This is a genomic window from Leptolyngbya sp. ST-U4 (assembly GCF_039962215.1).
Classification (GTDB): Bacteria; Cyanobacteriota; Cyanobacteriia; order Elainellales; family Elainellaceae; genus Leptolyngbya_A.
Genome location: NZ_JAMPKZ010000009.1, coordinates 1 through 57,671, shown reverse-complemented (window position 1 = coordinate 57,671; position 57,671 = coordinate 1). Strand labels below are relative to the sequence as shown.

Annotated in this window: 52 protein-coding genes (1 of these 52 running past the window's edge); 33 read left to right on the top strand and 19 right to left on the bottom strand. The window is 51.7% G+C overall.

Annotation, left to right across the window (positions count from 1 at the left end):
• Positions 1-108, bottom strand: the beginning of a protein-coding gene (locus tag NDA02_RS14845) for an SDR family oxidoreductase (RefSeq protein ID WP_190794063.1). 627 nt of this gene lie to the left of the window's left edge; 108 of the gene's 735 nt are visible here — the first part of the coding sequence; its start codon is at positions 106-108; the stop codon falls past the left edge of the window.
• 594 nt (positions 109-702) lie between these two features.
• The gene (accA, locus tag NDA02_RS14840; RefSeq protein WP_190792999.1) at positions 703-1,683 is read right to left on the bottom strand and encodes an acetyl-CoA carboxylase carboxyl transferase subunit alpha; all 981 of its coding nucleotides are present in this window, start codon (positions 1,681-1,683) and stop codon (positions 703-705) included.
• A gap of 271 nt (positions 1,684-1,954) precedes the next feature.
• Here accA and NDA02_RS14835 point away from each other — a divergent pair, with 271 nt between their 5' ends.
• From NDA02_RS14835 to NDA02_RS14825, 3 genes are all read left to right on the top strand, one after another.
• Entirely contained in the window at positions 1,955-2,806 is an 852-nt protein-coding gene (locus NDA02_RS14835) for an ABC transporter ATP-binding protein (protein ID WP_190793000.1), read from the top strand.
• A gap of 189 nt (positions 2,807-2,995) precedes the next feature.
• The gene (scpB, locus tag NDA02_RS14830) at positions 2,996-3,478 is read left to right on the top strand and encodes an SMC-Scp complex subunit ScpB (protein WP_348246563.1); all 483 of its coding nucleotides are present in this window, start codon (positions 2,996-2,998) and stop codon (positions 3,476-3,478) included.
• Between the two features lie 194 nt (positions 3,479-3,672).
• Entirely contained in the window at positions 3,673-4,023 is a 351-nt protein-coding gene (locus NDA02_RS14825) for a DUF760 domain-containing protein (RefSeq protein ID WP_190793002.1), read from the top strand.
• Between the two features lie 15 nt (positions 4,024-4,038).
• On the opposite strand, the gene NDA02_RS14820 is transcribed toward NDA02_RS14825, so the two are convergent.
• The gene (locus tag NDA02_RS14820; protein ID WP_348255243.1) at positions 4,039-5,250 is read right to left on the bottom strand and encodes an HhoA/HhoB/HtrA family serine endopeptidase; all 1,212 of its coding nucleotides are present in this window, start codon (positions 5,248-5,250) and stop codon (positions 4,039-4,041) included.
• Positions 5,251-5,402: 152 nt separating this feature from the next.
• Here NDA02_RS14820 and NDA02_RS14815 point away from each other — a divergent pair, with 152 nt between their 5' ends.
• Entirely contained in the window at positions 5,403-6,440 is a 1,038-nt protein-coding gene (locus tag NDA02_RS14815) for a M23 family metallopeptidase (protein WP_347277898.1), read from the top strand.
• An 86-nt stretch (positions 6,441-6,526) separates the two neighbouring features.
• Here the strand turns inward: NDA02_RS14815 and NDA02_RS14810 are convergent, their stop codons facing one another.
• The 3 genes from NDA02_RS14810 to NDA02_RS14800 all read right to left on the bottom strand — a co-directional run bounded on the left by NDA02_RS14810 (position 6,527) and on the right by NDA02_RS14800 (position 9,121).
• The gene (locus tag NDA02_RS14810) at positions 6,527-6,880 is read right to left on the bottom strand and encodes a hypothetical protein (RefSeq protein ID WP_199296670.1); all 354 of its coding nucleotides are present in this window, start codon (positions 6,878-6,880) and stop codon (positions 6,527-6,529) included.
• 451 nt (positions 6,881-7,331) lie between these two features.
• Positions 7,332-8,669, bottom strand: coding sequence for a dihydrolipoamide acetyltransferase family protein (locus tag NDA02_RS14805; RefSeq protein WP_190793003.1), 1,338 nt, complete (start codon positions 8,667-8,669; stop codon positions 7,332-7,334).
• Between the two features lie 2 nt (positions 8,670-8,671).
• Entirely contained in the window at positions 8,672-9,121 is a 450-nt protein-coding gene (locus NDA02_RS14800) for a YlqD family protein (protein WP_190793004.1), read from the bottom strand.
• A gap of 876 nt (positions 9,122-9,997) precedes the next feature.
• Here NDA02_RS14800 and NDA02_RS14795 point away from each other — a divergent pair.
• Positions 9,998-11,530 (top strand): polysaccharide biosynthesis protein, encoded by a 1,533-nt coding sequence (locus NDA02_RS14795; RefSeq protein WP_348255182.1) that lies wholly within the window; start codon positions 9,998-10,000, stop codon positions 11,528-11,530.
• A gap of 39 nt (positions 11,531-11,569) precedes the next feature.
• Here the strand turns inward: NDA02_RS14795 and NDA02_RS14790 are convergent, their stop codons facing one another.
• Positions 11,570-13,537: an AMP-binding protein gene (locus NDA02_RS14790; RefSeq protein WP_199296671.1), complete on the bottom strand. Its 1,968-nt coding sequence runs from the start codon at positions 13,535-13,537 to the stop codon at positions 11,570-11,572.
• 210 nt (positions 13,538-13,747) lie between these two features.
• Between NDA02_RS14790 and NDA02_RS14785 the strand changes: the two genes are divergently transcribed.
• Complete coding sequence (locus NDA02_RS14785; protein ID WP_190793007.1) at positions 13,748-14,032, top strand: DUF427 domain-containing protein; 285 nt, start codon at positions 13,748-13,750, stop codon at positions 14,030-14,032.
• 272 nt (positions 14,033-14,304) lie between these two features.
• Positions 14,305-14,820: a GNAT family N-acetyltransferase gene (locus tag NDA02_RS14780; RefSeq protein ID WP_190793008.1), complete on the top strand. Its 516-nt coding sequence runs from the start codon at positions 14,305-14,307 to the stop codon at positions 14,818-14,820.
• A gap of 146 nt (positions 14,821-14,966) precedes the next feature.
• On the opposite strand, the gene rpe is transcribed toward NDA02_RS14780, so the two are convergent.
• The 3 genes from rpe to NDA02_RS14765 all read right to left on the bottom strand — a co-directional run bounded on the left by rpe (position 14,967) and on the right by NDA02_RS14765 (position 17,414).
• On the bottom strand, positions 14,967-15,671 hold the full coding sequence (rpe, locus tag NDA02_RS14775) for a ribulose-phosphate 3-epimerase (protein WP_190793009.1): 705 nt from the start codon (positions 15,669-15,671) through the stop codon (positions 14,967-14,969).
• Between the two features lie 412 nt (positions 15,672-16,083).
• On the bottom strand, positions 16,084-16,623 hold the full coding sequence (locus tag NDA02_RS14770) for a phycobiliprotein lyase (RefSeq protein WP_190793010.1): 540 nt from the start codon (positions 16,621-16,623) through the stop codon (positions 16,084-16,086).
• Between the two features lie 320 nt (positions 16,624-16,943).
• A complete protein-coding gene (locus NDA02_RS14765; protein WP_190793011.1) occupies positions 16,944-17,414 on the bottom strand; it encodes an NUDIX domain-containing protein in 471 nt (156 codons plus the stop codon).
• Between the two features lie 177 nt (positions 17,415-17,591).
• Between NDA02_RS14765 and NDA02_RS14760 the strand changes: the two genes are divergently transcribed.
• The 7 genes from NDA02_RS14760 (at position 17,592) to NDA02_RS14730 (ending at position 23,567) form a co-directional block, all read left to right on the top strand.
• Positions 17,592-18,008: an Npun_F0494 family protein gene (locus NDA02_RS14760; protein WP_190793012.1), complete on the top strand. Its 417-nt coding sequence runs from the start codon at positions 17,592-17,594 to the stop codon at positions 18,006-18,008.
• A 120-nt stretch (positions 18,009-18,128) separates the two neighbouring features.
• On the top strand, positions 18,129-19,625 hold the full coding sequence (cobQ, locus tag NDA02_RS14755; RefSeq protein WP_348246581.1) for a cobyric acid synthase CobQ: 1,497 nt from the start codon (positions 18,129-18,131) through the stop codon (positions 19,623-19,625).
• A 49-nt stretch (positions 19,626-19,674) separates the two neighbouring features.
• Entirely contained in the window at positions 19,675-19,914 is a 240-nt protein-coding gene (locus NDA02_RS14750) for a 2Fe-2S iron-sulfur cluster-binding protein (RefSeq protein WP_190791391.1), read from the top strand.
• Between the two features lie 30 nt (positions 19,915-19,944).
• The gene (folK, locus tag NDA02_RS14745; protein ID WP_190791392.1) at positions 19,945-20,433 is read left to right on the top strand and encodes a 2-amino-4-hydroxy-6-hydroxymethyldihydropteridine diphosphokinase; all 489 of its coding nucleotides are present in this window, start codon (positions 19,945-19,947) and stop codon (positions 20,431-20,433) included.
• Between the two features lie 88 nt (positions 20,434-20,521).
• A complete protein-coding gene (locus NDA02_RS14740) occupies positions 20,522-21,064 on the top strand; it encodes an NUDIX hydrolase (protein ID WP_190791393.1) in 543 nt (180 codons plus the stop codon).
• A gap of 66 nt (positions 21,065-21,130) precedes the next feature.
• Positions 21,131-22,048, top strand: coding sequence for an SH3 domain-containing protein (locus tag NDA02_RS14735; RefSeq protein WP_190791394.1), 918 nt, complete (start codon positions 21,131-21,133; stop codon positions 22,046-22,048).
• The gene (locus NDA02_RS14730) at positions 22,041-23,567 is read left to right on the top strand and encodes an FAD-dependent oxidoreductase (RefSeq protein WP_348255179.1); all 1,527 of its coding nucleotides are present in this window, start codon (positions 22,041-22,043) and stop codon (positions 23,565-23,567) included. The genes NDA02_RS14735 and NDA02_RS14730 overlap by 8 nt, the downstream gene beginning before the upstream one ends.
• A gap of 80 nt (positions 23,568-23,647) precedes the next feature.
• Here NDA02_RS14730 and NDA02_RS14725 read toward each other — a convergent pair whose 3' ends face one another.
• Both NDA02_RS14725 and purT read right to left on the bottom strand, forming a co-directional pair.
• Entirely contained in the window at positions 23,648-24,115 is a 468-nt protein-coding gene (locus tag NDA02_RS14725) for an AP2/ERF family transcription factor (protein ID WP_190791396.1), read from the bottom strand.
• Positions 24,116-24,445: 330 nt separating this feature from the next.
• Positions 24,446-25,669 (bottom strand): formate-dependent phosphoribosylglycinamide formyltransferase, encoded by a 1,224-nt coding sequence (gene purT, locus NDA02_RS14720; RefSeq protein WP_190791397.1) that lies wholly within the window; start codon positions 25,667-25,669, stop codon positions 24,446-24,448.
• A gap of 537 nt (positions 25,670-26,206) precedes the next feature.
• On the opposite strand from purT, the gene pilM reads away from it, so the two are divergent.
• From pilM to NDA02_RS14660, 12 genes are all read left to right on the top strand, one after another.
• Positions 26,207-27,325, top strand: a complete 1,119-nt coding sequence (pilM, locus tag NDA02_RS14715; protein WP_190791398.1) for a type IV pilus assembly protein PilM — start codon at positions 26,207-26,209, stop codon at positions 27,323-27,325.
• Positions 27,326-28,177, top strand: a complete 852-nt coding sequence (locus tag NDA02_RS14710) for a PilN domain-containing protein (protein ID WP_190791399.1) — start codon at positions 27,326-27,328, stop codon at positions 28,175-28,177.
• Positions 28,174-28,950 carry a pilus assembly protein PilO gene (locus tag NDA02_RS14705; RefSeq protein ID WP_190791400.1) on the top strand — a complete coding sequence of 259 codons (777 nt, stop codon included), beginning with the start codon at positions 28,174-28,176 and terminating at the stop codon, positions 28,948-28,950. The genes NDA02_RS14710 and NDA02_RS14705 overlap by 4 nt, the downstream gene beginning before the upstream one ends.
• A 351-nt stretch (positions 28,951-29,301) precedes the next feature.
• Complete coding sequence (locus NDA02_RS14700) at positions 29,302-31,776, top strand: type IV pilus secretin family protein (RefSeq protein WP_190791401.1); 2,475 nt, start codon at positions 29,302-29,304, stop codon at positions 31,774-31,776.
• Between the two features lie 552 nt (positions 31,777-32,328).
• The gene (locus NDA02_RS14695; protein ID WP_190791402.1) at positions 32,329-32,604 is read left to right on the top strand and encodes an HU family DNA-binding protein; all 276 of its coding nucleotides are present in this window, start codon (positions 32,329-32,331) and stop codon (positions 32,602-32,604) included.
• A 20-nt stretch (positions 32,605-32,624) separates the two neighbouring features.
• Positions 32,625-33,791 carry a threonine-phosphate decarboxylase CobD gene (gene cobD, locus NDA02_RS14690; RefSeq protein ID WP_190791403.1) on the top strand — a complete coding sequence of 389 codons (1,167 nt, stop codon included), beginning with the start codon at positions 32,625-32,627 and terminating at the stop codon, positions 33,789-33,791.
• Positions 33,792-33,863: 72 nt separating this feature from the next.
• On the top strand, positions 33,864-35,315 hold the full coding sequence (locus NDA02_RS14685; protein ID WP_190791404.1) for an NAD(P)/FAD-dependent oxidoreductase: 1,452 nt from the start codon (positions 33,864-33,866) through the stop codon (positions 35,313-35,315).
• Between the two features lie 488 nt (positions 35,316-35,803).
• Positions 35,804-36,826 carry a tetratricopeptide repeat protein gene (locus NDA02_RS14680; protein WP_190791405.1) on the top strand — a complete coding sequence of 341 codons (1,023 nt, stop codon included), beginning with the start codon at positions 35,804-35,806 and terminating at the stop codon, positions 36,824-36,826.
• Positions 36,827-37,344: 518 nt separating this feature from the next.
• The gene (locus NDA02_RS14675) at positions 37,345-38,703 is read left to right on the top strand and encodes a hypothetical protein (protein WP_190791406.1); all 1,359 of its coding nucleotides are present in this window, start codon (positions 37,345-37,347) and stop codon (positions 38,701-38,703) included.
• A gap of 24 nt (positions 38,704-38,727) precedes the next feature.
• The gene (locus tag NDA02_RS14670) at positions 38,728-39,732 is read left to right on the top strand and encodes a pentapeptide repeat-containing protein (RefSeq protein ID WP_199296480.1); all 1,005 of its coding nucleotides are present in this window, start codon (positions 38,728-38,730) and stop codon (positions 39,730-39,732) included.
• A 122-nt stretch (positions 39,733-39,854) separates the two neighbouring features.
• Positions 39,855-40,457: a hypothetical protein gene (locus tag NDA02_RS14665; protein ID WP_348255177.1), complete on the top strand. Its 603-nt coding sequence runs from the start codon at positions 39,855-39,857 to the stop codon at positions 40,455-40,457.
• Between the two features lie 17 nt (positions 40,458-40,474).
• Positions 40,475-41,017 (top strand): CHAP domain-containing protein, encoded by a 543-nt coding sequence (locus NDA02_RS14660; protein WP_190789607.1) that lies wholly within the window; start codon positions 40,475-40,477, stop codon positions 41,015-41,017.
• Positions 41,018-41,042: 25 nt separating this feature from the next.
• On the opposite strand, the gene lptC is transcribed toward NDA02_RS14660, so the two are convergent.
• The 3 genes from lptC to metG all read right to left on the bottom strand — a co-directional run bounded on the left by lptC (position 41,043) and on the right by metG (position 44,661).
• Positions 41,043-42,239 (bottom strand): LPS export ABC transporter periplasmic protein LptC, encoded by a 1,197-nt coding sequence (lptC, locus tag NDA02_RS14655; RefSeq protein WP_190789608.1) that lies wholly within the window; start codon positions 42,237-42,239, stop codon positions 41,043-41,045.
• A gap of 83 nt (positions 42,240-42,322) precedes the next feature.
• Positions 42,323-42,955, bottom strand: a complete 633-nt coding sequence (locus tag NDA02_RS14650) for an NYN domain-containing protein (protein WP_348246605.1) — start codon at positions 42,953-42,955, stop codon at positions 42,323-42,325.
• Positions 42,956-43,059: 104 nt separating this feature from the next.
• Entirely contained in the window at positions 43,060-44,661 is a 1,602-nt protein-coding gene (gene metG, locus NDA02_RS14645) for a methionine--tRNA ligase (RefSeq protein ID WP_348255176.1), read from the bottom strand.
• Between the two features lie 944 nt (positions 44,662-45,605).
• Here metG and NDA02_RS14640 point away from each other — a divergent pair.
• Positions 45,606-46,316: a lysophospholipid acyltransferase family protein gene (locus tag NDA02_RS14640; protein WP_190793876.1), complete on the top strand. Its 711-nt coding sequence runs from the start codon at positions 45,606-45,608 to the stop codon at positions 46,314-46,316.
• 26 nt (positions 46,317-46,342) lie between these two features.
• Complete coding sequence (locus NDA02_RS14635) at positions 46,343-47,149, top strand: alpha/beta fold hydrolase (RefSeq protein WP_199296769.1); 807 nt, start codon at positions 46,343-46,345, stop codon at positions 47,147-47,149.
• A gap of 45 nt (positions 47,150-47,194) precedes the next feature.
• Here the strand turns inward: NDA02_RS14635 and pip are convergent, their stop codons facing one another.
• Positions 47,195-48,142 carry a prolyl aminopeptidase gene (pip, locus tag NDA02_RS14630; RefSeq protein ID WP_348255175.1) on the bottom strand — a complete coding sequence of 316 codons (948 nt, stop codon included), beginning with the start codon at positions 48,140-48,142 and terminating at the stop codon, positions 47,195-47,197.
• A gap of 292 nt (positions 48,143-48,434) precedes the next feature.
• Here pip and NDA02_RS14625 point away from each other — a divergent pair, with 292 nt between their 5' ends.
• Positions 48,435-48,890, top strand: coding sequence for a hypothetical protein (locus NDA02_RS14625; protein ID WP_190793879.1), 456 nt, complete (start codon positions 48,435-48,437; stop codon positions 48,888-48,890).
• A gap of 85 nt (positions 48,891-48,975) precedes the next feature.
• On the opposite strand, the gene NDA02_RS14620 is transcribed toward NDA02_RS14625, so the two are convergent.
• Complete coding sequence (locus tag NDA02_RS14620) at positions 48,976-49,170, bottom strand: hypothetical protein (RefSeq protein WP_190793880.1); 195 nt, start codon at positions 49,168-49,170, stop codon at positions 48,976-48,978.
• A 686-nt stretch (positions 49,171-49,856) separates the two neighbouring features.
• Here NDA02_RS14620 and NDA02_RS14615 point away from each other — a divergent pair.
• Together NDA02_RS14615 and NDA02_RS14610 are read left to right on the top strand one after the other, a co-directional pair.
• Positions 49,857-50,192, top strand: coding sequence for an STAS domain-containing protein (locus tag NDA02_RS14615; RefSeq protein WP_190793881.1), 336 nt, complete (start codon positions 49,857-49,859; stop codon positions 50,190-50,192).
• Positions 50,193-50,471: 279 nt separating this feature from the next.
• Positions 50,472-53,165 carry a TIGR03960 family B12-binding radical SAM protein gene (locus NDA02_RS14610; protein WP_348246615.1) on the top strand — a complete coding sequence of 898 codons (2,694 nt, stop codon included), beginning with the start codon at positions 50,472-50,474 and terminating at the stop codon, positions 53,163-53,165.
• A 137-nt stretch (positions 53,166-53,302) separates the two neighbouring features.
• Here the strand turns inward: NDA02_RS14610 and NDA02_RS14605 are convergent, their stop codons facing one another.
• The gene (locus tag NDA02_RS14605; protein WP_190793807.1) at positions 53,303-53,713 is read right to left on the bottom strand and encodes a hypothetical protein; all 411 of its coding nucleotides are present in this window, start codon (positions 53,711-53,713) and stop codon (positions 53,303-53,305) included.
• 110 nt (positions 53,714-53,823) lie between these two features.
• Between NDA02_RS14605 and NDA02_RS14600 the strand changes: the two genes are divergently transcribed.
• Together NDA02_RS14600 and NDA02_RS14595 are read left to right on the top strand one after the other, a co-directional pair.
• Complete coding sequence (locus NDA02_RS14600) at positions 53,824-56,061, top strand: Rne/Rng family ribonuclease (RefSeq protein WP_190793808.1); 2,238 nt, start codon at positions 53,824-53,826, stop codon at positions 56,059-56,061.
• On the top strand, positions 56,036-56,719 hold the full coding sequence (locus NDA02_RS14595) for a ribonuclease HII (RefSeq protein WP_190793809.1): 684 nt from the start codon (positions 56,036-56,038) through the stop codon (positions 56,717-56,719). The genes NDA02_RS14600 and NDA02_RS14595 overlap by 26 nt, the downstream gene beginning before the upstream one ends.
• 51 nt (positions 56,720-56,770) lie before the next feature.
• Here NDA02_RS14595 and NDA02_RS14590 read toward each other — a convergent pair whose 3' ends face one another.
• Positions 56,771-57,388, bottom strand: coding sequence for a DUF1997 domain-containing protein (locus NDA02_RS14590; protein WP_190793810.1), 618 nt, complete (start codon positions 57,386-57,388; stop codon positions 56,771-56,773).
• Positions 57,389-57,671: the final 283 nt, after the last annotated feature.

Sequence of the window (57,671 nt, the reverse complement as noted above, 5' to 3'; positions counted from 1 at the left end):
ATCAATTCCGGCTTTGGCAAATAAAAGCGCAGTTGCTCTGCCAATGCCACTACTTGCGCCCGTGATTAAAGCACGTTGATGGGCACGTTCAGGAATTTGAGCGGTCATGAAATTTTCCAAATACTTGCAGAAGGAGCGAGCGAAAAATACCTGCTAGAGAAATATCTAGCGAAGCCGTGGCGGATAAACCCATTTTGGAGAAGAATCGGTTAACCCCAAGTCAGATGCGCTTATGCAAAAAGCCGATTGCCTTGAAAAAGCAGGTTCACAGATGGAACATTGAATCTGGGAACTGGAAGAAGTACAGTGCTGCGCCAGAAATGGACGGGGGACAGAGACTAAACTGATAAAAGATCAAAGAGGTGCAGGCAGATCGCGATACTGCCTATCCTCCTGAGTTTGAACCAGTTAACCTGCGTCAGCAGCAAGGTTTTATGTAAACAAATGTTACATAAAAATTATAGCATTGGCGGTCGGGTGTTCGCAGATCGATCATCACTTTTCCTATGAATTCCTTCCGCAGGTAGGTGACTTTGAACGTTCATCGTTGATCTTAGACGATTCTTGCAGTGCAATTCCAGGTCGAGCAACTTTCGTCCGATAAATTTCCTGATATGTTTCACAGTTTTGCCTCAGCTAAGTGCTAGAGCAAGGCTCAGGAATTGTGCTAATTCAGGTTGAGCATTGATCGCATTAGACAAATTAAGCCGATTCCTGAAATTGACCAATTTGGCGAAACTTTTGATAGCGGAGTTCACGTCGCTGATGCGGGGTCATTTGGCTTAGTGTTTGGAGATTATCCAGCAGAGCATGCTTCAGTGTGGCAGCGGCAGCAAGCGGGGCAGAATGCGCTCCCCCGATCGGTTCCGGCAAAATTACATCTAGAATGCCGAGTGCCTTCAGATCTGCTGCGGTAATCTTCAACGCTTCAGCTGCTTGGGGAGCTTTGCTGGCATCTTTCCAGAGAATCGCCGCGCAGGCTTCAGGACTGGCAACGGTATAGACCGAATGCTCAAACATCATGAGCCGATCGCCCACGCCAATGCCCAGCGCACCACCTGATCCGCCTTCGCCAATCACTGTACAAACGATCGGCACTTCCAGGCGAAACATTTCTCGCAAATTGACGGCGATCGCTTCTCCCTGTCCCAGCCGTTCCGCTTCTAAGCCTGCATAAGCTCCAGGCGTATCGATAAAAGTAATAATCGGCATTCCAAATCGATTGGCGTGATCCATCAGGCGCAGTGCTTTGCGGTAGCCGCCTGGAGACGCCATGCCAAAGTTGCGGCTGACGTTATCTTTGGTGTCACGCCCTTTCTGGTGTCCCAGCATCACTACCGGACGACCTTCTAAGCGAGCAATGCCGCCTACCAGTGCGCGATCGTCGCTGCCTGTGGTTCGATCGCCATGTAGCTCCATCCACTCATCGCTGATTGCCTGAATGTAGTCCAGCGTACTGGGACGACGGGGATGACGTGCCACCTGAAGCCGCTGGGCGGGAGTTAGACTGCTAAAAATTTCCTGCCGAAGCTGCACCGCTCGTGCCTCAAGCTGAAGAATCTGATCAGACACATCGACATCATTTTCTTCTGCCAGTTCCCGAATCTGGGCAATTCGTGCGTCCAGTTCTACCAGGGGCTTTTCAAAATCGAGCAGGATGGGTTTGCGATCGGTGCTGACCATGTGAGGGAGAGGGGTGAAGGGGTGGGAAGATAGGGGGGTGAGAGGATAAGGGGCACTCCAGGAGGGAGTGCTTGCTAGAGCTTAGGGGAAGTTTTGCTGGAAATCTCTAAACAATAGTTTACCTTACGGTTCGCACCCTTCACGGCTCCAGTTTCAGTCGTTTGCCTCATGGTTTATTCAAGCGGCGTAGCTCTTTGAAGGCGCGATTGTCCAAGTGTGTAAAGCTAATGGAACGATAAGATCAAAACTGTTCATTCCCGATGGTTCAATTATGACGGCGGCGGTTGCACTCCATAGTGTTTATAAGGTCTACAACAACGTTCAGGTGGTGAACGATTTGTCTTTGACGATCGCACCTGGCGAAATTTTCGGCTTGCTCGGCCCCAACGGAGCCGGGAAGTCCACGACGATTCGGATGCTGACCACCCTGACGCAGCCCACTCAAGGCGATATTGTGGTGGCGGGCTATGATGTGGTGCGGCAGCCCTTTGGCGTGAAGAAACAGATTGGCGTGGTGCTGCAACAGCTCAGCGTTGATCAAGATTTGACCGTCTGGGAAAACATGGAATTTCATGCGCGCATGCACCATTTGTCTCCGGCAAAACGCAGGCAGGAAATCAGCCGCTGGCTGGACTACGTGGAGTTAGCCGATCGCCGTGATGCGATGGTAAAAACGCTATCAGGTGGAATGAAGCGCAGACTGCAAATTGCCAGGGCACTGCTGCACGAGCCGCAAATTTTATTTCTGGATGAACCCACGGTTGGACTCGACCCGCAAACGCGCCGCCGTCTCTGGGAAATCATCAAAGGACTAAATCAGCAGGGCATGACAATGCTGCTCACCACGCACTATATGGAGGAAGTCGAGTATTTGTGCGATCGCATTGGCATTATGGACAGCGGCAAGCTGATCGAGCTGGGTACGTTAGAAGAACTGCGACAGCGACACGGGGAAGGACTGGTGATGAAGCAAAATGGCGATCGCTGGGACTATCAGTTTTTCCCGACGTTGGACGAAGCGAAAACTTATCTAGAACACCAGCCCGACAAAACAGGGATGATGATTCGCCCCTCTAACCTGGAAGACATCTTCGTCGAACTCACCGGACGCAATCTCGACTAATTCACCACTCAAAACACTAGCCATCCTCTCTTTATCTTTATATCTTTTACCCTCCGAGTCAGTTTTGGTCAGGGCACAATTTCTTTTGCTCATTTATCCCTCCACCCCACCCCTTCCTATCCCCTCACTCACCCTCTTGCCAGAATCCGCTATACTCATCAGGCAAAATCTGTTTCTCCTTGCGCCAGAATGCCTCGCCTTGCCGCACAAATAGAAGCGATTCTCTACCTGAAAGCTCAACCCCTAACGATTGCCAAAATCGCAGAATATTCTGGGTGCGATCGAGCACAGATCCAGGAAGGCATGATTGAGCTAATGGCGGACTACGCCCATCGAGACAGTGCGCTGGAAGTGGTTGAAACGCCAGACGGATACTGTCTTCAGCTCCGGGAAGCTTATCAAGGTTTGGTGCAAACGCTGATTCCGGTTGATTTAGGGCGGGGGGCACTGCGAACCCTGGCGGCGATCGCCCTCAAAGGTTCTATCAGTCAGCCCGATTTGGTCGAACTGCGAGGTTCAGGTGCTTATCAGCACGTTCAGGAATTAGTGGAGCTGGGCTTTGTGCGGAAGTGGAGACAGTCCGACGGCAGATCTTATTGGCTTCAAGTCACGGACAAGTTTTATCAGTATTTTCAGGTCGACCAGTTGCCCCCGCTCTCCGACTCTCTTTGATTCTTGGCTCCCTCTGCTTCCGGCCCCTTCTGCTTCCGGCCCCTCTCCAGCTCCGTATTTCTTCCGGCAGGACTTAGCAAATCGAAAATGCTACCTTAAGACTACTAGGCACAGGAGCAGGTAACAATGGCACAATAGATCGACAAGACCGCAATAAATGTTCAAACAGTTGTAACTTAAAATTGAGGCTTGCTATGGTGTTTAACCCTGACGATTTTGAGTTCTTCGGTAGTGATACTGGAGAGGGTCAGGCGAATCAACTGTTGAAGTACCTTCAGCACCAATCTCCTGAGGTTCTGGCGCGAGTCGCTCGATCGGTTAGCCCAGAAATTAAGCAGATTATTTCTCAAAACGTCCAGGGCTTGGTTGGCGTTCTGCCTTCGGAAGCCTTCAACGTGCAGGTCACAACCGATCGCGACAACCTTGCAGGTCTGCTGGCATCGGCAATGATGACCGGGTACTTCCTGCGGCGCATGGAACAGCGCATGGAGCTAGAAGCCAGCATCAAAGGCTCAATTTCGATGGGACTTGACCTCGAAGACTAAGGCAAGACCCAATTTTCACGGATTCGGAAAGGCAATCGGGCGAACCTGAATAGTTTTTGTTTCATTGCCACGCTTGACCTCAACCGAGACAGAGCCGCCGACTTGACTGGTCTCGATTTGTTGCTGCACATCTGAAGAAGTGGCAACGGGTACATTGTTCACTTTAAGGATCACGTCGCCTGGACGGATTCCTGCTGTCTCAGCAGGGGCGCTTTTCATGACCTGAATAATCATAACGCCCTGCGTATCGCTAATTTTTAGATTGAGTTCTGGGTCTTCGTTAATCCGATCGCGTAGATCCGATGTGAGATCCACCATTTGAATCCCCAAATAGGGGTGCTGAGCCTGTCCTTTGTCAAATAGCTGCTGAGCAATGCGCCAGCCTGTCTCGATCGGAATTGCAAACCCCAAGCCCTGTGCGTTTGCTCGAATTGCAGTATTGATGCCAATTACTTCGCCGCGATCGTTGAGCAAGGGTCCGCCAGAATTACCCGGATTGATTGCCGCATCGGTCTGAATAAATCGAACGCGCCGATCGGGAATGCCCACTTGAGAACTCGATCGCCCCGTTGCGCTGATAATGCCTGCTGTCACTGTATTGTCTAAACCCAGCGGGTTGCCAATGGCGATCGCCCACTGTCCCGGAATCAGGGTTTCTGACTTGCCCAGCGTCACCGTGGGTAGGCTTGCCGCATTGATTTTAATGGCTGCAACGTCAGTGACCGGATCGATGCCCACCACTTTGCCGTCAAGCGTGCGTCCGTCTTTCAGAGTGACTTTTACGGTGCTTGCCCCTTCAACCACATGGGCATTGGTAATCACTCGCCCGTCTTGGCTGACGATAAAGCCCGACCCCGTGCCCTGTTCAATCCGATCCTGAGGCGGGATGGGAACGTCTTCGCCAAAGAATCGTTTGAAGAAGGGGTTTTGCAGCGCGTCAGGAAGCTGAGACTCGACCGATCGTTCAGAGTCAATCCGCACCACGGCAGGACCCACCTTTTGCACAGCATCGGCAATGAAGTTTTGATTGCTGCCAATCGGCAGGGGAACCTGAGCGACTGCCTGAGTTTCCTGAAACAGCACAGGGGAATGGGTTGGTGCTGGGGATGCAGTAGGTTCAGTCGGACGAGTGACCGATCGCATATAGTAGGCACTTGCCCAGCCTGCACTGCCCCCGATCGCCAGCAAGACGGCATAAAATCCCACGTTCTTCATTGACAAGCCCATATTTCGCTGTTTCGCAATCCGCACGGCTCATATTCTCCCCCAATACTAACCAGAATCGCTTGGGAATTGGTAATGGCAATTCAGCTAGCCGCAACCATAAGCAGAATTTGTCAGAATTGAGTCAAGCTTGTGTAGAAGGATAAGAAACTTTGGTGGGTGTCTTGTTTTTTAAGAATTGGTTGGCGATCGGGCTGCAATTCTCCTGGGACTGCGCCAAGCGATTACCCCTTAGGGGAACAGCGAAGCGACCGATTCCCTTGCGGGAGGAAGTGCTTTGCATCAGCTCGATCGGTATTTTTCTCACCGGGTGGCTCAGTGGGGGGGATACGTTAACTCAGCCTGTGAAAGCTCAAACCTTGACCGTTCCCACCCCTTCTGTTTCGACCTGTCCTGCCCCTGCCCTATCGCAGCTCAACCGCCATCGCATCCAGTCCGGCGAAACGCTAGAGAGCATTGCTGCCCGATATAACCTGATTCCGGCGACGCTGATCGGCTTTAATCCCCGCCTGCGGAGCGGCTCTGCCCCTGTTGGAACCGAAATTGTGATTCCGCCCTACAACGGTATTCGGGTTGATGTGCCTACCGGAACCAGCCTGCGGAACCTTGCCAGACGCTACAACGTGCGTCCGGATGTTTTGTTTGAAATTAATGGCTGCCAGACTGCTCCCAGGACTGTCTTTGTACCGGGGGTCAACTGGTCGCCTAATCCGGCTCCGACCACTGCCAATAGCCCGATCGATCGCTATCCTCTGCCATCGGTTGCGCCAATTTTGACTCGCTATGGGTGGCAGCTTAATCCGGCAAGCGGCAGGGTGGTATTTCAGAGCGGCGTGAATTTGGAAGCGGCAGTGGGGACCCCGGTTTATGCGGCAGGATCCGGGACGATCGCCTTTGCGGGAAATCAGGCAGGCTATGGAAATCTGGTGGTGATTAATCACAGCCAGGGACTTCAGACCCGATACGCTCATCTGCAAAGGATGAATGTGCGCGTTGGTCAGACGGTTCGCGTAGGTACGACGATCGGTACGGTGGGGTATTCGAGCGGTAGCTCAGTCGGCAATTCGGGAAGCAATTCGGGGCAAAGCCAACCTTACCTCACCTTTGAAGTGCGATCGAATTCTGATTTAGGCTGGGTGGCGCAGGATCCGGGAAACTATCTGCGGCAGTTGCGATCGGGCGGAAGACGGTAATCTTCTGTAAAAAATAAAGCGACAAATCAAAAAGTAAGGTGAGCAATGCCACCCTATCCTTAAAAGCGTCCAATTAAAGAATTTCGCTACTCACTGAACTGATACATGCCGCCATTTAGATCACACAAATTAACCGCAGCCTGTTCAATCGATTCGCCGTCCTCAAACACGCCCTCAATGTCGTATTCGCACTGAGTGCGATCGTCGGCGATCGTCACTATTATGCTTTTTCCTGACCCCAGGACATCAAGCCCCAGAATATCTTCCTCCCAGTTCTCCACATCGGTTGGAGACGCGTAAAATTCCATCAAGGTGTAGCTGGTAGCGTTGTTTAGCGTAAACTGCACGTCTTCTGCCAGAGCACTTTTGGCACCGATCGCCACCAAGGGCAGTGCAAAAACCATTGCAGCAATTGCCTGTATCTGAATTTTAGAAAGCACAGCAAATCTCCATTTGCTTAAAACGACTCTTGATTAGCTTTCCTCCAGGAGCGATTGGAGTCTGACGAAAACCGGATTCTCTCTACAAGTTCCAGGTAAAGTTTGAAACTTGAACTCTTGATCTGCTCAGCATATTTTCAGAAGAAACTTTTTTAGACCGCCTGCAAGAATGCTAGCTTTCCTTCTTGATCCCGCTCCCAGAACGATAGAGCAGCCTTGAGTTCCACGGACTTCTCGTCCTGCTCCCCTTTGCCTCCTCAATTCAATCGAGTGGGAGAAGAGGCTGCGGGATAGCGGAGGTCAGTTCAGGATGGCTACTTCGCTCTGCAATTTTTGCCGCAAAAAAGGGGCGGCTGCCCCTCGGTTTGTTATTGATTAACTGATTGTTCAATGATCTGCTGATTGATTGGTTAACCGATCGGTGTGACCGATTGCTAACCATTCGATCGTCCTACAGCGTCAACGACTGCGGATTAGTTTCGATTAGCTTTGCCAGGTCTTGCAGGAATGCGGCTGCGTGTGCGCCGTAGATAATCCGGTGATCACACGTTAGATTAACCTGCATTTGCGTCTTCATGCCAAATAGTCCATCCGATGTAGCGACCATTTGTGGACGAGAAGCCCCCACTGCCAAAATTGCTCCCTGTCCGGGTGGCAAGATGGCATCAAAGCGATCGACCCCAAACATCCCCAGATTAGAGATCGTGAAGCCGCCTGTGCTGTATTCGTCGGGCTGAAGCTGCTTTGAGCGCGAGCGATCGACCAGATCTTTCCACATCCGCGACAGCGAGTAGAGGTCAAGCTGATCGGCGTTTTGCAGCACGGGGGTAATCAGTCCACCATCGGCCATTGCCACTGCGATCGCGACGTTGATCGATGAGCGATAGTTGATACCCTGCTCGGTGTAAAAGGCAGTCATGATCGGGTGCTTTTGCAGCGTGACAGCAACCGCTTTTGCCAGCAGAGCCGTCATAGTAACGCCCTTCGATTTCACCTGCTTATAGAGCTTGTCTAAATTGTCTGTTGTGATGGTGTAGCCGACCCGGAAAACGGGCACTTGCAGGCTTGCCATCATGTTTCGCACCACAGCATTTTGCAGCGTGTTCAGCGGCACAACCTGGCCGGGCGCAGCAGGAGCGACAGGAGCGGGGGGCACGATCGAAGCTTTGGCGGCAGCGGGTGCGGGCGGAGCCATGGGTGCAGGAGCCACGGGTGCAGGAGCGACAGGTACAGGGGAAACTGGGGGAGCCGGAGGAACCGGAGCAGACGTTTTCCCGGCTGCCGCTTCGATATCTTCTGCCACAATCCGCCCATAGGGTCCGCTGCCTTGCAGTCCTGCCAGGTCGATCTTGAGTTCCTTGGCAAGTTTGCGGGCGCGGGGTGAGGCGATCGTGCGTCCGTTGCGGCTGGGCGTACCGTTGCCGTTTGCAGCTTCCAGCGGTGCAGGAGAAACTGCGGTTGCTGCTGCCATTTGCGCCGGAGCATCTGCCGTGGCTTCAGCCGGAGCAGCGTTTGCTGATCCTTGCTGTTTTGCCAGTTCGATTTCCGCTTCGGTTTCTGCAACCAGGGCGATCGCAGCTCCGACGGCGGCTGACTCTCCTGCCGGGACAACGATCGTAGCAAGGAAGCCCTCATAGAACGATTCCACGTCCATGTCTGCCTTATCTGACTCGACAATCACCACGGTTTCGCCTTTTTCGATCTTGTCGCCAGGGGATTTTACCCAGGACACAATCTTGCCTTCCGTCATCGTCGAACTGAGGGCAGGCATAAAAATTTCGTTAATCATGGCTATACGTCTCCGCGAATTTCCTCAACAATGCCGTCGCGCAGCAGCAGTTCAACCTGCATTTTGCGGATCAGGTTGTCGCCCGTTTCAACGCGGAAAAAGCCCTCAATTTGTCCGGTGCTGACTTCCTGATCCAGATCGAGCAATTGCACCTGCTGAAGTTGCTGCAAAATCTGGTTTTTCTTACCGAGCAGGTCGCTGCGCCGCTGATTGATTTGCACCTGCACGTTATTCACCTGCTGCACCACAACCGGGTCAGAAGGGTTAGTGCTTTGTCGCTGAATTTCACCGATCGTCCGCTGCCCGTCAATCTCCAATTGCTGAAGCTGACCATCTAGCTGATTGATCTGGGCTTGCAATTGCTGTTGGGTATCTTCCTTCCAGCGCGGCGTGACGACCACCTTCACATTAATAACTCGTTTTAGAAGCAGATGGGGTTTGGAGATTTCCATGAACGCAGGCTAGGAGAGTAGGTTTTTCAACAAGCTTTTACGCTAGAGCGGCTGTGCCGTCAGTCCTTCCTGTGACAACAGCCCATTGTTTATTTTCTATGAGAATGGACGCTTAGTGAAAACTTTGGGTAAAACCACCAAGCCGATCCTCTAGAAGCGCATCAATCAGGAGATGAATCACGTAATTTCTCAGGTACTTGTTGGTCAAGCCTGGTTGCCGCCGCCCGTCCTGAAAGCCCTGTCTCTTATTCTGCAATCTTAATTTTGCATTGTCCTCCACGAATGACAAGGAAGGAAGCAGGACACCGATGCGGCAGGACTTCCAGCTTGTTCTCTAGCAGAGGAACCACAAGAAGGATAAGTTTTCGTAAAGCTGTAGAAAACACCCAACCTGAATAATTTTTCAGACTGAAACCATTCCAAATTCTGATCTGCGTCCTGTTCTAAATTTCTAGTGTAAAATCGCACACCGAAGTCGTGAGACTACTGAAATCTTTTCTAGATGAGAGCTTCAAAAGGTTCTGCAGGAGCCATGAATTACGAGGGGCTGGGCTGCAACTGTACCTGAGCTGAATGAAATCTCGATGAAGTCTCTCGACAGAAAAATTTAGAACCAGATACAAAGGGGTTAGTGTTTCTTCGCTACGGCTTCACAGCAGGGTTAAGTCATTTACTAAGTATGACGTGACGTGCACTTTCAGTGATTTCAGCCGGACTGCTGATGAGGCTAGCGTTAACCCTGGCCTGGTTAAGAAGGCATTTACAACACCTCTTTGAGCTGAGAAAACAAGGCAGTCGGGAAAGTCTTAGCCATCAATATCACGACTAACTCTTAACTTTGCTTTAGTTCAGTGCAATCGCCCGGGAGCTTATGTTATGAACCACTCAATCAGCCCACTCAGCAAAGCCGCAATTATCTCAGCGATTCAAGAACTGGTGCCGCCCGGGTCGCCAGAGCCACAGGAGCCAGAAACGATCGCTACGCTACAAAGCCTAACTGCCCAGCTCATTAAGGCATACCAAGCCGATGGCATGCTGCAAGGTGATCCCTTTGCAGAAGTGTGGCAGCGCAACATTTATCTGTATGAGGCAGAAGTGCGCGAGCGGCTAACGAGAAAAACGGTGCTGGTGACGGGGGGTGAGGGATGTGTCGGTGGCGCGTTAATTCAAAAACTGACGGGCCTGGGTGCAAAAAAGATTATTTCTGTAGACCATGCTCGCAAGGCTGGATGCTTGGTCAGCACTGAGCCGGAGCACGCGATCGCCACTGAAGTTCCGGTGGTTTACTACGTGGCTGACATTCGCAACCTGATTGACTTAGAAGCAATTTTTGCAGCCGAGCGTCCTGAAGTGGTGTTTCACCTAGCGGCTCAGCGGCTTCCCTGGCTGGCAGAAAAGCAAATCCGTGAAACGGTGACGACAAATATTTGCGGTTCACAAAATATCATTCAGCTCTGTGAACGATATGGCGTTAAACACTGCATTTATTCTTCAACCGGGAAGGGATCGCGATATTACACGGCTGAAGTTTACGCCGCCACCAAAAAAATGACGGAGTGGCAGTTTGCTAAGGCATCGCGAGAAGGGCATACCTGCTACGGAATGGTGCGGTTTACCCATATGCTGGACAACAGCTCGTTCTGCGAGTACTTTGACCAGAAACTTCAGCAGGATGCAATTGTCAAAGTTCATGCGCCGCACCGCTATGTAGTTGGTCAGAATGTGGGTGAAGCAGTCCATCTGCTGTTGAACGCGCTTGCGCTATCGCAGCCCGATCGCCTGAAATTCTTCCTCTGTCGGAATCTGGGCTGGCCCGTCGAAACGCTCGAAGTTGCACTGCACAAAATTCTTCAGACGAGTCTTCAGTCTGGCAAAAAAATTCCGCTGTACTTTCAAGGGCTGGTCGCTGGATACGAAGAGCCGTTTTTTCGGGGTCAAGTAGATTGGAGCCAGCCTAGCGAGGTCAATACGCTGATCAATGTGATTGAGTGCCAATGGCGATCGATCGATGCCTCAGGCGACATGATTGTGTCAGAAATCGCTCCGTTTTCAGCTTCGATACTGGCAAAACATTTGCTGCTGCTGCGATCGCTAACAGACAATCTGGAAACCGCAGAAGCCGACCTGCGGCAAGGATTAGGCGACGCAATAAAAGCGATTGCCACTTCCACTTTCCAACAAGCTCCCCCTGCCCGATTGCTGAATATCTGGAAATGGGGCTTTGATCCCAGATATTGGTCGTCTGACAACAATCAAATCGATGCCTATCATCAAGACTTGCTCGATTTGCTGCTGAGCGGTCTGTTTCGACGACTCAACAAAATCGAAAATCTAACCCCCTGCGTTGATGCAATCACTCAATACATCGATCCTGAGGCACTCGAGCTGCCGTTTCGACTAGCTGCTTAGCCAATCAAGATACAGACCCACTGATGCCATGGGTGGCAATTAAACGAACATCTCGTCGATCGTCTTACGATAGCGATCGACCACCACGTTTCGGCGAATTTTGAGCGTTTGGGTTAGCATTCCGTTTTCGATCGTGAAAGGTTCCAACAGCAGGCGGAAGGGTCCGATGCGATCGTCTGCTCGATAGCCGGGGCGATTTTTGACTTCGCGGTTGAGTTCCTGCCGGAAGAGTTCCTGCACAGGTTTGCTGTCGAGATCGATTACCCCTTCTGGAGAGCTGTTTCGCATCGGTTCGCCTCCGCTTGTAGGGGATTCACTCGGAAGCTTGAGCGCGAGATTTTGATTGACTGCCCACAGATGCAGTGCGTCCAGGTTGGGCACGATCAGCGCACCCAGGACTTTTTGATCCTGTCCGACCAGCATCATCTGGTCGATATAAGGACTGCGAAGACAAACATCCTCGATCGGCTGTGGCTCAATATTCTCGCCGTTCGTGAGGACGATCGTATCTTTAGCGCGTCCGGTGATAATCAAATCGTCAAACTCTGTGACCACACCCAGATCGCCCGTGTCGAACCAGCCTTCTGAGTCGATCGCCTTTGCCGTTGCCTGGGGATTTTTGTAGTAGCCCTGCATCACCTGATGTCCACGAATGAGCACCAAGCCCTGTTGACCGATCGGCAGGATGTGGCGCGTTTCCGGATCAACAATGCGAGTTTCGGTATGGGGAAGCGGTTCTCCGTCTGCGCTGCGCAGATTGCGCCAGGGACGACGCACATGGGTAATCGGTGAAGTCTCCGTCAGCCCGTAGCCGCCCAGGATCGTAACGCCAATAATTTCGTAGAAGTCCTCCAGGTGTTCAGCGATCGATCCTCCGCCACTTACCAGGAAGTTGACTTCGCCACCCGTTGCCTCCCGAATTTTACGGTACACGAGTCGATCGCCTGCTTGATGCACGACCCAGAGAGCTGCCATTTGCAGTGAAGCTTTTAGCTTTTCTCCTATGGAAGGCTTCAGATTGTCGAGACACAAGCCCTGCACAAGGCGGCGGGCACGGATGAAGCGATCGCTTTTCTCCAGGAAAAACTTGACCAGATTTTGCTTTTTGATCGGCTGTTCGCGAAATTGCTTTTGCACGCCTTCGTAGATCGATTCCCACAGACGCGGTACCCCGACCATGTAATGGGGCTTCACATCTTTTAAGTCTTTTTTAACGGTGCGGATGCTGGTGTAGGTCTGAGTGCAGCCGTGAGACAGCACGAAATACTCAAAGGTGCGCTCGTAGCAGTGCCAGATCGGAAGAATGCTGAGGACTCGTTCGCCGGGTTGGGGCTGCGCGACCTGATAGGCTCCCATCACCTGCGACAAGAGATTGTGATGGCTGAGCATGACTCCCTTTGGCTGACCGGATGTGCCAGAGGTGTACATCAGGGTTGCCGTCATATCACGACTTAGGGCAACGGGCTGAAGCGGATGGGATTTGCCCATTTCGATCACTTCACTGAACGGAATCACCCGCAGATTTTCCAGCTCAAGCGTTTCGTCGGACAGCACAATCACAAACCGCAAAGGCAAATCTGGGAATCCTGCCGCAATTTTGCCTAGCGTCTCTTTGTCCTGCACGACCAGCGCAACGCTGTCGCTATGTTCCAGGATAAAAAGGAGTTCTTCGCGATCGGCTTGTGCCCCCCGAACGGCATTCACCACCCCTGCTAGCATCATGCCTTGATCAGCAACTAGCCAGCGTGGACTATTATCCGAGAACAGCGCGATATGATCGCGAGACTGAATTCCTAAAGACTGTAACCCTGCCGCAAACCACTGAATCTGCTGATACAGTTCCCCATAGGTTAACTCGATCGCAAGCTTGCCATGGGGATCTCGCAGTGCGATCGTTCGAGCAACATCGGGCGACTGGGTGACAATTGCCCAAATGTCAGGCAGAGCAGAAGCCTTGCTGTAGTCAAATCGGTCTTGAAATGTGGGTTGTATTGCAGCAGCTGTCATCGTCATCACCCTCCTGGGACATCGTTTCCCTAGCTTCTCTTTAATCTCCTATAATCGGCGAGAAATGTAGACAGAAACTCAGCTGCACATCAAGATTGACAATTGAGATGCCCCAGCAGCGCAATAGACTTGGCACAATAGATACAGCCAAAGCAATACATACAGCCAAAGCAATAACGGGAAAAGTTTGAGCGAAAGGAGTTTAAGATTATGCCCAAGGCAATTTGGAATGGTTCAGTTTTAGCGGAAAGCGATCGCTGCGAAAAGGTAGAAGGCAACTTTTACTTTCCACCCGACGCGATTAAGTCCGAATACTTCAAGTCGAGCAACACCCACACTACCTGTCCCTGGAAAGGCACTGCCAGCTATTACACGATCGAAGTAAACGGACAGGAAAACAAAGACGCTGCCTGGTACTACCCGCAAGCGAAGGATGCCGCAAAGAACATCGAGGGTTATGTGGCTTTTTGGCGCGGAGTCAAGGTCGAGGCATAGAGCCATCAGGACAAATAGAAGACGCAGGATGGGCTAGGCAAACTGTAGTAAATCTTTACTGAATTACACCGGCTCCGGTAGCCTTATCCTGTCTTCTATTCGCTTGCTATTTGCTTGAGAGACGGCAACATTGACCCTCGCTCTTAGATACCCTGCGAAAGCCAAAACACGGAACTATCGAGTTAATACTTTCGAGTTAATAATTGGCGTTTTGTGGAAAATCGTTCAATGCAATTGGTGCAGTAGCCTAGCAACGTGAGGAAGTCTGAGTGATGGATATCGAAATTGTTCCTTGCTCTGCTGAACACCTTGAGAAGCTGATTGAGGGGCCTGATGCGTTTCAAGCTGCTTACGGATTTCAGGTTGCCAATCGCTATTTACCTTTCGAGGGGGCACTTCAATACAGCCTTAACAGTATGCAGGCTTCAGAGATTTGGCATCCGTGGCTGCCGTATCTGCTTCTCTTTCAGCCTGAGCGGGTGTTAGTTGGGTTTGGCGGCTTTAAATCGGTTCCTGATGCTCACCGCACGGTTGAGATTGGCTACTCCGTTGCCCCAAGCTATCAGGGTAGAGGGTTTGCAACGTCTGCGGCGCGCCAACTTATTGAAATTGCGTTTGCCTCTGCTCTGGTTGACTGTGTTTGCGCTCATACCCTGGCAGAGCCTAATGCTTCAACAAGCGTATTAGAAAAGTGTGGAATGACCAAAGTTTCAGAGATTATCGATCCTGAGGACGGACCCTTATGGCGGTGGGAGATTCGCGAGAATAGTAATCCTGCTGCCCCTTGACTGTATGAAGCCGGGTTAAGCGGATGAGTTGAGACCGGATGGCGATTGGCAGGCATTGGATAAGGCGTTTCAACGGCTTGGTTGCGACACAAAAAAGGGCATAGCTAGCTACGCCCCAGATTATTTTATGAATTAACTTAGTAAGGCTAAGCCGTAACCAGTTCTGCTTGTGGACGCTTGCTGTTGCGAATCCCCTCGATCGCCTCAGCGTAGTCTTTTGCTCCGAATACCGCAGAACCCGCGACGATCGCATTGGCTCCGGCTTCTAGCACCTGCCAGGTATTGTTGCCTTTTAGACCACCATCGACTTCGATCCAGGGATTCAGGCCCCGCTCATCGCACATCTGACGCAACTTGCGGATTTTGGGCAGCACATCGGGAATAAAGCTTTGTCCGCCGAAGCCGGGGTTAACGCTCATGATCAGCACCAGGTCGCAAATTGGCAGCACATACTCGATCAGTTCGAGCGGCGTAGCGGGATTCAACACCACTCCGGCTTGCTTGCCCAGTTCGCGAATCTGACCCAGGGTGCGGTGCAGGTGGGGCGAAGCGTTGTGCTCGGCATGAACAGAGATGATGTCTGCGCCCGCTTTGGCAAAGTCAGCCACGTATTTTTCGGGTTCGACGATCATCAGGTGAACGTCCATCGGCTTTTGGGTGTAGGGGCGAATCGCTTCTACAATCAGGGGACCGATCGTGATATTTGGAACAAAGCGACCGTCCATTACATCGACGTGAATCCAGTCTGCGCCAGCGCGATCGACTGCCTGAATTTCTTCACCGAGCCGACTAAAATCTGCCGATAAAATCGAAGGGGCAATAACGGTTTGGCGGGGTGCGGTTTGGGTCATGGCTTGCTTTAGCTCTCTCCTGCGTCCGGTTTTGTACTCAGTTTAACAAAGCGTGTTCCCAGTCTTTTCATCTTTATTAAGTTGTTGAGGCATAAATTCATCACGGCTTCATCACATTCTGAGCCATGCAAAAGGCAAACTCGATCGAGGAAAGCGGTTCCGCGATCGAGCCTTAATCATCTGAGATGCACGTGAGTAGGCACGTAAAGAATAGGAATTCCATCAGCAGCCTTTCTTAGCAACCCTTCTTATGGAATGAGCAGGGTGCCCGACCGCTTCAGTTTCAGTAAGACGAATTCAGTAAGACGAAAGCTCTGTTATCGGGGTGAAGAAGAACGCCTGTGCCACAAAACGCCCATTGGCACTGGAACACTCAATCGATCGAATGTATCGTCCCTAGAATTTGTATTCCCTAACTGATGCGCTTTTCCAGATATTGACCGATCATCTGCTGCTCTCCCTCATGGGAAATGATCGTTTGGCGGGTGCGATACTGGCTGCCCACGAGTTTTAGCTCTTCCTCGAATTTGGAACCTTTGTATTCAGTGCGGAGGCAGAGCGTATTGGGGTTAATGAAGTGGTAGTCAGCAGTGACAGGCTTGGGGGTGGCAAAACCTCGATCGCGATACAGAATCGACCCGAGTGCGCCGAACAGCGTGTGACCTCTGGACTCTCTGCGCCCGTTGACTGAATTCGCTGCATCCCAGGAAACTTCTGCGCCGCAGATGAGGGCGGTTTCGTCGGCAAGCTGATGAAGCTGTGCAAGCTTTCGCAGTTCCGGGCAACCCTGCTCCAGAAAGCGAATTTGGATAATGCTGACCATTTCCTTCGTTTCTCCATCGGGCAAGGTGTAGTAGCGACGCTCCGATCGCCACTGTCCTACAGATTTGCTGAAAAACTCTGCAATCAGGGACTCGTTGATTGCCGATGAAGTCAGTAAGGAAGCAGTCACAGTATCACTCCTTGCAGCTTGAAATTAACCTGAGCCGGACGCGGGATGATGTAACACCCTTGTCACACTTCTTAATATAAATTAAGACAAGTTTACCTTGGTAGCTAGAAATACAAAATTCAACTCTGGGTAGGCAATGAGCATCAGCAAGCTTTTCAAAAACTCCCTAAATTGTGTTCGATCGCGCCCTAATCTAGAGGAGCCTGGTATGCCTGAATTTTTGCAGTCCTGTTTTTGCAGTCCTATTTTGGTTTTACCCGCTGGTTTTAGCAGCGACATCACTCTATGCGGGTATTCCTTTGGGGCATTAAATTCTTAGGTTAAATTCCACCGGTTTTTGCTGAATTTCTCCTGCTCAAATCAATCTGGCTTAAATACTGCTGCACCTGCTGGAGAATTTGCTTGCCCTGCTTAAACGACATTTGCTTAAGCGCGTCTTCGTAAGGAAGCCAGCAGTAGTTTTGAATTTCTTCCTGTTGGCGAATCACGGTCGTGGATTTTACCCAGGCGGGGAAATAGGTCACGGTTTTGTCGACTGGCTGTTTGTCCTTAAAAAAGCGGTACTGTTCTACAAACGAAACCGATTCGATCACTTCATAAGCCGAGATTCCTGTTTCTTCTTCAAACTCGCGGCGAGCAGCGGCGATCGCGGTTTCTTCGGCTTCGGCGTGTCCTTTTGGGAAACCCCAGTGTCCGCCCCAGTGCTGAATCAAGAGAAATTGGTAGCCGTCTGGCTGCGGCAAAATGGGGACAATTCCAAAGGCGGCATCGGTGTGGGGTATGTTGCTCATAAATTCAATCGGTGATGAACGAAGGGGATAAAAGAAGATTCTGTAAAGGGGTAATGCGTTAACTTTATTGTCGGTTTAGGGAAACATCATAAGATAGGAAAGGTCAGTAAATTTTGGGGTGCAGACGTTTCTACCGCCTCAATTCGTTAAGTTTTGACAGCGTTGACAGTAATTTTCATGACTTCGACCCGCCCCCACCCCTCTCAGCCGATTCAATATGCTTCGGCGACGATCGATCGTGCCGATCGTGCTTTGCGATGCTCTCCCTTCCGGCTCAAGCTGTTTGCCACTATGAAACATCAAAGTGTCGAACTGCGCGCTATTGCTGGACAATCAGGTGTTGAGCAAGGATACACCCGTCAGTCGATCGCTGAACTATCTGTCGAGAATAATTTGCTGTGGCTAATTCAGGTCGGGCTGCTGCGGCGCGAAGTAGATGGGCAAGGGTTAACCGATAGTTTTAGACTCACCCCACTCGGACATTTGCTGGCTGAAAAGTGGCAGGGTCAGGGTGAAATTGCGCCTGCAAGCGGGGGCGATCGATTTATGAATATGGCTCAACGCTGGCTCCACCTACCCGACTGGCTGCGTTAGATGTTTCGGTTCCCGATTTTTCAGGTCTAAGATTGAGGCGATCGAAAAAATCTTGATTCTGGCTCAGCTCTCAGTTTCGTCTGCTTCCATTACTTTCCCTTTTACTGCCGGAGGTTCTCCATGAAAGCAATTATGGTTGTCGGAACTACATCCCATGCCGGGAAATCTATGCTGACAACCGCACTTTGCCGGATGCTGACGCGGCGCGGCTGGCGAGTGGCTCCCTTCAAGGGACAAAATATGGCGTTGAATGCCTACGTGACTCCGAGCGGCGGTGAAATTGGTCATGCGCAAGCCGTTCAAGCCTGGGCTGCGGGAATTGTGCCGCGAGTGGAGATGAATCCGATTTTGCTAAAGCCCCAGGGCGACATGACTTCTCAGGTCATTCTTAAGGGGCGAGTTGCCGGACGAGTGGGAGCCGCCGACTACTACGACCAGTTTTTTGAGGTGGGCTGGCAGGCGATCGAGGAATCGCTTCAGCGGTTGGGCGAGGAGTTTGACCTGATCGTGTGTGAGGGGGCGGGCAGTCCGGCAGAGGTGAACCTGAAGCATCGCGACCTGACGAATATGCGGGTTGCCAAATATCTCAATGCTTCGACCATTCTCGTGGTGGATATCGATCGGGGTGGAGCCTTTGCCCATATCATCGGTACGCTAGAACTACTGGAACCCGAAGAGCGAGCACTGATTCGTGGCATCGTAATCAACAAATTCCGCGGACAGCGGGAACTGCTGCAATCCGGCATTGACTGGCTGGAGAAGCGCACGGGCATTCCAGTGATGGGGGTGATTCCCTGGTTTGAAGAAGTGTTTCCGGCAGAAGATTCGTTGTCACTGCTGGATCGTCCCGCTCGGAACAGCAATGCTGATTTGATGGTGTCGGTGATTCGTTTGCCCCGAATCTCGAACTTCACAGATTTTGACCCGCTTGAATCGGAAAGCTCGGTGAATGTGAAATATGTGACGCTGAAAGAATCCCTTGGTTATCCCGATGCGGTGATTTTGCCTGGATCGAAAACGACGATCGCCGATTTGGTCGCAATGCAACGCACTGGAATGGCAGAAGAAATCCAAAACTACGTCGCGGCAGGTGGCACGCTTCTGGGTATTTGCGGGGGCTTTCAGATGATGGGCAAACTGCTGGCAGACCCTGAAGGACTGGAAGGACAGGAAGGACGATACAAAGGCTTGGGACTTGTGCCGCTAAAGACGGTGATTACTGGACAAAAAGTAGCCCGTCAACGACTGGTCACGTCTAATTTTCCCCAGCCCGGACTGCCCGTAGCAGGCTACGAAATTCACCAGGGACGCAGCCACCTGGCAGAGTCAGACGGCGAAGGCAACGAACCCGTGTTTAAGCCGCTGTTTGAAGACCAAAATCTCGGTGTGGTTGATACCACCCAGTCGATCTGGGGCACTTACCTGCACGGCATTTTCGATAACGGTCCCTGGCGGCGAGCCTGGCTGAATCGACTCCGGCAGCAGCGCGGTCTAAAATCTCTGCCCACGGGCATTCCCAACTATCGGGAACAGCGAGAAGCGATGTTTGATACACTGGCGAGTGCAGTGGGTCAGCATCTTGACTTGAACCCGATTCTGCAACACCTCGACAAGTGATTATCCTAATTCTTGATCTTGGCAGTGTCTTTGCAGTGGAAGAGCCCTAATGAGCGTACAGGTGCGTTTCTTACCCGATGATGTAACCGTAGCCGCTGAGGTGGGAGAGCCGCTGCTTCAGGTTGCCGATCGCGCCGGACTGGTCATTCCCACAGGTTGCCTGATGGGGTCGTGCCATGCCTGCGAGGTTGAGCTAGAAGACGGTCAGCCCATTCGTGCCTGCATTAGCTCCGTGCCTCCGGGACGGGCAGAACTCACGATTAGTTTATTTGTTGATCCGACTTGGTAAGGGGTTTAGCAAGGAGAAAAGGAGAAATCATTGAGCGTTGGGCATCAAGCGGCGATCGGTTTAGGTAGCAATTTGGGCGATTCAGAAGCCACGCTGAAGGATGCCTTAAGCAAGCTTGACTTTATTCCGGGAATTCACGTCGCAGCTCGATCGCACCTGTACCAAACTGCGCCGATCGGTCCCCCTCAGCCCGACTATCTAAACGCCTGTGCCATCCTCTCCACCTCGCTTGCTCCCGAAACCCTGCTGCACACCCTGCTTAACATCGAAAAACAGTTTGGGCGAGTCCGCCGCGAACGTTGGGGCGCAAGAACCCTCGATATCGATTTACTGCTGTACGACAATCTGACCCTGACCCTCCCCCAACTGCAAATTCCCCATCCGCGTATGGCTGATCGCGCCTTTGTCCTGATTCCCCTCGCCGAAATCGCCCCTAACTGGATAGAACCTGTCTCTGGAAAGACGATCGCTACCCTCGCCCAGCAAGTCGATCGATCGGGCGTCCAGCAACTCGCATAACCCCTGCCAAAGCTCGACTCAATCAAAGGCAAGCCAAGCGCTGAACTCCCTTCCCACCCCCTCCCCATTCACTCACGCCTCCACCCCGATGCTCGAACCCCCCGATCGCCTGCAAGACAAACTCTTCTACCGTGGACGCAAGTTTAACTTTGAAGTAGCGCGGCTCAGGCTGCCCAATGGCGCGATCGGCGACTGGGAGTGCGTGCGGCATCCGGGCGGTGCGCTGGCAGTTCCCGTCACACCAGAGGGCAAACTGGTGCTGGTGCGGCAATATCGCTTTGCGGCAGAAGGCAGATTGCTTGAATTTCCAGCGGGCACGATCGAACCGAATGAAGATCCCTTCACCACGATTCAGCGAGAGATTGAAGAAGAAACGGGCTATCACGCCGATCGCTGGCAGAAACTGGGGCAGTTTTATCTGGCTCCGGGCTATTCCGACGAGATTATCTATGCGTTTCTGGCGCAGGATTTAAAAAAGCTCGAAACGCCGCCCAACCAGGACGAAGATGAAGACATCGAAACGGTGCTGATGTCGCCTGAGGAACTGGAGCAATCGATTTCAAACGGAGAACCGATCGACGCGAAATCAATTTGCAGCTTTTTCCTGGCGCGTCCCTTCCTGTCGGTCTAAGGTCTGCCCGCTAATCCCGTGTTATCATTCCTCGCATCTAGAATTTTGTTCTGTGGGTGGGGAAAGATGGGCATTGATTTACTGGGTCAGGTTGCGGTTTTAAGTGGGCTGGCGATCGTGCTCAGCAGTTTGCCAGGCGCTGCCATTGACCTGAATGAACGATCAAATCCGAAATCGTTCCAAATTGCCCAGGCAGGCGAGACCAACTGTCGCCAGACCAATACCGTTGCCGGAGTTTACCAGCAGCCCGACCCCATCAGCGTTTCGCAGGGAGTCCTTCCTGCCGGACAAACTGTGCGCCTGGAAGTTATCGGAACCGGAACGGGCTGGAGCCGCATTCGGGAACCGATCGTAGGTTGGGTCGAAGCCCGCTATCTCACGCCCCCGACTCCCTGTGCTTATCCCGTTTCGGCTCAGCCTGAGCGATCGGTTCCAGCCCGTGTGACGCAAGCCAGTGTCAATCCAACTTCATTCCCGCAAGTGAACCCAGCGCAGCCTGCTGCCACCCGATCGCCCGTTAATTCTGTCACCCCACCGAACTTCCCACAGCCCAACCTACCGCCTGGACGATCGCAGGTCACCGTCCCGCCCCTTTCTGCTGCTCCGCAGAGCTTTCCGCAGCCCCAGGCTTTTCCGCAGCCCACACCCCAACCGAATAACCAGTCCAATAATATTGCGGTTCGTCCCACGGTTCCGCCTCTGCCTGCGATCGTCTCTCCTCAGCCTGTTCCAACCGGGAGGGCGATCGTGACAACCACGTGCGATGTGCTGCCGCGTGAAGGTTTAGTGGTACGCCGACAGCCCGATCTGAACAGCACAGGTGTTTCAATTATTCCTGTGGGAACCTATAACTTTCAGTTTACGGGCGCAACCCAGACGATCGGCAGCCAGCGTTTAGCTTATATTGTGGCTCCAGCAGAAGGGTGGATTCAGGTACTTGCAGGAAATGGCGGTTCAACGCTGGGAGGCGGACGCTGTGGCTAATGCTTCTGGCTTAGCAGCTCCAAAAGTGGTCGTTGTGGGAGCAGGCTGGGCAGGTCTGGGCGCAACTTATCATTTGGCAAAACAGGGCTATGACGTGACCTTGCTGGAAGCGGGAGCCTATCCGGGTGGACTGGTGGCAGGCTGGCAAACCCCCGGCGGGCGATCGGTTGAAGCCGGAATCCACGGGTTCTGGTATCCCTATCGCAATATTTTCTCGCTCGTCGATGAATTAGGCATTCAGCCGTTTACAGAGTGGACGCGATCGTCTCAGTATTCGCCTGCTGGGTTAGAAGTGGAATCGCCCATTTTTCAGCAGGAACCGCGACTGCCCACACCTTTGGGGACGTTTCTCTACACCAAGTTTAAGCGATTGCCGCTGGTCGATCGTCTGTCTGCGCTGCCCTTGCTTTATGCTCTGGTAGATTTTGATAACTCAGATGAAGCCTGGCGACGCTATGACGGCGTGACTGCCCGTGAACTGTTTAAGCAGTTTGGCGTGTCGGCGCGGCTATACAAAGAGTCATTTGAACCGATGCTGCTGGTGGGTTTGTTTGCCCCCGGAGAGCAGTGTTCGGCGGCGGCAGCGTTGGGAATGCTCTATTACTTCATCCTTGCGCACCAGCCCGATTTTGACGTAGTCTGGTGTCGCGGCACCGTGGGCACAACGATTTCTCGTCCGTGGATGGAGCGAATTCAGCAGGCGGGCGGCAGGGTGCTGACCAATCGACGGGTCAGTGATTTGATGCTAAACGAGGAATCAGATCAACCCAAGGTGAAGGGCATCATCTGCGGCGAAGAAACCTTTGAAGCCGATGCGGTGATTTTTGCCGTAGGCGTGACGGGAATGCAGAAAATTGTCAGCAACAGTGCAACTCTGCGACGCTTCCCCGAGTTTTGTAATTTAATGAATCTGGGAGCGATCGATGTCCTGGCAACTCGGCTTTGGTTCGATCGCAAAGTGAACGTACCGCTGCCCTCAAATGCCTGCTTTGGCTTTGACACAACCACAGGCTGGACATTTTTTGATCTAAACGCCCTGCACGACGAATTTCGGGACGAGCCAGGCAGCGTAATTGAGGTAGATTTTTACCACGCCAATCAGCTTTTGCCTCGCAGCGACGAGCAAATTATCGCCAAAGTGCAGCGCGACCTGGCAACCTGTGTGCCCGAATTTGCCCAGGCAAAGGTAATCGACAGCAGCGTGATTCGTCTGCCCAGAGCCGTCACCCACTTCGCCCCCGGAAGCTACCCGAATATGCTGCCCGTCACCACGCCGATCGCCAATCTCTATATGAGCGGTGACTGGATTGTGACGCGCCACGGCTCCTGGTCGCAGGAAAAGGCGTATGTCACCGGACTCGAAGCCGCCAATCAGGTAATCGATCGTTTTCGTCGCGGCACAGCGGCATCCATTCTACCTGTGGAACCGGACGAACCCCATATTCAGCTTGCGCGCAGCGTGAATCGATCGATCCGCGAGGTCAGTCAGTCTTTGCTGCCTCGGTTCTGGCTGCCTTAATTCTTGCTGTCTTATCGAGGAATCTAGAGTGGGGAGTCTAAGCCGCGACCGATCGAAGAGGCTGTTTCAAGACAATCGACTTACCCCTGCGAAACTGATGCTGGCTGAACGGCTTCCTGTTCCCACGATCGTCTTGCTTGAATTGCAAGCTGTTTTGCTCGAATCGTGCCGTATTTTTGAATCGAAAACTTGACGCTTTTGCGATCGGCTCCGCTGCCCCAGCACGCCTGCCAGTATTCGTATTCGTGTCCTTTGCGGAGCGAACTGGTTTTGCTTACGCCCACATAACCGCTTGTATTGCGAACGGTTTTTCGTCCGGCTTGAGAGACTGCGGGAAACTGCTCCAGCAATTCTTGATAGTAAGTTTGGGCGGCTTGCTGTGCTTTATTCTGTCCGCCATATTTACTGTCAGAAAAGAACTTTGCAACCTGTTTTCCCTGCCGTTTTAGCCTCACGTAATAGCCAAAATTATTTTTTTCAAACTGGTCGATCCGACTAATGCCCACCGTAACAATTTCACTTTTTAATAACACGTTTGCAGCTTTCATCCTATCGCATTGATCCAGGCCTTGTTGGGTTTGGCTGAGTGAGGCGTGAGCCAGAAGCAGAATGAGTTCGCGATCGCCTGACCTGTGTTGTTTAGCGATGGGATGCGTTGCAGTCTGTGCCTAACCTAGTTCGCTGTTTGAATCGAATTGTTGAATGGCAAGGTTTAATATCCCGCTCGGAAATCCAATCACTGCTGCCAGCAAAAACTCGCCTGCCACCCGCGCACCGCTTGCCAGCAAGCCATTATCAGATTCTCTTGCATAAACATCTGGATGCCTGAATTATCTGCGCGCCCCTTGAACCCTTGATCAGCAGCTTGAAACCATTCTCTAAACAATCACCTTGACTGCCCCAGCACAGGCTTTTGCCCGTTCTCTTGCCTGATCGATTGTTTCTCCCAGTGCCAGCGCAACTCCCATGCGGCGATTTTTGTGGCATTTCGGTTTGCCAAACAAACGTAGTTTGCTAGTCGGCACTTTCAGCGCATCCTGGACTCCGGTGAACTGAGGATTCTCGCCTGCGGTGTCTGCCAGAATCACGGCTGAGGCTCCGGGTTGAATTAGGTCGATCGATCCGATCGGCAATCCGGCAATGGCGCGAACGTGCAGCTCAAACTCCGAAAGATTCTGGCTGATCAGGGTGACCATGCCTGTGTCGTGCGGGCGCGGGCTGACTTCGCTGAAGTACACGATTTGTTCACCGCTTGGATCGCCTTCGATAAATAGCTCCACACCGAAGATGCCATAGCCGCCCAGGGCATCGGTAATTTTAGCGGCAATGTCCTGGCACTGTTTCAGCGTTGCTTCCGGCAATGGACAGGGCTGCCACGATTCGCGATAGTCGCCGCTAATTTGCAAATGACCGATCGGCGGACAAAAGTGAGTGCCATCGGTCGCCCGCACCGTGAGCAGCGTGATTTCGGTATGGAACTGAATAAAGCCTTCAACAATCACCCGTGCATTTTGGGTTCGTCCTCCCGCGTGGGCATATTCCCAGGCAGGGATAATTTCGGCTTCGGTGCGAATGGTGCTTTGTCCCTTACCTGAGGAACTCATTACGGGCTTCACCACACAGGGCAATCCCAGAGCGGCGATCGCGTCCTGATACTCGGCTTCGGTTTCGGCAAAGCGATAGGGAGAGGTGCGTAAGCCCAGGTCTTCTGCTGCCAGACGGCGAATGCCCTCCCGGTTCATGGTGAGATAAGTGGCTTTTGCGGTGGGAATGACGCGCCAGCCTTCCTGCTCCATCTCGATTAAAGTGGCGGTGGCGATCGCTTCAACTTCTGGCACAATCAAATCGGGCTGCTCCTGCTCGATGAGCTGACGAAGCTGATCACCGTCCAGCATCTTCATAACGTGCGATCGGTGGGCAATTTGCATTGCGGGGGCGTTCGCGTAGGCATCGACTGCAATGACCTCGATTCCCAGCCGCATCGCTTCGATCGCCACTTCTCGCCCCAGTTCTCCTGAACCCAGCAGCAGCAGGCGTTGAGCAGAGGGCGTGAGCGGTGTGCCCCAGGGTTGCCAGGGCAGAGCAGATGGGGATGGGCACATAGAAAATCTCGCGAAAGAAATTACAGATAATAAATGGCTCTATTAATCAATCTACAATTCCATTGGCAAGACTGAATCGAATTTCGAGATGTTGCCCGCAAAAAATTTGTTCAATTTCGTTCCACTTCTCAGAAATTGAGTTATCATCTCGCCAGAAGTTCTCTATATGTTGAGCCAAATTCCGGTTTGTAAAATCTGCGGTTTGAAACGTTATTAAATCGCTCAGGTAGCTTTACGGCGGAATTTGGGGTTTGCCGGGTCTAGTTTTCAGAACTTCACAAGTAGCGATCGAGTCCAAGAAGTCCAGAACAGGTCTTCCAGTTTCAAGGTTTTTATCTTGATAGGAGGATCAATTTCTGTCGTCATTCATTTTTCGCAAAGGATAGGACGATCTAAAGTGATTTAGATTGGGTATCCTGGATTAGCATAATGGTGGCTCAGAGTGGGTTGGACTGTTATCTAGTTTTGTCCTTGAGTTGACTTCAACTCATCCTCTCGGTATTTCTGCTTTCTTATTAAGCGATACGGATAGAAACGGTGGTTAGTAACCTCAAAAGTCTATTTTCCAAAAAAACAAAAGGAATCGGGGTCGAGTTAACGCCCGATCGCGTCAATGTTGCGCGGCTAAAGAAGAAGGGGCAGGGCTTTCAGCTAACCACCCTGGCTTCTGCAGAAGTGCCAGAGGGCGTGTTTCAAGAAGGACAAATTGTTGATTCGGCAGGCATGGCAGAAATTCTTCAGTCTTTGCTGGCAGAAAGCAAATTGAAAGTCAAACACGCTGCAACGGCAATTCCCAGCGGGCGGGACACGGTGACGCGCATCATTCCGGTTCCGGCTGAGCTGGACGATCGCGAACTGCGCGAAATGGTGTTGAACCAGGAAGCGGGATTGTATCTGCCGTTTCCCCGGGAGGAAGCTGACGTAGACTATCAAAAACTCGGCTTTTTCGTGGACGAAGATGGCATTGAGAAGGTGCAGGTCTTGCTGGTCGCAACCCGTAAAGAAGTAACTGATTCCTATCTCGATACCTTCCGGCAAGCGGGGCTAATTGTGGACGTGCTGGAAATCAGCAGCTTTTCGCTGATCCGCACGATTCGGCAGCAGTTGCGCCAGTTTTCGCCGCAGGAAGCCGCCGCGATCGTCGATATTCAGTTTGAAAACACCGAAATTTCGATCGTGGTAGATGGTGTACCGCAGTTTTCGCGCACTGTGCCGATCGGGACGTACCAAGTGCAAACGGCTCTGAGTCGGGCAATGAATCTGCCGCCGTCGCGCAATATCGATCTGCTTCAAGGCATGACGATTCCGATCGTGCCGATGGACAGTATGGGCACAACCGCTCCACCTAAGGGCGGTATGAATCCGGGTACGGCATCAATGCTGCGCGTTCTGGGCGAACTGGCAGACGAACTGCGCCGATCGATCGACTTTTATCACAACCAGGGCGAAAACATGGAAGTGGCTCAGCTCCTCCTGGCAGGACCAGGCGGGGCGATCGGGCAGCTTGATGAGTTTTTCTCCCAGCGGTTGAGTCTACCGACAAGCGCGGTTGATCCGGTGAATGCCCTATCGCTCGAAGTTGAGCAGGATATTCCGCTAATGCAGCGCGTGGGGCTGGGGGTCGTTCTGGGTTTGAGCTTACGGGAGGCGTGGTAAATGTATAGTCTCGATATCAACTTTCTTAGCGATCGCTCCGAGCGGCAGGCAGTCAAAGGTGTCCAGCGACGGGCAGTCGTGCGGGATGATCCGCGTCCAATCTACATTGGGGCAGCGGTCGGCGTTGCGCTGCTGGCACTCACAGGTGGAGCTTGGCTGCTGCTGCAAAACCAAAACCGTACCCTGGAACAACAGTCTGCTGAACTCGACAATCAGCTCGCCGCTCTTCGGGTGCAGCAGGGGGAAGTCAACAGCATTAATCAGCAGGTGCAAGCAATCGAGGCACAGAACCAGGCGCTCGCGACCGTGTTTGACCAGATTCGTCCCTGGTCTGCCATCTTGCAGGATGTTCGCTCACGGGTTCCCGGCAATGTGCAGATTCAGGCGATCGAGCAGCTTGAACCCGCACCCCCTCCGGCTGCCCCTGCGCCCAGTCCGAGTCCGGTAGCCAGCCCAAGTCCGGGAGCCAGTCCACAAGCCAGCCCTGTGCCTCAGGCAGCACCGCCCCCTGCTTCGGTTGGCGTGCCCAGAGTGCGAATTACTGGACAGGCGCGATCGTTTAATGATGTGAATGACTTTGTGCTGACGCTGCAACGATCGCCCTTTTTGGACAGCGAAGATGTGCGGCTAGTTGGTTCGCGGCTAATAGACAACGCGACGCAAATCGAGTTTTCGGGTCAGGGCGGCGGAGCGGTTACTGTGGAGCTACCGCAAGTGGTGGAATACACAATAGAGAGCAATCTGACCAGTTTGCCTGCGTCAGAGCTGCTGCGCGATTTGGAACGCACGCTGTCTGTAGGACTGGCTTCAAGAATTCAGGCACTTCGGGATAGAGGAGTTTTGAAACCATGACCGTTGGCGGAGATTTTATTCCTACAGAAGGTCGCGATCTGGAAGGACCGTCGTACCCCAAGGTGTTTGGCATTAGCCTCACGCCTACGGTCGGCGGTATTGCGCTGGCAGTTGCGGGAGCAGTCGGGGCTTATTTGCTCTGGGCGAATCTGGTGCAGCCTACGCTCGATCGTAACCAGCAGCTTCAGACCGATATTCAAAGTAAGCAGCAGGAACTTGCCAACTTGGGCGATGCTCAGCAGCAGATTGCTCAGGCGAGAGAACGGCTGCGATCGGCTCAGCAGCTTCAGGCAGATGTGCTGGGGCTATTTGCCACCGAGGAAAGCCTGGATACGCTTTTGCTGGATGTGAACGAGCGGGTGCAGTCTGTGAATGCGGGAATTCAAGACCCGGATCGACGGGCAAGACTTTCTCGGTTTAATTTTTTGCCCGATGCTTCCGGTCCGGTCACAGATGGCTCCCTCGGTGCAGCGGTGAATAACCAGCTCGAACGGCGGGTGTATGATGTCCAGGTTTTGGGGTCGTTCCCGCAGACGCAGTCGGTGATTCGCAACATCGAGCGGCTTCAGCCCTTGCTGGTCGTGGATAACTTCAGGTCCGAACTCGATCGCAGCACCCAGCGAATTGTGCTGAGTCCGCAAGGGCAAATTGTCCCGGCAGGGCAGCCCGAAACCCGCGTGGAGACTGGCTTCCGGCTGGAGGCTTTAGTGCCGATTAACCCACCTGGAGCCGCAAGAACTGCTCCGGCAGCGGCAAGCCCTCCAGCGCAGTAAAGGCTGTTTCCATTGCAAGAGCCTGAGGTGAAGTATCCAGATTAAAGGAAGTCGTTCCTAGAGGATGGTTAAGGAGTATGAGCGGTGCTGCATTGTCCCTAAATTTCCCTTCGGTGGGGGCTTTGAGAGTTGGGAGGAAGTCGGGTTTTCCCAAAATTAAAGGTCTGGGGGCAGCTTGAACCGCAAGCATGACTTTTCAAATCAAATATCCTCCGGGTCTGTCGGCAAGTTTAAGTGGATTTGCTTGCTATTGTGCGGGTTCGATTGTGTGTTTGATTGTGTGTGTTTGACCAGGGCATGACAGTTTTGTTTTCTTTCCAGTTGACCCATTGCCCGAAGGAGGAGTGAATCGTGAATCGGCATTATCAGTTTGGTGGAATTTTGGGGGGAAGCCTCCTGACAGGGGCAGCGATAATTTGCGTCTCGGCTCAGCCCGCTCGTGCGGCGGCAACCCAGATTACAAATGTACAGGTGAATCAAACCGATCGCGGAATGCAGGTAGTGCTGCAAACCCGTCAGGGCGATCGACCTCAGGTATTCACTGTGAATCGTGGCAATGCCCTGATCGCAGACTTAATTAATACTCAGCTCAGCCTGCCCGACAACAGCGGCTTTGTGCAAAACAATCCGGCTCCCGGGATCAGCTCGGTCAGCGTTGCCCAGCTTGACACAAACAGTGTGCGAGTTACCGTCAACGGCGGCAGCGGCACCCCCAATGGACAGATCAATCAGGGACAGCGTGGCATTGTGCTTAATGTCAATGGGGTTTCCGAAGGCAGCTCAGCCAATGACACCAGCAGCTCAACAGCGACGGCAATTCCTGTTCCTGCGCCTGAGGTGGCTCAAGCTCCGGCTGCTCCGGCTCCAGCTGCTCCGGCAGTTCCTCTCCCGAATGCGCCTGCGCCTGATGTGCTGGTTCCCAATCCTCAAGTGACGATCGAGGGAGTTCCGGTGGTGCAGCCCTCGCGTGAAGCAGCCCCGCCTTTGCTACCCAGAGCGGTTGCGCCGCCATTAGGCGATATTTCGGTTTCCAGTACAGATGCTGCCCCCGAAGAAATCAATCTGGGCACATCCGAAATTGTGCCGCGTCTGGTGCTGCGCGATGCTCCGGCACGGGAAGTTTTATCACTGCTGGCAAGGGCTGCGGGACTCAACGTAGCTTATCTTGATCAGGCAGTTCAAGCGCAAGGACCGGGGCAAGCTGCGGCTCCAGCCGAAGGAGGGGGCGCACCGCAAGATGTGCGGATTTCCCTCGATATTGAAAATGAGCCAGTCCAGAATGTGTTCAACTATGTGCTGCGCGTCGCAAACCTACAAGCTAACCGTAGCGGCAGAACCATTTTTGTGGGAACGCTGCTTCCGGCATCTGCCCGAAACAACATTATTCGTACGCTGCGCCTGAATCAGGTCACAGCTGCCGCTGCTGCTTCTTTCCTCAGTGCTCAGGGTGCAGAAACCCAGCGGGTGGTTGAGTCCACGACTCGGACCGTGCAGGGTGAAGGCGCAAACCAGATTGTCACAAACAACACAACAACTCAGATTATTCCTCTGGCAGCAACGGCGGGGGCAGGTCCACTCCTGCTGAGAGGGTTATCGGTACTAACTGATGAACGGCTTCAGGCTGTCACGCTGGTGGGGACGCCCCAGCAGGTACAAGTCGCCGGGTCACTGCTGTCTCAGCTTGATTTGCGCCAGCGTCAGGTGGCAGTCAACATCAAAATTGTGGATGTCAACCTGGCAGCAACGGATAACCTCAACACCAGCTTCTCGTTTGGCGTGGGCGATACCTTTGTCTTGAGTGACGGGGGCAATGCCTTTATCAACTACGGCGGCAACAATCCGCCTAATGCAGCAACCGCAGGCAGCAGCGTGCTGAGTCCACCCGCGATTCCTAACCCGTTTGCGGGCGGCAATACGTTCCTTGATGTTGATCAACCGGGTATCCGCATTCCAGGAACGACACCGGGGACAATTATCATTGATGAGCGAAACGGAACTGTGCGCCGTGTAGCAGCCTCAGCCGCAGCCGAGTTTTTGCGTCGTGTTGGCGGGGTTTCGACTGATCCCTTCGAGACTGGAATCACCGATGTTGAACTGGCAGAAGATACGGTGATTACAATTGACGCAGACGGCAACGCCAACGTTGAGCGAGGCGAAGTAGGAACTGCCGAATCGGGATTACCGTCGTTCTTCCGCTATCCGACGCGATTCCTGGCAAGCTTGCAAGCCCAGGTTGTCAGCGGCAATGCCAAAATCCTGACCGATCCAACGCTGGTAATCCAGGAAGGACAGCAAGCCACTGTCAACCTGGGACAGGAAGTAATTTCCGAAACTGAAATTGAGCGTGTGGACACGCCCAGCGGCACAAGGGAACAGGTCAACATTATAAAAGCCGTCGCAGGACTCCAGCTCCAGGTAAATGTCAGCCGTATTGACGATAACGGGTTTGTCACCCTGGCGATCGCTCCTACTGTTTCGGCTCCAGTTGAAACGCGGCAAGTTGGTGATGGGGAGGTAACGCTACTCTCAGTACGGCAATTAACCTCCGGTCAGGTACGAATTCGAGACGGGCAAACCTTAATCTTGTCCGGTATTATTCAGGAAACCGATCGTACTTCCGTCAGCAAAGTACCAATTCTGGGCGATATTCCGATCCTGGGTGCGCTGTTCAGACGAACCAACCGCAACAACACGCGTCAAGAAGTGATCGTGCTGCTGACCCCGCGTGTGCTCGATGATTCAGACTTCTCTTCTTTTGGCTATCGCTATACGCCTAGCCCAGAAGCCGATGAGATTTTACGCCGACAGGGGGTTCAGCTTCCCTAAGGCAACTCCGTTCCCCCCGAATTGAGAGTTAGGGGCGGTTCGGGAAATAGTCGTAACCTCTCAAACATCCTCTAAACGATCACGAGTTGATTTTCTGCCTCCGGCAACGGATCGATCGACTCGTGATTTTCAATCAGAAAGGATTAAAAGGATAAGGTCGATCGGTGTAATTCCTTCTCGAAATGATGCAAAACTTATTCCGCTCTGTTTTTGCTCAGGAGTGAGCAGCACGGGCTTCGCAAGACTTCTTCCTGATGGTAAAAACGTGAATTTCATAAGTATTTGTACACAGTTTTGCAGCTTTCTGCTGTCATAACCCCGTCGATCGGCAGGAATTTTTTAAAAAGTGCTTCAAATCTACATAAATTAAAGGTTTGATCGATCCATATTGGGGATCTTGCATTTAGAATAAAGCATTGAAAATTCGAGTTAACAAGGGTTTCAGCGATCGCTGTCTGATTTCCTTCTCGAATTCCACCGATTAGATCAACGATGCTAATTCGTGAGAGTCTAATCATTAACTTCGCTGATTACCATTGCAAGGAGATAACCATGAACAAAGGCGAACTAGTGGACAAGGTTGCAGAAAAAGCAAACGTCACCAAAAAGCAAGCTGATGCAGTTTTAACGGCTGCGATCGACTCCATTATGGAAGCAGTTTCCCACGGCGACAAAGTCACGCTAGTCGGCTTCGGTTCCTTTGAGCCACGTGAGCGCAAAGAGCGGGAAGGTCGCAACCCGAAAACCGGAGAAGCGATGCAAATCCCGGCAACGAAAGTGCCAGCATTCTCGGCTGGTAAACTGTTTAAGGAAATGGTGGGCAAATAACCCCACAAGCCGCGAACATCGTGCAACCATCACGCCGGATACCCGGACACGGGGGGAACTTAACCTGGGCAGCATCCCTGGCAGGCTGTTCCCCTTCTGAGATTTTGGATTTTTCTGCCAGCATTAATCCGCTCGGTCCACCTCAGTCTGCGATCGTCGCCATCCAGTCCAGCCTCCGCGATCTCTGCCACTATCCCGATCCGGGCTACACCTCCTTGCGGCAAGCTCTCGCAGCCACCCACGGCCTTTCCCCCGATTGGGTTCTCCCCGGCAACGGCTCTGCCGAGTTGCTGACCTGGGCAAGCCGCGAACTGGCAGAACTCAACGCCACCCATTTGCTCACCCCTGCCTTTGGCGACTACCTGCGGGCACTCCGGGCATTCGACGCCAAAATCGTCCCCTGTCCCATCGTCCTTCCCTCGTCCTCCGAACCAAGCAAGTCTGGCAAAGCGTTTTTGCTCAAAATCCAGAACGAACAGCAAACCTCGCCTCTACCGCCTACCCCCTCATCTCCTCTTCCCCTCACGCCTTCACTCCCCCATTCCTCCACCGGGCTTCTCCTCAACAACCCTCACAACCCCACTGGGCAACTGTTCGACCAACAATCCCTGCTGCCCCTGCTGGAACATTACGCGCTGGTCGTTGTGGATGAAGCGTTTATGGACTTTTTACCGCCAGACGAACAGCAAAGCCTGATCGATCGCATCACCGACTTTCCCAATCTGGTCATCCTTCGATCGCTCACCAAGTTTTACAGCTTTCCGGGACTGCGATTTGGCTATGTGATTGCTCACCCCGATCGCCTCGATCGCTGGCAGCAGTGGCGCGATCCCTGGTCGGTGAATACGCTAGCGGCGGTAGCAGCCGAGGCAGTTGTAACGGATGTTGCATTTCAGCAGCAAACCCTCGACTGGCTCCCGATCGCCCGAAACCAGCTTTATCGAGGACTGGCTGACCTGCCCGGTTTGTCTCCGCTGCCCGGTGCGGCAAATTTTTTGCTGGTCTGGTTCCAGGGGTCTACGATCGAATTGCAGCGCCAGCTTCTTCAGCAGCACAGAATCCTGATTCGCGACTGTACAAGTTTTCCTGAACTGGGCGATCGCTTCTTTCGCGTTGCGGTTCGCACCGAGTCTGAGAATAGACGATTGCTCGATGCCCTGGCTCAAGTGCTGCCCCATTCTATTTAGAAGTAACTGGTTTAGAAGTAACCGGTTTAGAAGTAACTGTCGTTCTGCCCCATCCTGCATCTTGATCTGCTCATGGCTGTAGACTATGACCTTGTGATTTTGGGCGGTACGACCGTTGCCCGATCGGTTGCCGCGCTGGCCTGTCGATTTCAGGCGCAGGTTGCTTTAGTGGAGCCACAGCCGCCTCGAGGGACTGATAATTTTCGGATGCTGTTGAGCGAATGGGCAAACCTGAGCTATCGGATAGAGCAGTTGCCCCGATCACAAGAAATGCCCCACCCTACTCGGCTCACCTCCCCCCCCGAACTGCTCAACCTTGCTGCTCAAACTGCTCCAATACTGACCGAAACGCGAATGATCCAGCAGCAGCAGTCCCTCGATCAGCTTGCGGCGGCAGGAGTAGACGTAATTGTGGGGCAGGGTGAGTTTCATCGACTACCGCGCCTGGGCTACCGGGTGAACGGACGATCGCTCTCATCGCGGGCCTACCTGCTGGCACTGCCCGGTCTACCGATCTATCCTGCAATTCTCGGACTGGACGGAGCTACTGTTTTAACGCTGGATGCACTGGCTGAGTTTAAGGGAGAAACGCTGCCCAAGCGAATTGCAATTCTGGGAGACGACCCGCAGGCGATCGAATTTGCCCAGATCCTTCAGCGGCTTGGCGTACAGGTGACGCTGATTCAATCACGGTTTTTGCCCCAATTTGATCCGCAAGCAGTCCGGCTCATCCAGGCGCAGCTTGAAGCCGAAGGAGTTTCGCTCTTTACCGGAGTCAGCATCGAACAGGTTCAGACAACGAACTCTGGCATTCGGCTCTATGGACAGGATGCAAGTGGAAAAGCACACTGCATTGAAGCAAATCTGCTATTGCTAGCAACAGCAAGACGGCTCGATCTGGCGCACCTGAAGCTAGAAGCGATCGGGGTGAAGTGGACTCCAGACGGGGTAACAGTTAACCGCATGCTCCAGACGACCCATCCGCGTGTTTATGCCTGCGGCGAAACTCTAGGCGGATTCGCGCTGCCCCAGCTGGTTCGGGAAGAAGCCGATCTCGTTCTGCATAATGCGCTGCTTCTCTCGCCGCGAAAGGTTCAGTCTCACCTTGTGCCCTGGACGCTGTTTACTGATCCGCAGATTGCTCAGGTGGGCATGAATCAGATAAAAGCCAGACGAACCTACGGCAAAGCGGTGCGGATCTTGACGACTTCAACCCAGACGATCGCCAGAGCTTATCTTCAAGAAGAAATGGCTGGCTTCTGCACACTTATCCTGCGGCAGGACGGTAAAATTCTGGGGGCAACGATCGTTTCACCTCAGGCAAGTGAATGGATCAGTATTCTGACGCTGGCAATGCAGCAAAACTTGTCGATGGCGCAATTGGCGCAGCTGCCGATTCCATCCCCCACGTTTGCAGAGATGCTTCATGCCCTGACTTATACCTGGCGATACCAGAGATTAACGACCGGACAGCGCACCTGGCTCGATCGCTATTTTGATCTCCGTCGTTCCTGGTCTTCATAAGTCAATTTTTTGAGTCACATCAACGGATTTTTCTCAACCCCTTCAACGGCGTCATCGCTTCGCCACACGTATAAAGGAACAACCTGCTCACACGTACTTCGAACAGCAGCATAGTGGGTATTGTGTTTCGGGCTCGGCTAAGTTTCTATCTGGCTAAAGTAATGCGATCAGCGCAAAACTAAAGCTCAGCTTCTTTTCTAGAGAATCAGCCTATTTTTTTCTGAATCTTGATTAGTTCTTTCAATTAAAACGGCTTGAAATTTATACCTAAAATTCTCTGATGAAGTGAGAGTATCAGTTTTGCGAATCCCACTGAAAAAGTAGTCTAAGAGTTCAGCATATTTGCCGCTTTACGTCCTGTACCAAAAGGTAGAGAATGATAGATAAGCTTCCCTAACTGGGGGAGTAATTTAGTCATCAGTATGACTACCTTAGAGTAGTCACCGTACCGCAATCCAGTCCACCTGATGAATCTTCACGAAACCCCGATGGCGCAGTTACTTGGTCAGCTTCAGCAATGGGAAACCCGCCGTACAGAGGCAAACGCCTTCTACAAGCAGGGAAAATATAAAGAATATCTCGACCTTTCCAGACAAAATCTCCGCCTTTCTAGAGAGATGCAAGACCGCACCAGAGAAGGTCATGCGCTCAACGATGTTGGCTTAGCCTACATTCACTGCTGGCAGCCTCAAAAGGCCCTTGAATTCTTCTATCAGGGACTTTCACGCACTCAGGAACTGGGCGATAACCAGGGCGAAGCAACGAGCTACTGCAATCTTGGCTCCTCCTACAATCATCTCGGACAGCTATCGTTGGCTCTAGAATTTTTTAGCCGAGCACTGCCTATTTTCAAGAGCCTGGGAGACACGCAGGGCGAAATCTCGACGTTGAACAATATTGCTCTGATTCATACTAAGTTGGATGAGCCGAAGCGTGCCCTGCTGTTGCATTATCAAATTCTGGCAATGCGTCGAATGTTGAGCGACTTCTCTGGTGAAGCGACTACCCTCAACGGCATTGGTTTTGCCTACACGGCAATGGGCAAGTCAGAGCAAGCCCTGGGCTTTTTCCAGGAGGCTCTATCGATCCAGCGGGCAATCAAAAACCTTTCGGGCGAGGCGACTACTCTCAACAACATTGCCTCGATCTACAGCGATATGGGTCAACCGAAAGAAGCACTGCTGTTGTATCACCAGATTCTGCTGACTCGCAAAGAAATGCGCGATCGATCGGGCGAGGCAAATACGCTGCACAACATCGGCTTTACCTACAGTCTGCTGGGCGAACGCAAGCAAGCACTCAGCTTCTATAACAAAGCCATTAACCGCTTCCGGGATTTGGGTGACTGTTTGGGCGAAATCTCAACCCTACTCAACATTGGCTCGGTTTATGCCACGATGAACCAGAAAGAATGGGCACAGTCCTACTACAAAGATGCTCGTAAGTTGAGCGAACAAATTGAGCACAAGCCTCTTGTTGAGCGGGTTAAACGCTTAATGGATGCGCTCTAAGGGCTGGAATCTCTTCAGGGTACACGCGGTCTACCTTACCTAAACTTCTGATTCGTTATTAGTTTCATAAAATTCGTCTCATCGAGGTAGGTTTTGAGCCTACCTTTTTTGTTTTATCTCAGAGTTTTATCTCACAGTTCTGTTTCACACTTTTGATTCACGTTTGGTTTGGCTCACGGTTTGTATCCTGACGATCGCCTACGCTTCAGTTCCTCGATCGCGTTTATGCAGCCCGATTTATCCGTGTACTGACAGACTTTTTGCCACAAGCCCTCTCGCGTCCTTAGTAGTTCTGTGGCCAACCAGTGGTTCTGCGGCAAACTGCACTCAACTGCGAAACCTGTTCCTCTGGGGTAATTGCGTCTTGAACGCTAGCATTCTCGTATTGCCGTAGTTCCGCTGAGATAGTTAATTTAGTCTTGATAAAAATAACATTAACCAGGCGCATCCCTAGATTGGGGTAATGGGCATTCTAATGCTGTCAGTCTGCATCTTAATTCCTTGCTTGTATCCCGCGCATGATTCCCGTTTCTTCTGTTTCGACAGTTCCTACTTCCGGTCATGCCAGTGAAGCTGAGGCAACTAAAGTATTGCAAGCTTTAGCGCAAGACTCACAAAGCCTCCGGTTCAAAAAGCTGCTGATTTATAGCTGCACTGGAACCTGGGAGAGTGACACAGCTCGATTAGAGGCAGTTCAGTTTTCCGATTTGCTTCACACCCTGCGATCGCTGGCTCCCACTTGGCAGGAACTGCAAACCCGTCTAACAGAGGCAGCACATCATCTCAACAGACCAGCAGAGTATATCCTGGTTGCCCATACCCTCCTCGGCTTGCTGAAACCCATTTATCTGGACGCCGTGCTCATTCCTACGGTAGATCCTCAAATTTACGAGGCGATTGCCCAACAGCTCACGATCGATCCAGAGCCACTGCGCCTGAAGAAACTGCTCATCCTCGCCTGTACTCATCAGTGGGAGTCCGATCGAAAAACAATAGAGCAAACACCGCTTCTGCCGCTTATCCAAACGCTGCACAGCCTGACGCCAACCAAAACAGTTCTTTGTGTTCTGCTTGAGAACGTAGTGAAAACGCTGAGCAAATCCGCCCAATATCGCTTGCTTGCCGATCGTTTGATTCAAGCTTTCCAGCCTCTTTATTTCGACTCTGAAACCGTCGCAGCAGAACCAACGGTTTTGGAGGACACTCAGGCGGAGTGCTTTGAGGAGGACGCAACGAGCAGCTTGAATTCTCGCTCTGGTAGCACAAAATTTTCGACTATTGCAGAAGCAACAGCCGCACTCTCCGCGTTACTGCATGAACAAAACAAGCGATCGAATGGTGGATCTTCTGCGATCGCAGGCAAAACCCTGGCTTCCTCTAAGGGAAGTGACTTGCAGGGAAGTGACTTGAAGCCATCGAACCTGAGGTTGAGTGAACGATTTAGTCTGCGACAGAGCGTTGTGCAGGCAAGCAATCCACTTCGCACAAAAATTTTGCTGTTTTCTTTGCTGCACGAACCCTTTCAGCTACAGCAGCACGAAGGCATCCTGAAAGACTACGATCTCGATGACCTCCTGAAAATGACAATGCAGACCTATCGTCAGGCGGCTTACCTCAACACTGCGCTGGGTCAAATTGTTAAACAATTGCCTAATCCCCAGGCTTATCAGCCATCAATCGATGCATTGCTACAAGCAATCCAACAGTTTTCGTCTGGCTCATCTGCTCTGCCTGCGAATGGTGATGCCTCAGGAGCCACTCAGCCGGAGTTTTCCCAGCTTACCAGTCCCCTGCCCCATACTGCGGCTCCCACTCAGACTGCTCCCACTCCATCTCCATCTCCATCTGTCTTCCCTGACGGCGATCGGCTGAGATGATCAACCCTATCACCGAACCAACCTATGAATGAAGCTATCAAAGCAGCCGATCTGCTCAGGCAGTATGGTGTAGGCAAAACGAACTTTAATGGGGTACGGCTGGCACTATCGGATTTGGCTGAAGCGGATTTGATTGGGATTGATCTCAGCCAGGCAGACCTCCAGCGTACCGTTTTGCGATTTGCCTATCTCAACCGAGCGAAGCTGAGCAAGGCAAACCTGACTGCCAGTAAGCTGAGCGGCGCAAACCTGACCCAAGCAGAACTTACAGGCGCGATTCTCAAAGACGCTGACCTGCATGGAGCCATTCTTGCAGGAGCAGACCTTCGCAGTGCGGATTTATCGCTGGCTAACCTGCTGGATGCGAATCTACAGAATGCAGATCTACGAAATGCTCAGCTTGGCGGCGCAAATTTAACCGGAGTCTGTTTGCGCGGGGCAAACCTGCGCCAAGAGAATCATCGCTACACGGTGAACCTACGCGGAGCTACGCTGAGAAAAGCTGATTTGCGCGGCGCAAACCTGACCGGAGCGGATTTGTCGCGAGTTGATCTGCGCGGCGCAGATTTAAGTGAGGCAATCCTGCGCGGAGTTGATTTGAGCAATGCTGACCTGACTGAGGCAAATCTACACAATGCTTCTCTGACCGAAGCCAATCTGACGCGATCGATTCTACGAGGTGCATCGCTGATTAATGCCCGTCTGGAGCGATCGATCCTGGTTGAGGCAGATATGGCAAGCGTCAGCCTGCAAGGGGCATTGCTAGCAGATACCAAACTGACCAACGCTCATCTGGCAAAAGCAAATCTCACTGCCGCCCGTCTACCTCGCGCCGACCTGAGCCGTACTAATTTCTGGCAGGCAATCTTGTGCGAGGCCCAGCTTGTGGACGCCTACCTTGCCAGAGCGAATCTGATGCAGGCGAATTTAGCAAATGCCAACCTGACCAGAGCAGAGTTAAGCAGCACCAATTTGCAAGGTGCAATTTTACAGGGGGCAACAATGCCGGACGGTAGCCCTCATCCCTGACATTATTTATCACCCAACTTTCGGGAATGGGTATTAAACTTCTACAATTACTTAGCTTAAGGAAAAGTCTATGGATTTAGTACACTAGATCTATAGATAAACAAATCACTCCAGTTAAAAATATGGTTGCTTATACCCTTCCAGAACGCCCCGATCTAATCTTTTCTGTTCGTGGCAAAGATTCCGAGAAATCCCGTCAGCAGGCGATGGAGCAGCTTCACCACCGGATTGAGAACGAAGAAATCCCGGCTGATGCGTTCCCCAATGGGGTAGATCCTTCGGACTTTATTGAAGTTGATAGCAGTAAAATGAACCAGCCGCAAGCCTTAGACGAAAACAACGAAGTGCTGCAAGCCGTCCAAACCCTTTCTAATCTGGCACTGCTTAAGATTGACCTGGAAAAAGACCGGCAGGCTGCGCTCGAAGTGTACGACGTGATCAATCGCTTACTGTTTGGCAGCGAACCCGTTGAGGAAGAAGAGATTGATAGCCTGAAGCAGGGCTTCAAAACGCTGAAAGTTTTTGCACAAAATCACATTAAGCTGCAATCTTCTCTTCCTCAGGCAGAAGCGGCCCGCGATTTGCTGAACCAGGCACTCTACGGCGAATCTGCTACTGTCGAAAAGTCAAATCCCAAGACGGCTAAAGCAGATAAAGCAGCGGATAAAGCAGATAAAGCAGCGGATAAAGCAGATAAAGCAAAAGGCGACAATAGTCGAACTTAAGCAAGGATGAACTCTCTTTGACCCATACGGCAGCAGAAAAACGGGCATTGCTTGCCCAAATTGCTTACCAGGAAGGAAAGGTAGGGCGGCAGGGCAATGAACAAAAAGCTGGGGCAGAAATCGAGCGATACCTGAATGTTTTTCGAGCAGAATTCAACGCGATCGCTTGCACCACAAAATATTCTGACAAGACGATCGGTTTTGATTGGTGCTGTGCTTTTGTTTACTACTGCTGTCTTCAGGCAGGCTTTTCTCCGCCGATTCAGCCCATTCCCGATCGCCGTTCAACGCTGGGATTTGTCAGCCTATGGTACGAATGGGCAAACTTTCTCGAAAATCAGTTCTATTGCTCAGCAAACCGCTCTGACTTTGAACCCAAATCAGGCGATATTGTGCTGTTCGATCGCCTGCTTGAACCCGTTGCGCTCGATCACATTGGGATTGTGGTAGAGGTGCGATCGGGAGAAATCATAACTGCTGAAGGCAATGTGAATAATCGATCGGGGATTTTTCACCGACCTTTTGATCAGCATATCAACGGATATATTCGGCTAATTTAGCTCTGATGGTTTTTAGCTCTGATGGTTAAGGATTAGGCGGCACAATCTCCGTTACCACTCGCCCACCGCTGACCACCACTGTCCGGTTTTGCAATCGACCTACTGCTCTTGGACCGCGTACCGTAGCAGGTGGATCTGCCTGGTTGTAAACGACATTGCCTTCTGCCACAAGCTGCTGGGTGGGGATCGTCCAGACCAGGGTATCGGATGCCAGATCAGAGTCATTGCGCTGCCCGATCGCCCGAACATTACCCGTGAAGCGAGCTACTCTTGGTTCTAAGTCCATTCTGGCGCGATCGGCAGTCAGGGTAGTTTGCTCCTGCTGATGCACCACGGTCACGGGCTGATCGGCTTCGATCGTTTGCCGTTTCAGATTCCAAATCAGCGAGTTGCCTGTTACCAGCAGGGGCGGATCGACGGTGAGCACACGGGCATTTTTGCGAAGGGTAGCGACACGGCTGCCGATTAGCACTTCTGCGGTGTCTCCGTTTGCCTGATCGGTAACTTGTGTATTATTGGCAATGCGCTGCGCCTGAACGGGGCGATCGCTCACCAGCCGATCCTGCTGCATTAGCCACACCATCTTCTCCCCCTGAAGCTTGAGCTTCGGTTCGTCGCGTGTTTCCGCAATAATATTGCCCGATAGCTCAACGCGCTGCTGTCGTCGCTGAACTCTGCCCTCATTTGCGCTGAGGGTCAACTTCGGATGGGTTCCGCGCAGGTTGCCGCGCACAATCATCAGATCTTGTTTGGGTCGCCACTCCAGCTCGTTACCGCGCATCACTGCCCCACTCTCAACATCGGTTGCAACGACATCGCCGCGCAGAAAAATGCGGTTGCCATCCTGTCGAATTTCCCCTTCTTCTGCCTGAATCTTGTAGGCAGGTTTGCCGTCTTGATACAGTTCACCGCTCGGACTCTGAACTTTTGCGAGCTGCTTATCGGGCGTATAGACTGCCTGTTTTGCCCTCACCTTCCAGAGGGTTTGTCCTTTTTCATCGGGCTGCTCCAGCGTAATGTTGTTAAACGTGAGGTTGGGATCAACCTGCTGCGCGGCGGCTGTGTCTTCTGCCAACCGGTTTGCGCCGCGGCTCTCCTGCCGACAGCTTCCCAGCCCAAGCAACACCAGCAGCACACAAGGCAGCCCGATCGTCTTTATCCAGCCCATGCTTTTTTGATCCCAGACTTTGTTTTGATCCCGGGCTTTGATTCCAGGCGGCATTGCTTATGCCATCCAGCATCTTGCCCTGGCAATCTGAATGTAGCAGACGCTTGCCCTGGGAAAAAGCTCCCAGAATTCTCGTGCTACGGCTCAAACGATGGCTTGTCTTCTGGCTCCTCAACCAAGCCAATGCCACTGAGCGGACGATAGGTATAGCCCTGGCGCGGCGTTTTTTGAATGTCTTCTTTGATCGAGTCAAGGTCAATATAGCGATCGGCAACGTTAATCAAACTGTCGCTGGTCATCGATCGCAGGCTCACTACCTCAACTCGTACTCCTCGATAGCTCACCGCATCCACGGCATACGCCAGATCGCCATCGCCGCTCACCAGAACCGCCGTATCGTAGGAACCGACCAATGCCATCATATCAACGGCAATCTCGACGTCTAGATTTGCCTTCTTGGAGCCGTCTGGAAGCTGCACCAGATCTTTAGAAATCACGCGATAGCCGTTGCGCCGCATCCAGAGGAGAAATCCCTGCTGTTTTTCATTTGTACGATCGACCCCGGTGTAGAAAAACGATCGCAGCAGCCGTGATCCCGCCGTCAAACGGCAAAGCAGCTTGGTGTAGTCAATCTCAATGCCAAGCTGGAGAGCGGCGTAGAACAGATTAGAACCATCGATAAAGATAGCAACTCGCCCCCGATTTTCTAGAACCTGTTCTGGTGTGAATATAGAATTGTTTTCGCCATGATGGTTATTGTTACTGAACATGATTTGTTAAACCTCAAAAATTTTATTAAGGGGAAATTAAATCAGCTAAATTCTTAATAAGTTGCCTGTAAACAGGCGATCGTTCCTATCCTAAAACAGAAAAATCAAACAGCGTTCTCAGGCAGCTCTAACCGCTGAAAAATAGGTTGTGCTGCACCCAGCTCCTGCCCTGGCAATAAAATGCCCCATTGAGAATGCACTGCAAAAGGCACAACGGTTCCAGTGTCTTTTTGATTGAAATCAACCTGGTAGCCAAGCTGCTGATAAATCGCGTTGCTCAATCCTGGAATAATCGGTGACAGCAAGTAGGCACTAAGGCGAACTGTTTCCAGAACGCTATAAAGTACCTGCTCAACTTCGGCTTGTTTGCCCTGCTTGTAGAGCGTCCAGGGAGCCTGCTCGTCAATGAACTTGTTGCTCACGCGAACCAGCATTAGAACGGCTTCGCACCCCTGACTAAAGCCCAGCCTTTCAAAGGCTTCCTGCACTTGCTGTCCTAACCCCTCACCCTTCGATCGCAGCAGGTTATCTTCTGGAATAGCGGCGGGATCAAGTTTAGGGATCTGTCCATGGCAGTATTTTTGTGCCATTTTCAGCGTCCGATTGAGCAAATTGCCCAGGTCGTTTGCCAGATCTGCATTCAGGATGTTGATAAAGCGCGTTTCGTTGAAGTCGCCGTCGCGTCCAAACTCGATCTCCTTCAGGAAGTAATAGCGCACGGCATCAGAGCCATAGCGATCGGTTAGGGCAACAGGGTCGATCGTATTCCCCAGGCTCTTGCCCATCTTTTGCCCGTCCTTAGTAAGGAAGCCGTGCCCAAATACCCGATGGGGAACCTCTAGCCCTGCCGCCATGAGCATCGCAGGCCAGTAGACCGCATGAAAGCGCAGAATATCTTTGCCGATTAAGTGGGTATTGATGGGCCACCATTTTGCCAGCGCGTTTGCCAGCGTCGGCGCGTCTTCGGGTTGTAAGAGTGCGGTCACATAACCCAGCAGCGCGTCAAACCAGACGTAAATCACATGGCTAGGGTCTTCAGGAATCGGAAAGCCCCAGTCAAAGTTGACCCGCGAGATAGAAAAGTCTTGCAAGCCGCGCTCGACAAAGGCAAAGACCTCGTTGCGCCGACTCTCAGGCTGAATAAATTCGGGACGATCGCGGTAAAGCTGCTCTAGCTTACCCTGATAACTGGACAACCGGAAGAAATAGTTTTGTTCGTCCCGCCATTCGGCTTCTTTATTGGTATGGATGGCGCAACGATGACCCTCCAGCAGTTCTCGCTCCTCTTTAAACTCCTCACAGGAAACGCAGTACCAGCCCTGCTGCCGCCCCAGGTAAATGTCACCCTGATCCCAGACGCGCTGAAAGAACTCTTTGACGATCGCCTCATGCTTGGAGGAGGTTGTGCGAATAAAGCGATCGACCTGAATATTAAGCCGTTCCCATAGGGAAAGGAAGCTTTCAACAATTAAATCGCAGTGTTCTTGAGGCGATCGTCCGGCGGCTTCTGCGGTGCGCTGGATTTTCTGCCCGTGTTCATCCGTTCCTGTAATGAGCAAGACAGGCTTGCCTAGGAGTCGCTGAAACCGAACTGCAACATCGGCAGCGATCGTTGTATAAGCACTGCCTATATGAGGAACATCATTGACATAATAAAGCGGAGTTGTAATGGCAAAGGGAGCCTGAGGGTTTGTATTAAAGGTCATAAATTAAAGAATACCCTGAAAATATTTATCAAATATACCCGACGGTTGTTGTGATTCATCCCTAATTAAGGGAAAGCTGCTTGAGTCTTCTCAGCAGGTCAAGATCTTTGACTAAAGTTAAGCCTACAAGTAACAATTCCTGCTTAAAGTTCTACTTTTACTAAAAGTCGTAAATCAAATGTATGTTACTTCTACGATTGAACAATTAATGTTTCATCGGTCTTAAAGGGCATTTTTCCTGAGTAAAGAGCCGTTATTTTGGATATGAATTGTTTTTCATCTTTTCAGTTCCAATACCGTTATTTTCCTCAGAGAATATTAACTGCTAGCCTTTAACTTGCAGATGGGAAAATTCCAGGAAGATTCTGCATAAATCGATCGATCGAATCTAAGCGTCTGATTAAGCGAGTCTGATTGAGCCATGTAAGGGCTGCCCGAACCGTTCCCTAAATTCCTTAACCTTGAGAGGTGAACGAAGTAGCGGTTTGGTAGCCTGTCTTAAGTTGGAATTGGGAAAATGTAGTACGGTTGATCCTTCTAAAACAATTTCTAAGCCAGGTCACGATACCAAGGTAGCATTTGCTGTTCACATAAGTTTACTCAATCCTTAATCATTTAAGATTTGTTCGCTGACTCAAATAGAAACCTGCCCTTGACGAGCTGCTCCGGTTTAAGCAGTTTTTCAATCTATCTCCTGTGCAGTGCAAGGTGTAAAGCAAGCTGTGCTGCTCCGCTTGATCGAACTGCATTCATCCTCTAGAAGTCGCTCATTAGGCTGAATCGCGATCGGCGAAATCCGTCCCCTAGTTGAGGGCATTAGCTCATAGGTTGCGTCAGGATATGAATTACAAAAGCTGCTTTTTGCCAAAGTGGTCGCGGTGGGCAGCACCGCTCTTTCTTTAGTTGCTTAATATTACAAGAGTTAAATCAAGTCCTCCTGGAGCATGATGTTTAACAACCCACTGCTGATCTCTCAACAGCTGCTCAATATGCTGGGGACACGCGTCTTCTTTTACCATCGCGATCGTGTTCCGCAAAATAGTGCTGTTCTCGTCGTCAGCAATCATCGTAGTTTTCTAGACGCCCCTCTGCTGATGGCAACGCTAGATCGATCGGTCCGGTTTGCCTGCCATCACTATATGGGTCAGGTTCCCTTGATGCGTGAGTTTGTGACACGGTTAGGATGCTTTCCCCTTGATGCCCCCGATCACCGTCAGCAAGGCTTTTTTCACCAGGCAATTCAACTACTTCAGTCTCAGCAGGCAATCGGCATCTTCCCCGAAGGAACTGAACCAATGGTGCAGCACACTGATCCACATCAGGTGGGTAACTTTCAGCGCGGATTCGCCCATCTTGCCCTGCGTGCTCCAATTCAAGATTTAGCCATTCTGCCTGTGGCGATCGCCTCTCAAGACGAAACCAATAACGTTGCAGTCCCGCTGAAGCTGCTGAGCTGGTTCGATCCATCGGAACCGCTGTTTGACCAACCTGGATGGCATCCAATGGTGATTTATCAAAAAGTAGATGTGATTGTGGGGCGTCCCATGTGGGTGACTCCTGCTCAGCGGGAAAGCTACCAGGGAAAACAGGCGAAAACTGTTGTCGCTGATTTGACCCAATACTGCCGTGAAGAAATCGATCGCCTGTTGCACTAATTTGCTGCATTAGCTTAATGTCGCCTATGACGGACACTCAGCCCCACGCCTATTTCCGTACACCGACTCGACTTAATCCCAGCGCACCCCTATTTATCTTTCTACCCGGCATGGATGGAACCGGACAGCTTTTCCGCGCTCAGGTGGCTGGGGTTGAGAAAGCGTTTGACATTCGGTGTTTATCAATCCCCGGTGATGATTTGACAGGATGGGAACAGCTCGCGGAACAAGTCGTCACGCTGGTGAAAGCGGAGAGAGAGCGAAAGCCAAATCAGCCTGTTTATCTTTGCGGCGAGTCGTTTGGCGGCTGTTTAGCGATTAAAACGATTCTGCGTGCGCCTCATTTATTCGATCGGCTCATTCTGGTCAATCCAGCTTCTTCGTTTAATCGGCGTCCATGGGTGTACTGGGGTTCTTACCTGAGTCATTTGCTGCCTGAACACACCTATCAGCTCTCGACGCTGAGTTTTTTAACAATCTTGGCATCGCTCGACCGAATTCTGCCTGAAGACCGGAAGGCGTTGCTGGATGCAGTGCGATTTGTGACGCAACAATCGTCCATTTGGCGACAGTCGCTACTGCGCGATTTTTACGTGAGTGAATATCAGTTTCGTGGCATTATGCTACCAACGCTTGTCGTTGCCAGTGCCCAAGATAAGCTATTTCCCTCGGTCTCAGAAGCCCGTCGCTTAGTCAATCTGCTGCCCAATGCGGAAATGATTGTGCTGCCGGATAGCGGTCACGCTTGCCTGCTCGAAAAAGATGTGAATCTCTATGAGCTGATGCAGTCTTCTCGACTCATACAGCCTCCCCAACCGACGCTTTCGAGTTAAAAACTCAAGCTAGAGGTTAAGCTCAAGCTAAAACCTAGTCTGGAACTACAGCTCTGCAAACCGATCGCTTGCTTCAAGCAGCGCATGGCAAATACCAGGTTCCGTCATGGAATGCCCGGCATCGGGAATCATGATTAGCTCGGATTCAGGTAGTGCTTGATGCAAATCCCAAGCAGACATTGGCGGACAAACCACGTCATAGCGTCCCTGCACAATCACAACTGGCAGATGTCGAATTCGATCGCACTGATCTAAAAGCTGGTTTTCCTGTTCAAAAAAACCCTTATTCACAAAGTAGTGGCACTCGATTCGGGCAAAGGCATCGGCAAACTGATTCTCGCCAAATCGCTGCTGCAAGCCCACATCGGGCAATAGCTTACTGGTCGAAGCTTCCCACACTGACCAAGCACGGGCTGCCTGCTGGCGAATTTCGCGATCGTCGCTGGTGAGCCGCTCATAGTATGCCGTGATGAGATTGTGACGCTCTGTGGGGGAAATTGGCTTCAGGTAAGCTTCCCAGGCATCAGGAAAAAAGTAGCTTGCACCCTCCTGATAAAACCAGGACAGCTCCTTTTGTCGCAACAGAAAGATACCTCGCAGGATCAACCCCTTACAGGCTTCAGGATGAGTTTGACTATAGGCAAGCGATAGCGTACTGCCCCAACTGCCGCCAAACACTACCCAGCGATCGATGCCGAGATGCTGCCGCAGTCGCTCAATGTCGCTCACTAAATGCCAGGTTGTATTCTCACGGAGTTCTGCATGGGGCACACTGCGTCCACAGCCTCGCTGATCAAACAGCACCACGCGCCATTTCTGAGGATTAAAAAACCGACGGTGAATTGGATCAATACCGCCCCCCGGACCGCCGTGTAGAAAGACAATCGGCTTACCGTTAGGGTTGCCTACTTCTTCGTAATAAAGAGTGTGCAGGTCAGAAACCTGGAGTGTGCCAGTTGTGTATGGCTCGATCGCAGCATACAGTTCACGCATTGTTCCCTCTGATCAACCCATACGGCTAGTCTACCGGAAGACATTAGCCTGTTTGTAGAACTTCAAAACTTCATGATTTGCAATCGCTCGCCCTGCTAAAGGTTCAGCCACAATTCCCTTAAGGCAAAGCAGTGCAATAATAAACCTTGAGCGATCGACCGATGCGCCTGCTGCTACCCTTTGCCTGCTGCCTTCTTGAACTTCGACGCAGCCCTGAGAGTATGTTTAGAATCAGAGTATGTGCTACTCGCCCCAACGCTGCCCAATGCAGATCTTCCTTTGACCGCAGCCTATGAGCTTTGTTGAGTATCAACCGCATCAAATCGTGTTTCTGGAGTGTGAAGAAAAGCGTCTGTATGCAGAGGTGATTCAAACGGTGATCGATCGACAGCTCTGCTGGGCACGTCCTTTGGTTATACTTAGCCGAGGCTTCAGTGATGCAGAACACCCCCTCTGGGACAATTGGCAGACAAGCGAAATTGCCTTGGAAATGCTGGTTGACCTGCGGCAGGAATCTGATCTGCTGCTGCCCCTGTCCTGGTTTCAGATGGCAGTGGATACTGAGGTGATTCCAGTTCTGGCAAAGCTCAGCGGGTTAAAACCTGAACCTTATTCAGCCTCGGATGAAGCGATTGTGCAGCATCACTATCCTTCCGCCCAAGAACAGCTTCAGCAATTTATTCGGGCACTTTGCCTTGCAAATCAGAATCATGCAAATCCCGATCGGGAAGAAACAAACAAGCAATAGACTGCGGATATGGCAACCCTCAGAACGACTTGCTTTGCAAACCAGTTGAATACAAGGCGATGACCTGAGGAGCAGGCAGCCTCTGCTAAGGGCTCGGAACCAACCGCACCCTTCCAGCATCCATCTCCGCCATTAACAGCTCCAGTGCTTCATAGTCCACATCAGAGATGTAGCCCAGACGAGTTAACTCGTAGTTAATCTCATTTTCAATATCGGGAGTGAGCTGCTTAATGTGCAATGCCTTTGCAACAAGCTGGCGAATTACGTGGGTTGTTTTCATTATTAGAAAGTCCTGCGTTAAGTAGGAAAAACCAACCTCTGGACTTCATTGTCATGAAACGCCGCTGCAACTTCGATGATCCAACGCTGTCCACTTTGTGATTTAAATCACGATATGCTCTTTTGCAAAGCACTATACCAGGAGAATAACAGATAAATATTTATTCTGTTATTTGGGCTAAGGTATCAAGTTTGTTTAAGTGAGTAATCTTCCTGTTGGTAGATGTACCTTTAACCACTTCCAAATTAGTAACTATGGTTACTTCTAAAGTTCTTTATCTGCTGGAATACACCTAATCGATCTTCATCCACTATTAAGTCGTGATGAAGCTAGCCTGGCTAACAAACAGCTTGGCTTAATTTCCCATTTCCTGATTCTCCCTTAAGCGGCATTTCTCAACCCTTCCACAGGTGTTGGGTGTTGAGTTGCACCAGATGTTCTTGGTGTGACAAGTAATGTTACAAAGGGAGAGTCAAGATAAAGTACGGACAGCTTTTGTAACTATCAATACATCAGCACAAGCGTGATTCTATCAGGATTTAATCTGAAATCCTGTCAGTTAAAGATTCTGCAAATTTCTCCTTCCAGGCTAGTATGCAAGAAATTTTCAAGGTTATGGTCTAGTACATTCCAAGAGCCAGCTTCGAGTCTCAATTCAACCATCTGTAGTCAGACAGGATCGAATGATGCACAGCACCCTTACATACTCTCGACAGGTAGTTGTTCAGCCCAGTGGCGACATCAACGTCAACAATGCTGAATCCTTGCAGAAGCAGCTTGCAGCAACCGTAACCGCAATCGAATATTCACACTTGTTAGTTGATATGACTGGCGTTAAATCCCTTGATAGCGCAGGGCTCATGGTTTTTGTTTCGACCCTGACCCTAGCGCAGCAGCTTGGTAAGCAGCTTATCCTATTTGGGATTTCTCCCTCTGTACGGATTGTTTTTGAGTTAACCCAGCTCGATCGCGTTTTTGAAATTTTGGACGGACAATCCTTGGTCGAGTTGACGGCTGCCTGATAAAGCGGTTTGAGGTTAAACGATCGTTAAGTTTGCCATTCACAAGCCCTTCTATCCTTCGTGCATCTCCGGTCACCTGCAAGTCAGTTTGTCATTCGCAGATTGAGTCGTTCGATTTTTGTTATAACGATTTCTGCTAAACGACTTCTGTTAGACGACGAGCTAAGCCTGAATCCGGTATAGTGAACAGGAAGAGAAGGTCGATGCGAAGCAGTTCCCCTTTTGGGGTGACGCGCAGCGATTTTCTCAATTTCTCGATCGTCACTCCTTGTCTTTACCGTGGCAGTTGCAGTTGAACAGCTATTAACGCCCGAAATCCTAAAGCCCGCTCGCTACCTGGGCAATGAGCTGGGAGCGGTTCACAAACCTTGGGAAGCCGCAGCAGTCCGATGGGTGCTTACCTACCCGGAAATTTATGAGGTTGGTGCTTCTAACCTAGGTCACATCATTCTCTACAGCATTCTCAATGCTCAGCCTCGGCAACTCTGCGATCGTTCCTATCTACCTGCGCCCGATCTGGCAGCAAAACTGCGCTCTACTCAAACCCCGCTATTTGCAGTCGAGTCACGCCGATCGCTGACCGATTTCGATGTCTTGGGCTTTAGCCTCAGCTATGAGCTGGGAGCAACCAACATCCTGGAAATGTTGGATTTAGTAGGCATCCCTCTCACCTGGAAAGAGCGATTACCTTCTCGGGGAACTGCGAAGCAACCTGCTAATCAGAACCGATGGAATGTGGAGCAGGGCAGCTATCCGCTTATCTTTGCGGGCGGACAAACGGCAACCTCAAACCCGGAACCTTACGCTGACTTTTTTGACTTCATTGCGCTGGGCGACGGGGAGGAACTGCTGCCGGAGATCGGTCTGGTACTGGAAGAAGGTAAGGCTGCGGGACTGAACCGCGAAGAAATCTTGTTGGATCTGGCACAGGTTCCCGGTGTGTACGTGCCGCAGTTTTACGATATGGCAGCCGATGGCTCGGTGCATCCCAGCCGTCCTGATGTGCCCGACCGGGTTTTGCGGCGGGTGGCAACGCCTTTGCCTGCCTACTCGATTGGTTTAGTGCCCTACATTGAAACGGTTCACGATCGTCTGACGATCGAAATTCGGAGGGGCTGTACACGGGGTTGTCGCTTTTGTCAGCCGGGGATGCTTACCCGTCCAGCCAGGGATGTAGAGCCGGAGCAGGTCATAGAGGCGATCGAGCAGGGAATGCGGGCAACCGGATACAACGAGTTCTCGCTGCTGTCTTTGAGCTGTTCTGACTATCTGGCACTGCCCGCGGTGGGCGTTGAGATTAAAAATCGGTTGCAGGGTGAAAATATTTCGCTGTCACTGCCTAGTCAGAGAGTCGATCGCTTTGATGAAAATATCGCCAATATTCTGGGCGGAACGCGGCAATCGGGGCTAACTTTCGCGCCGGAAGCAGGCACGCAGCGAATGCGAGATATTATTAATAAAGGGCTAACTAACGAAGAACTGCTGCGCGGGGTTAGAACTGCCTACGAGCAGGGTTGGGATCGGGTTAAGCTCTACTTTATGATTGGCCTACCGGGCGAAACCGACGCAGATGTTTTGGGCATTGCTGAAACGATGCGTTGGCTTCAGCAAAAGTGTCAGATTAAGGGTAGAAAGCCGCTTGGCTTTAATGTCACCATCTCAAACTTCACACCGAAACCTCACACGCCTTTTCAGTGGCACTCGGTCGCAACGGCTGAACTCATCCGAAAGCAGAAACTCCTTCAGCAAGAGTTCCGCACCATTCGGGGAGTAAAAGCTAACTTCACTGACGTTCGCATCTCGGCAATGGAGGACTTTGTCGGGCGAGGCGACCGGCGTTTGGCGGCAGTAATTCGTCATGCCTGGGAGTTAGGAGCCGGGATGGACGCTTGGTGGGAAAGTCTCGATCGGGCTTTTGCTGCCTGGACGCAGGCGATTGCTGCTTCTGAACTCACCTGGAAATATCGCCAGGTCGAAAACGGGGAGTGGAACGTTTTTGGGGATGCGGGTTCATTGCAGGCTGAGCAGACGCTGAATCAGCCGCTTCCCTGGGATCATTTGGATTCAGGGATTGATAAGCAGTGGTTGAAAGAAGACCTTCAGCGGGCATTGGAAGCTGCGATCGTTCCAGACTGCTCGTTTGAGGGCTGCTCCCACTGCGGTGTCTGCGGTCTAGACTTTGGACACAACATTGTCGTGCCGCCGCCGCCCATTCCCGCCTTTCAGGGGCAATTTGTGCCGAATCAGGAGCGGGCGCAGCGAATGCGCGTTCAGTTTGGCAAACTGGGCGACATGACGCTGGTAAGCCATTTAGACCTTGTGCGTTTATTCGATCGCGCTGTGCGGCGGGCTGCGATTCCGGTTTCTTTTACGGGCGGGTTTCATCCGGGTCCGCGTATCTCGATCGCCAGTGCGTTACCGCTAGGTGCAAGCAGTCTGGGGGAAATTGTGGATTTCGACCTGACCGAAGCCATGAACCCGGCAGAGTTTCAGCAAAAGTTCGGTGCTCAACTGCCTGCGGAGGTGCCTGTATTTAGCGTTGAGTCAATCGCCCTCAATGCGCCTGCGGCAACTCATGCAATGGAGCAAGCAGAATACTGGATCGCGGTTGTGCCTCTCTTTGAAGAAGCTGAAACACAGCCTGGGGGAGCGTCTGACTGGCACGGCTGGATTCGAGCTGTTTTGGAAGCGGAAAGTTTGTGGGTCGAACAAACCACGAAATCAGGTAAGCAAAAGTCAGTTAATCTGCGGGAACGGCTCTTTGAACTCGAATTGCTCGATCGATCGATTCCGGGACTGCGGCGGGAACAATCCCTTGAGGATGCTGTAATCCTGCGTTTTGTGGGAAGCTGCCGCAATGATGGAATTCTGCTGCGTCCAGAACATCTGGTGCAAATGCTGGAGCAGGTAACTCAACAATCGTTTCGGCTTTTGCACATTCATCGGTGTCAGCTTTTCTTGATGGATGGTTGAAAGGTTAAGGATTTCTTGACTTTTGCAATCCTGCGTACAGCAGTTGATCGAAGACCGCGGATTCAATCGACCGCGTGTTGGGTTTCCTCAACTGCCGGAAAAAGCCTATTTTGCAAGAAGGACTGCTAGTTAAATTCTCATTCCAGAGAAATCTTCCCTTTTTGCAACTTCCGCCCTTTTCCATTTCCTAAGCTGAGTATTTTCCAAAAAACGTTGAACATACTGATGCGTGCATTGACGATCGCGCTATAATGCGTAACTAAGAGAAGCCGTAGCGAATCGAAACCTCTTAGGGTTAAACTCAGGGTTAAAAACGATTCGAGCGGCACCAGACCCAGAGTAAAGTCTGCTTCTGTAAAGCTTTTCACTCCCTTGCTCACGTAAGATCCTGCTCCTTTCAAGCAGATTCTTCCGTACAGACACCTTTCACTCAGGTTTCTTCTATTCAGGCATTCAAGATCGGTTGTTAGTTCTCCAACTGATTGGGTGTGCTGATTTCTCATCAAGGCTTCTCCTGTCAAATCGATCGCTTTTGGCAGGAACTTCATAGGTATTTTGCAGAACGGCTGCTTGCTGACGCGGCGTTCTTTGATTTATTCCAGCGAAAGTAGCATGACGGAGCCAGTGCTGCCAAGCTGCCAGACTTTGAGGAAATTGAATGTCAAAACAAATTGTTATCGCTGAGCAGCACCGCATTGCTGCTGTCTTTTCAGAAGATCAGATTCAAGAATTAATCGTTGCAAAGGGAACCCATCAGGTTGGCGATATTTACCTAGGTGTTGTGGAAAATGTGCTGCCAGGAATTGATGCAGCCTTTGTCAACATTGGTGATAGTGAACGCAACGGGTTTATCCATGTTTCCGATTTAGGTCCGCTACGGCTTCGTAAGGCGGCAGGCTCGATCACAGAGCTGCTTGCGCCTCAGCAGAAAGTGCTGGTTCAGATTATGAAAGAGCCGACTGGAAACAAGGGTCCACGGCTGACCGGAAATATTAGCCTTCCAGGGCGCTATCTGGTACTAATGCCGTTTGGTCGAGGCGTCAACCTTTCCCGACGCATTCGCAACGAAGCAGAACGGAATCGGCTTCGCGCATTAGCAATTCTCATTAAGCCCGCAGGAATGGGGCTACTGGTGCGAACTGAAGCTGAAGGAATGCCCGAAGAAGCAATTTTAGAAGACCTGGAAGCTCTGCAAAAACAGTGGGAAAGCATCCAACAAGAAGCGTTGTCCTCTCGTCCACCCTGCTTGCTTAACCGAGATGATGACTTTATTCAGCGGGTGCTGCGAGATGTGTACAGCGCAGATGTAAACCGAATTGTTGTCGATTCGCATACCGGGCTGAAGCGTGTTAAGCAACACCTGACGAACTGGAATGGAGGACGATCGCCGCAAGGGATTTTGATTGACCATCACCGTGAACGTACCTCAATTTTGGAATACTTCCGAGTCAATGCGGCAATTCGGGAGGCTCTGAAGCCAAGGGTCGATTTGCCCTCCGGTGGCTATATTATTATCGAACGTACTGAAGCCCTAACGGTAATTGACGTGAACTCTGGTTCATTTACCCGATCGGCGACCGCAAGAGAAACGGTTCTTTGGACGAACAGTGAAGCGGCAACTGAGATTGCACGACAGCTCCGCCTTCGCAACATTGCTGGAGTCATTATTGTCGATTTCATCGACATGGATTCGCGTCGCGATCAGTTGCAGGTGCTTGAACAGTTTAATAAGGCACTGCGAGCAGACAAAGCCCGTCCTCAAATTGCTCAGCTCTCGGAACTGGGACTGGTCGAACTAACGCGTAAACGTCAAGGACAAAATATCTACGAACTGTTTGGGCGCACCTGTTCTCAGTGCGGTGGCTTGGGTCATACTGTTCATCTACCTGGCGAAACAGAAGTTGCGCTGTCTGATCCGCTCGATCCGGTGCGAATTCCTGCGACAGCCGAATCCCGTCCAGTCGCCCGCGATACCTGGGAGCGATCGGCTGATGATTCCGATTTAGATCCAGCTGCCGATTTGCAGGAACTAAACTTAACTAATCATCCTGACTATCGGGAGCGAAGCCGCAGCGATCGGGGTGATCGTAATGACCGCAATGACCGGGGCGATCGAGGAGATAATCGCCGTCGTCGTCGGGGTGGGCGAGTCAAGGTCGGTGAACCAACGTTGAAGCCAACCGTTGGACGGGTCGAGCCGGAGCTAGATCTGGAGCCTGCTCCTTTGGAAGAAGTGATCGCAACGCCGATTCTAAATAGCCGAGACAGTCGGGACGGTCGGGAAAACCGAGATAGTCGGGAAAACCGAGAGAGCCGGGAAAACCGAGATAGCCGAGATAGTCGGGACGGTCGAGAAAACCGAGATAGTCGGGAAAACCGAGAAAATCGCGGCGTGCGAGAGCGGGACAATCGCTCGGAAAAACTCGATCGCAGTCGGGTTTCGCGCCGGGAAAGACCCTTGGCAGAACCACCCCAGGTAATCTCAGTCGAAATGACCCCTGAGGAACAGGACGTTTATGCTCTAATGGGCATCTCGCCCCTAGTACTTTCAACTGAGACGGTGAAAGATCTAAAGTCTACGGTCGTTGCAGTCACACTGCCTGGACAGCGAGTTCGTCAGGACCCCGCTAGCTTACGCGAAGTCAGTTTGCCGGAGCAACCAACGATTCCTGAAGCGGTAGCTCCACCAGCAGAGCAAGTTTCGGCTGATTTGGACGAGTTGCCAGCAGTACCAGAAGCCTCGGTTTCAGAAGTTGAGTCGAATGGATACACGGCTGAGTCGGCTGAATCTGACGAAGGGGGGTATTCTGATCTCAGCCTGGATTCAACTCGTCGCCGCCGTCGCCGTCGCTCTTCCCTGGTTGCGACTGATGACCCAAGTTCGGATGTCGGCTAATTCTCTAGAGAGTTCTGCACTACAGCTCAATCTACTGCTGCCAGACTTGGAGGCTGCTTCTGCTCTGGGTCTGGTTGCAGGGGTGGATGAGGTTGGGCGAGGAGCTTTATTTGGTCCTGTAGTGGCAGCAGCTGTAATTCTCCCGACTGATCAGCTCGATCGCCTTTCAGCAGCAGGGGTCACAGACAGCAAGCAGCTGTCTGCCTTTCAGCGACAGGAACTTGCAGTGCAAATTAGAGCGGTGGCAATTGATTGTCGAATTGGGATTGCCTCAGTGCAAGAAATCGATCGACTCAACATTTTGCAGGCGACGTTTCTCGCGATGCGTCGCGCAGTCGATCGGCTCAGTCCGCAACCTGACTTGTGCCTGATCGACGGAAATCACTGTGTGCCGCAGCTTGTTTTACCGCAGCAGGCGATCGTTAAAGGGGATCAAAGATCGCTTGCAATTGCCGCAGCCAGTATTGTGGCAAAAGTCTGGCGGGACACACTGATCCTACGCCTTGCCGCAAAATATTCCGGCTATGACCTCGCATCTAATAAAGGTTATGGCACCGTTAAGCATCGGCTTGCGCTTCAGCAGAAAGGCGCATCGCGTCAGCATCGACGATCGTTTAGCCCTTGTGCTGCATCAAATCTATCCTTGGAGCAACTTTAGGGCTAGCGTATCGTAATCACTAAGAGACAGAATTTTCGCGTTGCCTCAAGCTTATCCCAATTCAGGCTTGCTGCCGGCCATGGGAAATGGTTCTCCGTTGGGAGCCAGAGAATTAGGCGAGTTGTGCCAAGTTTCCCTGTCTTGCTGCGCTGCCCATTCCCGATAGTCCACTAAAAGCTGATGCATTAGACGCTGTTTCACAGTTAGCAGAACGCTGTGAAGCAGACCATTTCCAGTTGCTTCTAGGATAGGCTGGGGGGTAAGCATCAACGGCGGCGGTACATCCACCTGTACTTGCAGATTAGCTCTGCCCCGTAGATAAGTCACTTCGCCGTCCTGTTCGGGAATCAGCACTCCAGTAAGATTCAGGCTGAATCGCTGGTTGATGTATTCAATCCCACGAATTTCGCAAGCGATCGATTGCACCCGAATACTGCCATCTGGTTCTGCCCAAACTTGCAGGTCTACCGTAGGCTGGAGCGTTAGCATCAGAAAGCTTAAAGGACGCATTTTCAGCCGAAAGCAATCTTGCCTCAACATTTGAATTCGGCTTGGATCAACTAGAGCACGAACAAGTCGCTGCGGCTGACGCAGATAATGCTGAAGCGGCACGGGTTGGTTAGGAACAGCTAACTCAACCGATTGAGAATCAGAAAAACGGGCAAACATGGGGGATAGATGGGTAGACGAGGGAGTGAGGATAAGCTGTGACCGTTACTTTACTAAAGTTTAAAGTTCTTCCCGAAAAGCAACCTTGCTCTTAGGCAGTATATGACGTAGCAATGGTCATTCTGGAATTGCCTAAGTGAATGTAATGAGATTACTTTAACTTTCTTTACTATAGCTTTACGCGATTAGGTTAGAACGCTAGGCTAGGGGAAAACCAGCGTCTAGAAGTGCCTATGCCTTCCCCTTATGGTGACGACCTGCGTCGCAAAGCAATTAATGCCGT

Excerpts from the sequence above, each read along its gene's own strand:
- accA (WP_190792999.1), bottom strand. The coding sequence starts at position 1,683 with ATGGTCAGCACCGATCGCAAACCCATCCTGCTCGATTTTGAAAAGCCC.
- NDA02_RS14835 (WP_190793000.1), top strand. The coding sequence starts at position 1,955 with ATGACGGCGGCGGTTGCACTCCATAGTGTTTATAAGGTCTACAACAAC.
- scpB (WP_348246563.1), top strand. The coding sequence starts at position 2,996 with ATGCCTCGCCTTGCCGCACAAATAGAAGCGATTCTCTACCTGAAAGCT.
- NDA02_RS14825 (WP_190793002.1), top strand. The coding sequence starts at position 3,673 with ATGGTGTTTAACCCTGACGATTTTGAGTTCTTCGGTAGTGATACTGGA.
- NDA02_RS14820 (WP_348255243.1), bottom strand. The coding sequence starts at position 5,250 with ATGGGCTTGTCAATGAAGAACGTGGGATTTTATGCCGTCTTGCTGGCG.
- NDA02_RS14805 (WP_190793003.1), bottom strand. The coding sequence starts at position 8,669 with ATGATTAACGAAATTTTTATGCCTGCCCTCAGTTCGACGATGACGGAA.
- NDA02_RS14800 (WP_190793004.1), bottom strand. The coding sequence starts at position 9,121 with ATGGAAATCTCCAAACCCCATCTGCTTCTAAAACGAGTTATTAATGTG.
- NDA02_RS14795 (WP_348255182.1), top strand. The coding sequence starts at position 9,998 with ATGAACCACTCAATCAGCCCACTCAGCAAAGCCGCAATTATCTCAGCG.
- NDA02_RS14790 (WP_199296671.1), bottom strand. The coding sequence starts at position 13,537 with ATGACAGCTGCTGCAATACAACCCACATTTCAAGACCGATTTGACTAC.
- NDA02_RS14785 (WP_190793007.1), top strand. The coding sequence starts at position 13,748 with ATGCCCAAGGCAATTTGGAATGGTTCAGTTTTAGCGGAAAGCGATCGC.
- NDA02_RS14780 (WP_190793008.1), top strand. The coding sequence starts at position 14,305 with ATGGATATCGAAATTGTTCCTTGCTCTGCTGAACACCTTGAGAAGCTG.
- rpe (WP_190793009.1), bottom strand. The coding sequence starts at position 15,671 with ATGACCCAAACCGCACCCCGCCAAACCGTTATTGCCCCTTCGATTTTA.
- NDA02_RS14765 (WP_190793011.1), bottom strand. The coding sequence starts at position 17,414 with ATGAGCAACATACCCCACACCGATGCCGCCTTTGGAATTGTCCCCATT.
- NDA02_RS14760 (WP_190793012.1), top strand. The coding sequence starts at position 17,592 with ATGACTTCGACCCGCCCCCACCCCTCTCAGCCGATTCAATATGCTTCG.
- cobQ (WP_348246581.1), top strand. The coding sequence starts at position 18,129 with ATGAAAGCAATTATGGTTGTCGGAACTACATCCCATGCCGGGAAATCT.
- NDA02_RS14750 (WP_190791391.1), top strand. The coding sequence starts at position 19,675 with ATGAGCGTACAGGTGCGTTTCTTACCCGATGATGTAACCGTAGCCGCT.
- NDA02_RS14740 (WP_190791393.1), top strand. The coding sequence starts at position 20,522 with ATGCTCGAACCCCCCGATCGCCTGCAAGACAAACTCTTCTACCGTGGA.
- NDA02_RS14735 (WP_190791394.1), top strand. The coding sequence starts at position 21,131 with ATGGGCATTGATTTACTGGGTCAGGTTGCGGTTTTAAGTGGGCTGGCG.
- NDA02_RS14725 (WP_190791396.1), bottom strand. The coding sequence starts at position 24,115 with ATGAAAGCTGCAAACGTGTTATTAAAAAGTGAAATTGTTACGGTGGGC.
- purT (WP_190791397.1), bottom strand. The coding sequence starts at position 25,669 with ATGTGCCCATCCCCATCTGCTCTGCCCTGGCAACCCTGGGGCACACCG.
- NDA02_RS14710 (WP_190791399.1), top strand. The coding sequence starts at position 27,326 with ATGTATAGTCTCGATATCAACTTTCTTAGCGATCGCTCCGAGCGGCAG.
- NDA02_RS14705 (WP_190791400.1), top strand. The coding sequence starts at position 28,174 with ATGACCGTTGGCGGAGATTTTATTCCTACAGAAGGTCGCGATCTGGAA.
- NDA02_RS14695 (WP_190791402.1), top strand. The coding sequence starts at position 32,329 with ATGAACAAAGGCGAACTAGTGGACAAGGTTGCAGAAAAAGCAAACGTC.
- NDA02_RS14685 (WP_190791404.1), top strand. The coding sequence starts at position 33,864 with ATGGCTGTAGACTATGACCTTGTGATTTTGGGCGGTACGACCGTTGCC.
- NDA02_RS14680 (WP_190791405.1), top strand. The coding sequence starts at position 35,804 with ATGGCGCAGTTACTTGGTCAGCTTCAGCAATGGGAAACCCGCCGTACA.
- NDA02_RS14675 (WP_190791406.1), top strand. The coding sequence starts at position 37,345 with ATGATTCCCGTTTCTTCTGTTTCGACAGTTCCTACTTCCGGTCATGCC.
- NDA02_RS14670 (WP_199296480.1), top strand. The coding sequence starts at position 38,728 with ATGAATGAAGCTATCAAAGCAGCCGATCTGCTCAGGCAGTATGGTGTA.
- NDA02_RS14665 (WP_348255177.1), top strand. The coding sequence starts at position 39,855 with ATGGTTGCTTATACCCTTCCAGAACGCCCCGATCTAATCTTTTCTGTT.
- lptC (WP_190789608.1), bottom strand. The coding sequence starts at position 42,239 with ATGCCGCCTGGAATCAAAGCCCGGGATCAAAACAAAGTCTGGGATCAA.
- NDA02_RS14650 (WP_348246605.1), bottom strand. The coding sequence starts at position 42,955 with ATGTTCAGTAACAATAACCATCATGGCGAAAACAATTCTATATTCACA.
- metG (WP_348255176.1), bottom strand. The coding sequence starts at position 44,661 with ATGACCTTTAATACAAACCCTCAGGCTCCCTTTGCCATTACAACTCCG.
- NDA02_RS14640 (WP_190793876.1), top strand. The coding sequence starts at position 45,606 with ATGATGTTTAACAACCCACTGCTGATCTCTCAACAGCTGCTCAATATG.
- NDA02_RS14635 (WP_199296769.1), top strand. The coding sequence starts at position 46,343 with ATGACGGACACTCAGCCCCACGCCTATTTCCGTACACCGACTCGACTT.
- pip (WP_348255175.1), bottom strand. The coding sequence starts at position 48,142 with ATGCGTGAACTGTATGCTGCGATCGAGCCATACACAACTGGCACACTC.
- NDA02_RS14625 (WP_190793879.1), top strand. The coding sequence starts at position 48,435 with ATGAGCTTTGTTGAGTATCAACCGCATCAAATCGTGTTTCTGGAGTGT.
- NDA02_RS14620 (WP_190793880.1), bottom strand. The coding sequence starts at position 49,170 with ATGAAAACAACCCACGTAATTCGCCAGCTTGTTGCAAAGGCATTGCAC.
- NDA02_RS14615 (WP_190793881.1), top strand. The coding sequence starts at position 49,857 with ATGCACAGCACCCTTACATACTCTCGACAGGTAGTTGTTCAGCCCAGT.
- NDA02_RS14605 (WP_190793807.1), bottom strand. The coding sequence starts at position 53,713 with ATGAAGTTCCTGCCAAAAGCGATCGATTTGACAGGAGAAGCCTTGATG.
- NDA02_RS14600 (WP_190793808.1), top strand. The coding sequence starts at position 53,824 with ATGTCAAAACAAATTGTTATCGCTGAGCAGCACCGCATTGCTGCTGTC.
- NDA02_RS14595 (WP_190793809.1), top strand. The coding sequence starts at position 56,036 with ATGACCCAAGTTCGGATGTCGGCTAATTCTCTAGAGAGTTCTGCACTA.
- NDA02_RS14590 (WP_190793810.1), bottom strand. The coding sequence starts at position 57,388 with ATGTTTGCCCGTTTTTCTGATTCTCAATCGGTTGAGTTAGCTGTTCCT.